The following is a 51503-nucleotide window of genomic DNA, read 5'->3' as shown; positions in this document are numbered from 1 at the left end:
CGCGGCACCTCTCCAGCCGAACACTTCGCCCTGCGGTAACCAACCCGCGTATATCAGTCTGACCATGCGTCGATAAGACACGCTCGACACTCCGGCCGGAGGGGACATCGGGCTGTCAAACGCTGTTCGCGAGGGTCTGGCGGTATCACCGCGCTACCTCTTCACCGGTCCGGCATTGAGCCAAACCGGCGGCCACGGCGATCCTCGATCCGCGGACGTCGACGTGTGCTTCGGCCACGGTCATGTATGCGAGATTGTCGATGGTGTCGACAACCTGCGCACGGCCGTTCGCGAGAGGTTCCGCACCGGTAGCCATGCAATCAAGGTCATGGCCTCGGGAGGTGTCATGTCGTTGACCGACGCTCTTCGACTTCCCCAGTACTCAGCGGAAGAGATCAGAGCGGTCACGGATGAGGCTGGACGGCGTGGCAGCTATGTGGCCGCCCACGCATACTCACCTGAGGCCATCCAGCACGCTGTGCACAACGGCGTACGTTCGATCGAACACGGAAACCTGCTGGATTCGGAGACTGCGCAGCTCATGGCCAAAAGCGACAGCTACCTGGTGCCGACTCTGGTGGCGGCGGATGCGATGGAACGGCGCGGCGCGGACTCAGGCCTCAATGCGGTTTCCCAGGGCAAGAACGCTGAGCTGTTGACGGCAGGCAAAGAGGCGCTCAGCCTGGCGCACGCAATGGGGGTGAACATCGGCTTCGGGTCTGATCTGATGGGTTCGCTGGAAGACGACCAACTTCTTGGCGTGCGCCTTCAAATGGAGGTACTGGGAGTCCTGCAGGCCTTGCGTTCTATGACGTCTGTCAATGCCGACCTGCTCCAAGACCCGACCCTGGGCCGACTTGCTCCAGGGTCGGTCGGTGACGCAGTCATCCTGGACGGCAACCCGTTCGATGACCCGGCTGCCCTCTGGGATAAGACGCGTCCACGGGTCGTCGTCATGGCCGGTGCCACCGACGTGCAGTGATCCGTTCGGCGAAGGATTGGTCGATGTCGTCCGGCCCGCTGCATGGTCTCAAAAGTCAGGAATGAGAGCCGCTCCATCGCAAAACCGATGAGGCCAGCTATTCGGGTCGCTACCATGACGTCAGATTTGGGACCGAAGAGCACTGCAGTGTGAACCTAGTGGAATTGGTGAGTTCGTGTCACGAGCACCTCGTGCACGCTTACAAGAAAGCTCGTGGTGGCGAACCGGGGACGTTGACTTGGATCCTAAGATCACCTATTTCTTTGGCAGGAGGACATTAGTGCAAGTAATTGGCGGGTCACAACGATGTCAGCAGGATCATCAATTCATCGCCGGTTTCGTCTTCGACGGGTTGGATCGAGAGCACCTCGGTTGTTCGGCGGCGAGCAACGAGTACGCCACTCACGCGAAGGTTTATGAGAACGTCCAGGCTGCTGCCGACAGAGCACGCTAATAACCTGACGAGTTCGATGGGTTGACCATCACGTCTGAGCGACCCGTCCACGGTCATATCCATGGCGGACAGGCGATGAAGAGTTCCATGGTCGAAATCGCGCCGTATGGTTATCATGCAGTTGGTCCGATGGCATGTCCGCCACGGCGGACAGCCAGTGAGCGATGTGAGGACGCACCCATGCCCGATCAGGAGAAGGTACGCCGTTTCGAGAGCGGGCTGGGATTTATCGCAGCGCTTGACCAGAGCGGCGGTAGCACCCCGAAAGCACTGAGCCTGTACGGCATCGAATCCTCCCAGTACTCGTCCGAAGCTGAAATGTTCGACTTGATTCATGCCGAACGGGTCCGGATCATCACGAGCAGTGTGTTCACCAGCAACCGGGTCCTCGGAGCGATCCTGTTCGAAGGTACGCTCAAGCGTGAGGTCGAGGGTCAGGGTATCGCCCAATACCTGTGGAACGAAAAAGGTATCCTGCCGTTCCTGAAGATCGACAGAGGTCTACACGACGAACAGGTCGGCGTCCAGCTCATGCGGGACATTCCTGGGCTCGACGACCTGCTCAATAGGGCATGTTCTGTCGGAGTGCTGGGAACGAAAGCGCGTTCGGTCATCCACTCAGCGGATGCCGTCGGCATCGCCCAGGTCGTCGCTCAGCAGTTCGAGATCGGGGAGCAAGTCCTCGCTGCCGGTCTTTTACCAATTCTGGAACCCGAGATCAACATCACCGCTCCCGACAAGGTTGAGGCCGAGACGCTGCTTAAGACGGCCATCCTGGCGCAACTGGACGCGCTCGGCGATCGGAAGGTCGCTATCAAGGTAACCATTCCGACCATTGACGACTTCTACGCCGACCTCATCGCCCACCCGAACGTTGCTCGTGTCGTCGCGCTGTCTGGCGGCTACCGTCGCGCCGAGGCGGTCGCACGGCTTGCAAGCAATCATGGGCTCATCGCCAGCTTCAGCCGTGCTCTTCTGGACGGACTGACCGTGCAACAGAGCAGTGACGAGTTCGACCGTGTCCTGAACGTGTCTATCGAGGCCATTTACCGCGCCTCGTCCACCTGACAACTACGACTTCTGTGTGCCCGGTCAACCTTTCGAGCTGATCTGCCGTGCGATGTGAGGTCCGGGACCGTGCCTCTGACGGGGACTCGGGCTGTGCGACCGATCGATGTAGCTAGTTCGACTGCAGCGTGCCGAGCACCTCGTTGAGTGCTTCGGTCGTTGAAGGGTGGGTGTAGATCGAGTCGCGGAGCTCCGAGGCGGTGATCCGGTGCCGGATCGCGAGACTGACGAGGTTGATGACCTCTTGCGAGTGGACGTGCATGAGTGCGGCGCCCAGCACCTGATCGGTCGCGCTGTCGACGACGATCTTGACGATGCCCCGCGGGTCTCCTTCGATCTTCGCCCGTGGTGCACCCGCGATGTCTGCCATCTGCTTCACCCTTACACTGACGTCGTAGCCTTGTTCGCGGGCAGCGGCCTCACTCAGTCCGACGCGTGCCAAGGGCGGAGTGAGGAACATGGTGTAGGGTACCGCGCCCCGGTCGGAGGTAGTGCGCAGGCCTGCGCCATAGAGATGATCTGCCACGATGCGATTGTCGTCGAGGGAGACGTAGGTGAACTGTGGTCCGCCGTTGACGTCACCGACGGCGTAGATGCCCGGCGCCGAGGTGCGCAGATGCTCGTCGACCGTGACATAGCCGCGGTCGTCGACCCGTACGCCTGCCCGTTCCAGTCCGAGCCCCTTTGTGGCCGGTGCACGGCCCATGGCCAGCAGCACCGCCTCGGCCTCGGCCGTATTCTCCTGGCCATCGACCGTGTATGTGACCCGAGCACGATCGACGCCGTCTGCCACCGCCGTCGCGGTCGCGCCCGAGATGATCGTGATGCCGTCGCCTCGCAACACTTCGACGGCGGTCTGGGCGACGTCGGTGTCTTCGTTCCTCAGAGGGCGCTCGCCGCGGTCGAGGACGGTGACCTCCGCGCCGTATTGGGCGAACATCGAGGCGAACTCGAGTCCGACATAGCCTCCGCCGACGATGAGGAGGGAACGCGGTAAGGGTGAGACATGCTGCAGTGTCTTCGAGTTGTGGATCCGCCCGCTGAACTGCGCCCCGTCGATGGTCGGCAGCGCAGGGTGCGAGCCGGTGTTGATGATGACGGTGTCTGCGGAGATCTGCAGTCTCTCCTCACCGCCGGTCACCTGCACTTCGCATTCTCCGATGAAGGTCGCACGTCCGGCGACAAGCAGCACCGAGTCGAGCTCGTCGAGCAATGAGTGGCTATTCTTCCGCATTGCGGCGGTCAGAGTGTCACGGCGGGACACTGCGCGCGCGAAGTACTCCTCTGGATCGTCGGAGCCACGTCGTTGCTCGGCGTCGTGGATCAGGATCTTGGTCGGAATGCAGGCGACGTTGATGCACGAACCGCCGATCATGTCCGCAGACTGCTCGATCAGTGCAACCCGGTGCCCCTTACGGGCTGCGGTGCCGGCAAGAGTCTTGCCCGCTTTGCCCCACCCGACGACGAGCAGATCGACATGCTCGCGGTGCGCAACTCCACTGGTCCGGTCGGTCTCGAGGCTGTGGGCGGGCATGGCAGCGTCCTTCCTCTACGGAAACGGTGTGCTGCCGAGAGCGAGCAAACCCTATCGGGTGACCGCCTGGCAACAGGCGTCCTTGCTGCAACCCTACGCCGACGGGTAAAGGCGGGCTGCAACAAATGTACGTCGCTGCCGTCCTGGCGGGTAGACCGCGGTCGGGGATCACGAACCTACCGGAGTCTTCTCCGTCACCCGCGACGTGGCCGAGTACAGATGGTGTTCAGGTAAGCGCTGCCGCTACATGTTGTCGTAAGACGGGCAACAAGTCGGTGACAAACCACGGATTGCGAGCCTGCCACCGGAAATTCAGCGGGGAGGGATGTGCCAGTGGGATGATGCCCGGCAGATACTGGTCGAAGGCGTGAACCGTTTCGGTGAGATTCTGTTTGGTGCGGCCTGCGAGGTAGTGCTGTTGTGCGTATCGGCCGATCAGGATGGTCAGCCGGATCTCGGGCATCAAATCCAGAAGTGGCGCGTGCCAGCGACGGGCGACCTCTTTTCGGGGCGGCAGGTCGCCGGTGGCGCCTTTGCCGGGGTAGTAGAAGTCCATGGGAAGCAGCGTGAACAGGTCGGGATCACGGAACTGGTTCTCAGACACTCCGAGCCAGTCGAAGAGTTTGATGCCACTGGCGTCATTCCAGGCGATGCCGCTCTCCTGGGCCTTGCGGCCGGGTGCTTGGCCAATCACAGCGATTCTCGCGCCTGGCCCCGCCGCGTAGAGCGGCAGGTAGCCGAGGTCCCTTGCCCAGGTGTTCTCCGGATCGTTGATGATTCCCTCGTGAATCGTCTCGAAACTCACGGCTACTCCTTCTGATCACGGCCCGGGCGCAAAGTTGCCCGGGTCATTCGCGCCGTACTCGGGTGGGTGGATTATGAACTCTATAGTCCGCGCTCGGTGTTGGCCCACACCCTAGTTCCCTGCGGATTCAAGCATATTCTGAAGCTGCAAGATGGGACTATATGGTCCCATAGAATGGGAGACTACGTGAGCAGTGTCGACCGGTTGGGAGGGCTTGATGAGGACACACTTCGCGGAAGTCTTGGCCCGCGAAGGCCCTTGTCTAGTCGGGGTCACTGACGGGGCGATGCTGGCGTGCTGGCGCCGCCGCATCGTCGACGAGCTTATGACCCCGCGGTCGCCGTATGTGTTGGCGTTGCAGCCAACAGATGATGTGTCCGAGCGGGTCGACTTCCTTGATCGGTGGCGCGAGCTCATCGCCGAGATGGTGGACCGGTTAGTTCAGTCTGGCACCACGATTGACGCACCGTGGCCCTCCGCCGAAGCCACAAGGGTCGCCGTCGATGTCCAGAAGACTGCCGTGCTGATTCTTGCGGCGCTTCATGGAGGCAGCACCCTGAGTCAGCTTGTCCAAGACCCTCGGCCGCTCAACGCCGCGCTCGACCTCGCTCTCGCGCCTTTTGCGGCAACCGAGGACAACTGCCGCGCAAGGATGGGGACCGAGTAGTCCACTTAGTAACATAGACCTGTGATGACGACCACTGACTCGCACAACGGCAGACGCCTGACGGCGCGTGGTGCAAAGACGCGGGCAAAGATCGTCGCCGGAGCGGCCGACCTGATGTTCATCCAGGGCGTCGGGGGTACCACGCTCGACGACGTGATAGCGGCGAGTGGTGTGAGCAAGTCGCAGTTGTACCATCACTTCGCAGGCAAGGACGCGCTCGTGCGGGCCGTCATCGACCACGTTGGAGAATTCGTCATCGGGCGCGAGCGCGATGCCCTCGGCCATGTCTCGACGATCGCAGGCCTGAGACGCTGGCGGGATGCGTTGGTACAGAACAACGCCCTACGGCACGGCGCTTACGGCTGTTCGCTCGGCGCGCTGGCCTCTGAGGTTTCCGACAACGACGATCTCGCGCGCCAGACCCTGTCTCAACTTTTTGGCGAATGGCAGGGACTCTTGGCAGGCGTGCTACATAGGCTTCAAGACAGTGGTGCACTTTCACCCGAGGCGCCGATAGACCAGCTCGCGACCGGGCTTTTGGGCGCCCTCCAGGGCGGGTACATGCTGGCCCAGACTGCGCGCGATGTCACGCCGATGGCAACGTCAATTGACATGGCGCTTACGCATATCGAGAGCCTGTCTGCTCATTGAGTTCACCGCGGCCAAAGCCACAGACTACGACCCGGACACAGTCATCGCCGTTCGTCACCAAACGATTGAGGGCACGTCCATCGCTTCCGCGGTGAACGCGCCCTCGTAGTAGGGCGTCAGGCAGCGGTTGCCGTGCGCTTGGGCAGCACCCACTCTGGCCGCAGGAAGTGACACGTGTAGCCGTTCGGGTAGGTGATCAGGTAGTCCTGGTGCTCGGGCTCGGCCTCCCAGAACGGGCCGGCGGGCTCGATCGTCGTGACCGCCTTACCCGGCCACAACCCTGATGCATCGACATCCGCGATCGTGTTACGGGCGATCTTCTCCTGTTCGGGGGTGAGCGGGAAGATCACCGACCGGTAGCTCGTGCCGATGTCGTTGCCCTGCTGGTTCAACGTGGACGGGTCGTGGATCTGGAAGAAGAACGCCAGGATGTCTCGGTAGGTCGTCTGCGTCGGATCGAAGAGGATCTCGACTGCTTCGGCGTGGCCGGGGTGGTTGCGGTACGTTGCGTGATCGTTCTCGCCCCCGGTGTATCCGACGCGGGTGTCGAGCACTCCTGGCTGTACGCGAATGAGGTCATCCGCGCCCCAGAAGCACCCGCCGGCCAGGACGGCCGTCTCGGTGTCCGGTGTGCGGGTGATCTGTCCGGTGTCATTGACTCCGCTGGTCATGATGCGTGCTCCTCTGTATTGGTGGTGTCGGCTGTCTCGAACAGGGAGCGGTACTTACCGTAACCCTGCTCCTCGAGCTCGGAGACTGGGATGAAGCGCAGCGCGGCCGAGTTCATGCAGTAGCGCTGGCCTCCGGCGTCGACGGGGCCGTCATCGAAGATGTGGCCGAGGTGACTGTCGGCCCCGGTGGACCGCACCTCTGTGCGGGTCATCCAGAGCGACTTGTCCGTCTCGGTACGAACAGCGTCCGCCACGATTGGCCTGGTGAAGCTCGGCCATCCGGTGCGGCTTTCGTACTTGTCGGTAGACGAGAACAGGGGCTGGCCGGAGACGACGTCTACGTAGATGCCGGGCTCGTGATTGTCCCAGTACTCGTTTCGGAATGCAGGCTCGGTCCCGTCCTTCTGCGTGACGCGGAACTGGCCTTCGGTGAGGCGGCTCAGCGCCTCGGGAGTCTTGCTGTAGTCGTGTGACACGATTTCTCCTCTTCTGGCGTCGCTGGCTGCGGCGTCACTGGAAATAACACCGCAGATAGTCGTTTTGGTCCCGGTTTTCTGAGAATTCGCTGTGACTACGATCTCTGGGTAGGCCTCAGATGTGCAGATCATCGTCCTGCACGGCGAGCAATAGGCCGCGCGCATCCTCCGCGCACGATTCGCACGCAGCAAGATGCGCCGCCATTCCGGGGTAGTGCTCAGCCGCATCGACTCCGGCCGCGAGTAGCTCGACATAGACATGAAGAACAGCCATCGCCTCATCACAACCGACGTCACGCGGATCGGCGGCCAGGAAACGCTCGAACCACTCCCACCACCCCGCCATGACCTTTCACCTCTACCTGTTGTTCAGTAGGTTGGGCCGTCTTCGGCTCGCCTTCCAGATATCCGTTAGCGGTCAGGTAGGCGCGGATCTTACGGCGTGCATCGAAAACGGTCTTGTATATTGCGCCCCGATTCGATCCAGACTGAGACACCATCGCTTCGATCGGGACGCCGTCGACCACGATTGCGACGAAGAAGTGGCGCTGGTGATCGGTCAACGTTTCGCTCATGGCCTGCTGTACGGCCCTGATCAGTTCCCGCTGCTGTGTCTGCGCGAGCGGGTCGACAGCGAACCGTGCAGGGAGTCGTTCCCAACCTTCGACGTCGAGGGACACCGATGGCTTGCGCCAAAAGTGGCGGCCAAGTTTGTTGGAAACCTCCAGCACCACAAAGCGATACGCCCAGGTCGTGAATCGGCTCTCCCCGCGAAAGGTATCGAGCTTCCCCAGGAGGGACATCATCGCGTCGTTGGCGGCCTGATGTGCAAGGTCGTCGAGTTCCGGTCCGCCGATGCGGAAAGCGGGCCCACGTCGATGCGCCTCATGAACGGCCACCCGCAGCAACATCTCGTGCAGGCGGGCCAACGCCGCGTCCCGTTTGGTTCCGGCTTCGTCGAGCGCGGTCAGCCACGATGAGGAATCCATATCCATGCCGGTAAGTCCAATCCGGTGAGTGCGCCGTACTCGTGTCGTTCAGCATGTCGATCATGAAATAATAGAACGATTTCGTCCAGATTACGATGCCGCGGTGCCGTTCGGCAAACATGTGCGGTTAGGTACTGACCGTCCCGCGTCCGCAACCCTCGTCGATCACAGCAAGGTTAGAGTGGGCATTCATTAGTCCGGCCTGCAAGCCCGGACGGTCGGCCACCATCCTCCAGCAGCAGTTCGATCACCTGTAACTGGACTCGAACGTCCTTTAACGGTAGAAATGTAGCAGTGTCTCGACAGCCGATTCGAGGTCACAGCGGTCAGGTTGCGGCGTGGCCGAAATCATCGAACAGCAGGAGTCAGGATGTCTAAGAACCGCTTCATCAGTGATGCCATCAACGCCAGCGCGGAGACTACAGAGGACCGCGTCAAGCTGACCGACATGGTCACCGAAGCAGCGACCGGCACGTCGACGGCTACGACAGCAGAGGACGGGCCCAGCGACGCTTCGATCCTGAACTTTGCGCTCAACCTTGAGTACCTTGAAGCCGAGTTCTACCTTCGTGGCGTGACCGGGCAGGGACTTCCCGACGAAATGGTGGGAGGGACGGGGACGCCCGGGCAGGTGTCCGGCGGCCGGCAGGTCGATTTTCGAAGCCCCCTGATTAAGAACATCGCCCGCGAGATTGCTATGGACGAACGAGCCCACGTCGCCTTCCTCCGCGGCGCACTCGGGGACGCGGCCGTTGCACGCCCGCGGATCTCTCTCGATCACAGCTTCACCGCCGCAGCCACCGCTGCAGGCTTGATCAAGCCCGGAGAGATCTTCGACGCCTACGCGAACGACCGCAACTTTCTCTTCGCCGCTTTCCTCTTCGAAGACGTGGGGGTCACCGCTTTCAAGGGTGCGGCACCGTTCATCTCCAACAAGACCTACCTGGACGCGGCAGCGGGCCTGCTGGCGACCGAGGCCTACCATGCCGGGATCGTGCGGGCTACACTCTTCAGTGAAGGGCTTGTGGATGACTCCGTGTTCGACGTCGTGCACAAGATTTCGGCGGTTCGCAACGCAGTCAGCGGTCCCACCGACGATGATCAGGACCTCGGCACCAAGGACGTGGCAAACCTCGTTCCCACCGACGAAAACGGTAGGGCCTTCGGCCGGAGCGCGGCGGAGATACTCAACATCGTCTACCTCGATCCCCAAGGGGGCAATTCTGGTGGCTTCTACCCGGATGGTCTCAACGGCGACATCGTCCACGGCACCGGGCCGACCGCGGACTGAGTGCGTGCATCGCCATTCAGAGGTACCAATGAGGCTCATCGATTGCGAACGATGCGGCTGCCGATGACCGGCAACCCGAGTCGCCTGGACGACTCCAGAGCGATACACCATCCGAAGGGAGAATGCCATGTTCAGTGCAGAGAGACCTGCGGTCGAAAACGGCGAACGCATTAACGCAGGAGACATAGCGGAAGCGTTGACGAGAGCACCATTCACCTACGCCGACGAGGCAACTCAGGTGTTCACTCGTGACGGCCGCACCACGTACACCGAGAATGGCGGCCCCACCTCGGGAACGTGGGGTGTGGACGCTCAGGGGCAGTTCTGGTCGTTTTGGCCACCGACCTATCGCGCCATCTACGACGTCTTTTGGATTACGGATGCCGATGGTGATGTCGTCGGCGTCCGGTTCACCGAACTCCATCGTGGAGCGACGTCTGAGGGACGGTACACCCCCAGGATGATCGATACCCCCAATACGCAGATCTGATCGATCACGGTCACCCCGGCGTGCCATCCATCACCTAGAAACCAGCGCACGAAGGAAAGATACAAATGTCCACCACCGACTACCGCAAAGATCCCGATAAGGTTGCGAATCTCACCCGGGATCAGTTCGAGGTCACCCAGGAGGCGGCGACAGAGCCGGCGTTCCGTAACGAGTTCTGGGACAACCATGAAGCAGGCCTGTATGTCGACATCGTCTCCGGTGAGCCTCTGTTCGCGTCGATCAACAAATTCGATAGCCGTACCGGATGGCCCAGCTTCACCGTCCCCATCGACCCTGGCAACGTTGTCCTGAACGAGGACCGCAGCTACGGCACGGTCCGAACCGAGGTGCGTTCCAAGCATGGTGACAGCCACCTCGGTCACCTCTTCGATGATGGCCCGGCCGCCGACGGAGGCTTTCGCTACTGCATTAATTCCGCCGCGATGCGGTTCGTCCCTCTGGATCAGCTCGAGACCGCCGGCTATGGGCAGTTCCGCGGCCTCTTCACCACGGAGGTAGCATCATGAGTCGCGACCGTGCCGTCCTAGCCAGTGGATGTTTCTGGGGCGCGCAGGAGCTGCTCCGAAAGAAGCCGGGCGTGTTCTCGACCCGCACCGGCTATTCCGGCGGCAACACGCCAAATGCCACCTACCGCTCCCACGGCGACCATGCTGAAAGCGTGGAAATCGTGTTCGATCCCGACGTCATCGCGTTTCGGGATCTGCTTGAGTCCTTCTTCCAGATCCACGATCCCTCGACGCGGGACAGGCAGGGCAACGACGTTGGCCGCAGCTACCGATCCGCGATTTTCTACACCAGTGATGAGCAGAAAGAGGTTGCCCTGGACACCATCAAGGACGTCGACGCGTCCGGACTTTGGCCGGGGAAGGTCGTCACCGAGGTGGAGCCGGCCGGAGACTTCTGGGAAGCGGAAGAGGAGCACCAGGACTACCTGGAGAAGTACCCCGCCGGCTATACGTGCCATTACGTGCGCCCTGGTTGGAAGCTCCCGCACCGCGAGAACCAGACCGCGTAGGCCGGCTAACCGGCCAAGAGATCTGCACGCTGATTGATTGAAGGAGAAATGATGGCCGTTTTCGGAGGTCGCCGCCGCGACGATAACCCTGCGCTCCCACCTGGACAACACTTGACGGAGTCCTTTCCCGTGCTGTCGGCAGGCCCGAGCCCATCGATCAGTACGGAGGACTGGGAGTTCTTCATCCACACCGAAACAGGACAGACCCACCGGTGGAATTGGGACCAATTCCTCGCTCTCCCGTCCGAGGACATTACCGTCGATATCCATTGCGTGACCAGCTGGTCCAAGCTCGGCACCGGCTGGAAGGGCGTGTCATTAGACACCTTGTTTGCTGAGGTCGAGACGGGTTTGGATTTCGTGATGGCACACTCCTACGGCGGGTACACCACGAACCTTCCACTTGAGGAAGTCCTCGACGGACAGGCCTGGATCGCGTACGAGTACGACGGCGGCGAGCTTGAGCCCGAACACGGCGGCCCGGCACGCCTCCTGGTACCACATCTCTATTTCTGGAAGAGCGCCAAATGGGTGCGGGGACTTGTCATGCAAAGTGAGGACAATCCAGGCTTCTGGGAGGAGTACGGCTACAACCTGCACGGCGACCCTTGGCGTGAAGAGCGCTACTCGTGACAACCCCGGCCGCCGGCTGGCTCACAGGCAGTCTCGCGCGTGCACACCCGCTGACCGCCTCCGCGCGGAGCATCACCTTCACCGTGCCTGGCTGGCCGGGTAACGATGCGGGGCAGCACGTCGATGTGCGGCTCACGTCATCGGATGGGTATCAGGCTGTCCGCTCGTACTCCATCGCCAGCGCTGGCCCCGGTGGGGAGATCGAATTGGGCATCGACCGGCTGCCAGACGGTGAGGTCTCGCCCTTCCTCGTCGATGATCTCGCACTCGGTGACACTGTCGAGCTCCGGGGCCCACTCGGCGGATGGTTCGTGTGGCGGCCGGAACAGACCCAGCCCGTCCAACTAATCGCCGGCGGCTCCGGTGTCGTCCCATTCATCGCGATGACCCGCACACACGCCAGCGTGTGCAGCTCCGCGCCCATGCAGCTGCTCTATTCGCTACGCACACCTAATGATGCGTTCTTCCGTGACGAACTCTCCCAGCCGTCAGCGACTGCTCGGACGACCTGGCACTACACCCGCACTGTACCGCCGGGATGGTCTCGATCAGCCGGTCGGCTCACAGCGGAAGACCTGAAGAGCAAGACACTGCCACCGGAACAAGCACCGCTCACCTATGTTTGCGGCCCGACCGGGTTCGTCGAAACAGTCTCCCGTGCCCTTACCAGCCTTGGGCACGCGCCCGACACCATCCGCACCGAACGATTCGGAGGAACCTGATGGATCACCTCGACGGCAACGTTCTCGCCGGCCCGACCGCCGATCTCTTCCTTTTCGAGCCGACGACGACGCAGGGTCAATGTCAGTCCTGTGCTGATATCGCAATGCTGGGCCAAGCCATGGTGTACGGCCAGCCCATGGGTTTCGTCGCCCGCTGTCGCAACTGCGACAACGTCCTGATCGTCATCATCGAACGCGCCGGACAGAAATCTCTCAGCATGCGCGGGCTCCGCTGGCTGCGGGTCGCTGACCGAGCCATGAACGACCGTATTTAAGTCCAACAGTAAGAGGAGAATTCTAGGTGCGTCAGACAAGAAGTAGCTCAGGCACACAAGACCAAACATCTGCACGAGGGGCTGGGGCATGGACGAAGTACATTTCGTAAACACGCGATTTGATCCCGATGTGATTGGGTTTCACGCGATTGCGCAGGAGATGGCCGCGGCAGCGGGCTATACGGCGACGCTGTCCGTGGACGCCGGGCTGGCACAGCTGCTGCGGCTTCGCGTTGCTCAGCTGAACCCGTGTTCATACTGCTTGATCTTGCATACCGCCGCTGCGCGGGATGCGGGTCTGCATCCGGCCAAGATCGCTCACCTTGCGAGCTGGCGAGAGAGCACTATGTTCGCCGAAGACGAGGGTGCGGCTCTCGCATACACGGAGGCCCTCACCGAATTCGACTTGTCCGCTTTCGCTGAACAACACGAGCGATTGGCTCGATTCTTTGATGAGAAGTCAATCGCTGAAATCGCTGCCGTGGTTATCAATATGAATGTCTGGACTCGGTTGAAACTTGCACAGGGGGCCGTGCCGGTGCTGGAGGAAGTAACGCCAAAGCACAGAGACCAGAGCGAAGGATGATGGACCACAACGATCCGCGGAAGGGTGGCGTTTCCGCAGCTTCGCTGACGGATGCGCTCGGCCGCCTGTCGACACATAGGGCACATGTCCTCGATCTAGTGTCGCCAACGCCGGGGCGCGTATTGCGCGGGCGGGCTGTCACCATCCGGTTCGTCCCCTTTCGGCAGGATGTCTTTGACGCACAGGTGAACAGTTTCGCGCGTCTCTTCTATGAGGCGATTCCTGCCAATCCTGCGGAGACGGTTTTGGTGCTGGACAGCGGCGGCCAGCCTAATATCTCCGTGGGTGGTGAGACGAAGCTTTCGCGGCTGCAGAATTGGAAGCTTGCGGGGCTCCTCACCGACGGACGACTTCGCGATTTTGGTGAGCTCGAGCGCTATGAGCCCGTTTTCTACTGCAGCGGCGAGACCGTGAAGGCGGGTACGGCCGACCTGATGCCCATCGCTGCGAACGTCCCAGTCGTTGTTGGAGGTGTGATTGTTCTCCCCGGCGATTTCGTGTATGCCGACGCCGCGGCGGCGGTGATTGTTCCATCCGGGCTTGTTGACGAAGCGTTTCAGCTCGCAGCAAGGATTGAACTTGAGGACGCTGCCTTTCTAACGAGAATCCGCGCCGAAGACCCCGACGAGATACGCATTCGAGGAAGCCAGGAAACCTGAGATGTGCCTTAGCGAGCAAGCCGGACCACCGCGTCCGCGCCGGTGGATGGGGGCCCTTGAAAATCGGGCGCGAGAAACCCCAAATCGGTAAACTGAGATTTCAAGTAAAAGATTGGTGCCACGATGGCGAAGCAGAAGAAGGTGCAGACATTCCCCGTCATGGACGGGGCACTGTCCGCTCCTCGCGAGGATCAAATCGCTGGCATCGTTCAACGCGTATGGGCGGACTCGCTGGTCTATCACGGTGACGTCGAGCCGTTGCTTCGGGAATGGTTGAACACGGTCGGCTGTGTGGTGGCCGATAACGAGTTCCAGATGCTGCTCACCAAAGCCCGCGGAGAATTCGCTCGCGTCGCATCAGCGACCGATACCGACCCGGCCCTGCACTGTCCCGCGGGCACACTAGTTGCGTGTCTGTACTGGGACGTCCAAACTCTAGAGCGTGGCGGAACCATCCAGCCGTGACATCTTGCATGCGGTCGCTCATGCTGAGAATGCTGTCGCCGCGGCACGTAGGAACTGCATGACCTTTTCCTCCGGCACCTCACACGGCCTGAGAATTGCGCCCTCAGACGTGATCCACACGTTTGCCCCAAGTTGTTCGGTGTCGCCGAGGCGTTCCGCATCGACCGAGATCACCTTGCCCCCCGCACGTGTGGTACGCGTAACCCCCCAGCTCCGGCCAGCTATCTGTGCACGGGACCATCCCTCTGGTATCCGCTCAATCAGCGCGTCAAGCTCTTGATCCCGAGATCCGTCCATTTCATCCATCCTCACCGCTTCTGCTGAGTGACGCCGGCATGCCGACTCTGCCGTGAATGGAGATCAAGACAGAACGGGCATCCACATCAGTTTTCCGGGGCAGGCGTATCGTTCTGTGCGGCGATGTCTGTGCGGACCTCGCGCATGTCGAGGTTCTTGACGGACTCTACGACCTGCGCGAGAGCCGGGGCCGGCAGTGCGCCCGCCTGGTTGAAGACGAGGACACCCTCACGGAATGCCATCAGAGTGGGAATCGCGGTGATCCCCGCGGCCGCCGCGATACGCTGCGCGGCCTCGGTGTCGAGCTTGCCGTGGACGATGTCGGGATGATCTTCTGCGGATCGCTCGAAGATCGGGGCGAACTGATGGCAAGGGCCGCACCACGTGGCCCAAAAATCGACGAGGACGATGTCGTTGTCCTTGATAGTGGTCTCGAAATTGTCGTCTGTGAGTTCGACGGTTGTCATGATGTTCCTTTCCTCGATGTGGCAGTCATTCAAGTGTTCTTTACGTGGGGTCGGGCGAATTCAGTCAATGCCCGCGCCTCGCGGTGCTGTTGCCCGGGATGGCCGAATCGCGAACATCGGCATACTCGGGATGGGCGCTGACGAATTCCGCCGCGAACGGACAGGTGACGGTAACGGTCTCTCCTTGCGCCCGAAGCTTGTCAAGGACGCCGCCGAGGAGCCTGGCAGCGATCCCCCTACCTCGGAACTCAGGAAACACGGATGTCGCCAGGAGAGTGACGCGGCTACCCGTTTTGCTGTAAACGACTCCAGCAACGGTCACGCCCCCCAATGTGGCCTCGTAAATGCCGACATCACTGTCTTCGATGATGATGAGGTCTTCAGCATCGGGCGTAGTCGCTACCGACAGATCCATGTCTGCGCCGTCCTGCTCTGTGCCGGTCAGGGTGACCATGCCCTCAGCGTTGCCTGCCATGCTGCCTCCTAATCGTTCGTTCTGTCGGCGGTCGGGAGCGCCCGGCCAGCCGGATGAAGCGTTTCCTCTACGCGGTGACGGTGTCACCGAAGTCCCAGATTGCGCCGGTCCGGCCGCCGTCCGGACCGAGGAGATGGCCGAGCAGCGCATTGGCGGATTCCTGCGGGGTGATCAGGGCACCAGAGTGGTACCTGGTGACGAAGCGGTCGCGCAGGCCGGCGCCGATGCGTTGGGGATCTTGACTACGGATCCAGCCCTGCATGGCGGTGTCGACACCCCCTGGCCGGTAGACGTTGACCGTCACACCCGTGCCGTCGAGCTCGGCGGCGAGGTTGAGACTGTGTGCTTCGAGAGCAGCCTTCGTGGCCGCGTAGGCATTACCACCGATCATCGAGGAGGGATGGCCCACGACGCTTGACGAGACGTTGACAATACGAGCCCAACCGGCCTTGGCCATGCGCGGAGCAAGTGCGGCACTCAGTGCTACGGGAGCGATCACATTGATCTCAAATGCTTGACGCAGCTGGTTCGGGCTGATCGTGGCGCTTGCGCCGAGGGGTTCGACAGTGGCCGCGTTGTTGATCAGAACATCGATAGGGCCGCCGGACAGCAGGTCGGCGATCACCTTGGCGCGCTGGGCGTCGTCGGTCAGATCGGCAGTCACGACGCGAACCTCAGCACGCGACGAACTCGCCCTGATGGCGTTAGCAGTCTCATCGAGCTGATCGGCGGTACGGGCGAGAAGAATCACATCGGCCCCGGCCCGCGCAAGTCCGCCCGCGATCGCCGCGCCGATCCCCCTTCCAGCACCCGTGATCAGTGCGGTCTTGCCAACAAACCCAGCTCTCATACTCCACGGTTCCTTTCACGCGATGTGCGGCATGGCCTCACCCAGATCACATGGCGCGCCACGCAGTCTGATGAGCGAGAAGGCACAACACAAGCCAGCTGCACCTACCTCATGTGTGTCGAGTTTTCGCGCCGTCTTACCAAAAACCTCTATCGCGTTCGTCCTCGCCGACCGGGTGCGCCACAACCCCGTCCGAACAGCGTTGTAAGACGCCGTGGTTTGCCGCCACTAACCGTTGACGGACTTGATGAGAAAGGCGATCGAATATGACCAACACCGGTGACGGCAACGACTTCGACAACTCGGCGGAAGACTCCGGCCTGCTTCCGCCCGACGAGAGCCTCGACACCGATGAACTCGGGGACGATATAGACGAAGTCGGGTACTCCCCGTTGGATTGGCGGCCGGCCGACCTTTCCTGGGGGTTCACGCCGCGAGAGGCGCGGTCCCGAGAGCCTCTATCCGCCCGGCTCGCCCGAGAGATCCCCGACGAGACAGAAGAAATTCTCGGAGATGGTATCGGAGACACCACCGACACTGACGGTGAGGTGATCGATGATCAGGTCGGTTCGGTCCGAGCTGGCCGTCTGGCTTGGGCCGAACCAGAGAGCTTCGACCCGGCGGCGGACTACTGGGCGAACGACATCGGCATCGACGGGGGCGGTGCATCAGCGGAGGAAGCGGCGGTTCACATCGTTTTAGATCCAGACGATCTACGCTGACCGTGAATATGTATCTGTCCCGCATCGGCCTGGGCGGTCGAGGAGGAGGATCAGCGGATGGATGGCGAATTCAAGAAACCGGCGGCAGTCCTTTTCGACATCGATGAGACGTTGGTGCACACGGGCGGTTCGGGCGCGCGGAGCTGGGCCTGGGCTTTTGAGCAGCTGCACGGCGTTCCCGCCGATATCGGGGAGCACAGTTCGGCCGGAGAGACGGACCCGCAGGTCGGCAGAGCGACCTTCCGCGCCGTGATCGGTCGGGAGCCCGGCAACGAGGAGATGGGCCGACTGTACGCCAAGTATCTGTGGCACTTGTCGGAAGACATCTGGACCTCGCCTGGATACCGCGTCCTCGACGGCGCCGACGACGTACTGCAGCGCCTGACCGATGCAAGCATCATCCTCGGCGTCGTCTCCGGTGCTATGGAGGGTGCGGCCCGGATGAAAATGGAACCGGGTAAGCTCGGGCGCTACTTCATCTTCGGCGCCTATGGCTCGGACTCGCCGGACAGGACGGAAGCGGTCCGGCTGGCGATCGAGAAGGCCGAACGGATGCATGGCCAGGACCTCGAGCGGGAGGATGTCTTCGTCGTCGGCGACACCCCACACGATATCGAGTCCGCGCACGCCGCCGGCGCGACGGCGATCGGGGTCACAACAGGTCACTACTCGAAGGAGGACCTCGAGGCTGTGGGAGCGGATCAGGTGATGGACTCGCTGACCGAATCGTTCCCCGGCTTGTAGCCGATCAGCGACGTTAGGGCTGATCCGGTGCCCCGATCCGGAACGCCGCCAAATCGTCGGCGTCACGCCCATCGTCGGCGCCGGCGCCGGCGGCGCCGGTGACGCGATTGCGGTCGCGCTGGCGGTCGGCCTGTCGACCTTGTTGCTGGGCCGGCTGGTAGCCGTCCTGATCCGACTGGCCACCGGGTCGGCAACTGTCGCGACCGGCACGGCCGCCGGAATCATCGCCCCACTGACAACACGACCTGTCCCCAGCCCAATTAACGCTGGTAGTCATCGGCGCCGGTGCCGGATCGTTGTTCTTCTCCCACGTGAATGATGCGGGCTTCTGGCTTGTCAAAGAATACTTCCGCCTGACGGTCGGTCAGACGATCAAGATCTGGTCGGTGATGGAGACCATCATTCCGGTGATGGGGCTGATATTGACGTCCGTGCTCTGGTTGGTCGTCTGACCAGCAGCCGCGGTCTCGGACGCGTCTCTCCCTTGCCCTACTGACGGGCGAGCTGACGCTCTCGGGCAGCTTGCATGCGATTCGTATGCTTTACCACCATGGAATCAGCCGCAGGCGGTCATTTCACGCTCCTGGACGTCTGCACGGCTGAGAGGCCCCGTTCGTGCGCGTAGTCGGTGAGCAGCTCCTTCAGCATCCGACGGCCGCGGTGCAGGCGGCTCATCACGGTACCGATCGGGGTCTTCATGATGTCGGCGATCTCCTGGTAGGAGAAACCCTCGACGTCGGCGAAGTACACAGCCACCCGGAAGTCCTCTGGAATTGCCTGCAGCGCGTCTTTGACGGCGCTATCGGGAAGGTGGTCGATCGCTTCCGCCTCAGCCGACCGCGTGGTCGAAGACGTGAACGACTCCGCGCCGCCGAGCTGCCAGTCTTCGAGTTCGTCCAGCCCGCTCTGGTATGGCGCGCGCTGGTTCTTGCGGTAGGCGTTAATGAAGGTGTTGGTGAGTATGCGGTACAACCACCCAACTAAATTGCTGCCCTGCTGGAACCGACTGAACCCTGCGTACGCTTTAGCGAAAGTCTCCTGGACCAGGTCTTGAGCGTCGGCCGGGTTTCTGGTCATGCGGAGAGCCGCCCCGTACAGTTGATCCATGTACGGAAGCGCTTGCGCTTCGAACAGTGAACCGAGCTCAGAAGACGTATCCGGCTGAGGGCCTGGGTCGTCGGAAGTGGTGTCGTCGGGGTAAGACGAGCCCGTTGACACGCCGTCATCGAGTGGTGACCTAGCACGCCGTTCAACGCCCACTGGCCTCATCTCGCGCGCTGTTAAGGCCACAATCGCGATACTTCGGCACCATCCTAGTTGCGGCCTGCCATGACCCCACCGTCAACATTGAGGATGGCACCCGTGGTCCAGCTCGACGCCGACGAGAGGAGGAACGTGATTGCCGAGGCCAAGTCCTGTGCGGTGCCGACTCGGCCGAGCGGGTGCAGGCCGGCCATCTGCCGTAGTGTGGCATCCCGCTCGTCGGCGGGAATCCAGTCGAAATGGGGTGTGTTCGTGACGGCGGGCGCCACGGCGTTCACGCGGATACCCTCGCCGGCGAGCTCAATGGCCAGGTTGTGCGTGAGGGCGTGCAGGCTGGCCTTCGCCATCGAGAATGCGGACGACGGCGTCACAGCAAGCGCCTGATGCGCCCACATCGCGCCGACGTTCACGATGGCGCCGCCCTGACCGCCGGCGATCATACCCCGGACGATGGTCTGGGTAAGGAAGAAGGTCGCCCTGTTCAGGTCGTGATACGAGTCGTAGTCCGCTACCTCGTGGTCGAGGAAGGGCTTGAGCCGGACGAGTCCCGCCGAGTTGACGAGGAGGGTGGCATCAGAGTGGTTGGCTGCTAGATGCTTCTGCGCCTCGACGACCTGGTCCCAGTCCGTCAGATCGGCCGCGATCGACCACGCACTGCCCGAGCGTGACAGGTGCGCCGCGGCGTCATCGAGCTTCCGGCCTGGGCGGCCAACGATCACGGCACTGCCACCCTCCGCGACTACGTCCTCCGCGGTCTTGAAGCCGATGCCACTAGCGCCGCCGATCACGACGATCTTCTTGCCTTCAAAGTCCCTTGCCATGCAAACCACTCCCTATTGGTACGTGTACTTCTAACCCATTCTGTCAGCTATCGGGACCATTCAGTCCATCCGATAGAACCTGTTGCCTTTGACGTAACGAATCGAAGACACCATAAGGGACCATAACGTCCACTCTTCACTCGATCCTTACGGCGCAGATGACGGTCGACAACTCCAAATCGTTGTCAGATGCCGCATTTCACCGGAACTCGGCAGTAAATAGAAGTGTGTTTCATCCATAGGGTCCACTGTTGCGGAGCCACGGGCAGCTCGTACCGGACGAGGTCCTCGAACCGGCCTGCCACCAGGGTGAATACCCGGCGTAACCTTGACTAGGTGGCACTGGCTGAGCGGCAGGCGACACGACCTATCACTCTGCACAGTAGCGGCAGACATGCCCAATGCCCCGAACAGGCTGAACCTGCTTAGCCGCGTCGCTCACCGGTGAAGCCGTCGTGTTACAACTCTTATCGAACTGCTTGGTAAGACGTCGAGGTCTGGTGCCGCTAATGTTGCGAATCGAAAATGCAGTGTCGGCGAGGACTTGATACAGGGAGGTACCTCATGAGGGCAGTAGTAGTGACGGATCAGGCCGCGGGAACGGTCGGGATGACGCTGGCGGAGCGGCCGGAGCCGGAGGCAGCGGGGAACGATGTCGTTGTCCGGGTTCATGCGTCGGGATTCACCCCTGGTGAGTTGACGTGGCCGGGCACCTGGACCGATCGCCTCGGCCGGGACCGAACACCGTCAATCCCCGGCCACGAGCTTGCCGGTGTGGTCAGCGCGCTCGGCTACGGCACGAGGGGGCTGTCGGTAGGGCAGAGAGTCTTCGGCCTCTCGGACTGGACTCGCGACGGTACTCTGGCGGAGTACGCGGCTGTTGAAGCGCGGAACCTCGCGCCGCTGCCGGGGGATGTTGATTTCACGGTGGGCGCGAGCTTGCCGATCTCGGGGTTGACTGCGTGGCAGGGGTTGTTCGTGCACGGCCGCTTTCAGGTAGGGCAGAGCATTCTCGTGCACGGCGCGGCCGGTGGGGTCGGATCGATGGTGACGCAGCTCGCCCGAGAGGCCGGCGCCTACGTCATCGGCACTGGACGTGCCAGCGACCGGCAGATGGCGCTCGACTTCGGTGTGCAGGAGTTCGTCGACCTCGACAGCGATTCACTGGAAGACGTCGGTGGAGTCGATCTTGTTTTCGACGTCATCGGCGGCGACATCGGGAAGCGGTCCGCGGGCCTGATTCGAGCCGGAGGAACACTGGTGACCATCGCCGGTCCGCCCGAGGCGCGGCCGGCAGAGGGGTTGGCGGTTGACTTCGTCGTCGAGGCTGATCGCGCGCAACTGGGTGAGGTCGTCCAGCGGGTACGGGATGGGCGGCTGCAGACCAACATCGGCAACGTAGTGGATCTCGATGATGCCGTCGCCGCCTTCAACCCGACCCAGCGGGTCAAGGGGAAGACGATTATCCGCGTTCGCTCGTAGGGACATGGACTATTAACGAAGGGACACCCCCATGACCGACCCAATCCGCTACACCTTCGAGTACCCCGACGAGGCCGGATACCCCGACGGGAAAGGCACCCTCAGTCAGGACCAGGCCGTCCTCATCGACGAGGTAATCGATGATCCTCAGGTTCCCGCGTTCGACTTCTACGTCGTCAATGACGAGAAGAACGGTATCTATGAGGCGATCGTCGGCGACACCGAGATCGGCGGGCTGACCTACAACGTCGCCGGCGCTGACCGACTCGTGCTGCTGGCCGTCTCGGTCCTTCCCGAGTTCCGCAAACAGGGCATTGCCACCGAGGTGATTCGACGTGTGCTGGACGATGTTCGCGTGCAAGGAAAGACGGTCACCATCTTGTGCCCGATCGTGCGCACTTTCATCGAGCACAACCCCGAGTACGCTGACCTCATCGACCCTAGGCACCCGGGAGTGACCAAAGGGTCACGCCGGTCCTAAAGCCGCCAATTAGCTTCCTGACAGAAAGTATGACAGTGACGACCAATATCGTGGCCGAGGCGGCCACCCGTGAAGAGAACAACGCGGCACTCATTGCTGCTTTGGACGAGACAGGTCTTAACGAAGCGGAGTCCAGCTGGGAGCTCGATGTCCTCAACGACGCAGAGCACGGTCGCTGGATCGCCACCCTCGGTGCAGACGCGATCGCCGAGCTCGCGTATCGGTTCGTGGGCGGCCGTGTCGTGCTGCTGACGACCTGGGTCAACCACGCCTACCGCAACCATCGGGTAGCGACAGAACTCGTCGCTCGTGTGCTGGATGAGATTCGCGAGAGCGGGAAGAAAATCACGATCATCTGCCCGGTCGTGGGTGAGTTTATTGCCCGCAACCCGGAATATCTCGATCTCATCGACAAGGTGCATCCGGGCTCCGGTGCGTACCCCCAGCACGAACCCGCGGTCGGCCATGACGACGACGAGCAACTCACCGCCTTCGAGCACGACTTGGCGTAGAAGGAGAAGAACCATGAATGACTACGTCACAACGACTGAACTGCGTCCCATCGCGCCCGGCGAGTACGTTGGCAATGCCACTTGATCAAGCAGGCTGAATCCAAATATGGGTCTGCAGGCTCCTGGCTGACAATCGCGAATCGAATCGCTCCGACGGGTTCCCGCATTCAGCGCTCAGCCGTTGCGGTGACCAGGTTGCGCTCCAGCGCTTCGAACGCCGCGAGGGTTGCCTCCTGCTGCGCAGGATCGAGCAAACCCACGGTGAGGCGCTCCAGCTCCTGCCAGATCTCGTCGATCTCCGTGCGCAGATGACTGCTGGCCGGGGTTGGCTCGATCAACGAGGCTCTGGCGTCTGAGGGGTCGGGGCGGCGCCGGACGAAGCCCGCGCGTTCGAGCCGCTGGATCGTGCGCGTAATAGTCGCAGCGTCCGAGTCGAGAAACTTGGCGAGGTCGGATTGCCTCTGCTCTCCTCGATCCCACAAATGCATCATGACTAGTTCCTGGCCAGGGTACAGACCGGTGCGCCGCAGCATTGAGCCGGCAAGCATCCGGTGCAGCCGTGCCACCCGGAAGATCGCGTGGCTGATCGGGCCTCCGGCCGCCGTCGTTGGCTGACGCACAACCGCGCGGGATGTCTGGCTCTGTGCTTCGCCGTCGGAATCCGTCCCATTCTCTCGCCGCTGTGTCTCTCGCCGCTGTGTCATCTGCAATCTCCTCGATTCTCCGCGCCTAGTTTAAGGCATTGTTGTCCGAACAACATACGTGGCCTCAAAATAAGTTCTCGTTCTTGGGAATAAAGGGACCCGTGTATTACTTGTTCGAACATGTAAACACGAAAGGAGATCACCGTGGAAATTCTCACCACAGGACACAGAGGCGGGGTCGGCCAACCGGCTGAACTCGTTCGCTCGCCATGAGCCGGCAGGAGGAGTTCATCGCCTGGACTATCAGCGAGTTCAGGGCCAACCACGGCCAGGTCGGTGGACCGTTCGCGGGCGCTCCACTGGTACTGGTGCACAGCCGCGGCGCCAAGACCGGCCTTGAGCGCGTCAACCCCATGATGTATCTCGCAGACGCTGCACGGTACCTGGTTTTCGCCTCCAACGGCGGCGCGGACAAGAACCCAGCCTGGTACCACAACCTCCTCGCGCACCCGTCCACGGTGATCGAGGTGGGGGATGAGCGAATCCACGTTGCGGCAAGCGAATTGCACGACGCAGAGCGAGACCGCTTCTACGAGGAGCAGGCCAGTCGCTTCCCCGGGTTCGGCGGCTATCAACGGATGACGCGGCGCACCATCCCCGTCGTCGCACTCAGCCCCGTCGATTCCGACGCAACCAACCACGCATCCATGACCCAACCAGCCACTGCCACACCAAGCATCGACACAACCAAGCACTGAGGAGAACCGCATGACAACGAACGACGACCAGAACCTCGACCCCGCCGCATTGTCCCCGCTGTGGCAGCCAACCGTAGTCGGCGATCTGCAACTGCCGCACCGGCTCGCGATGGCACCGATGACGCGTGACCGCTCCCATGAGAGCGGCGTACCCAGTGACATGAACGCCCGGTACTACGCCCAGCGCGCCTCCATGGCGCTCATCATCACCGAGGGCACCCAACCTTCCGCGGACGGGCAGGGATATCTGCTCACACCGGGCATCTACCACGACGATCACATCGATGGCTGGCGTGCCGTCACCGACGCGGTGCACGAGGCAGGGGGCCGCATCGTGATTCAGCTGATGCATGTGGGTCGCGTCTCCCATCCTCAGAACACGCCGCACGGACGCCAGGCCGTGGCGCCGTCATCCGTCGCACCGGCCAGCCCGATGTTCACTGCCGCCGGCATGCAGCCGATTCCCGAGCCGCGCGACCTGTCGACGGATGAGGTGCGCGGGGTAGTGGAGGAGTTCCGTCTCGCCGCCCGGGCTGCGATCGCTGCCGGGGCTGACGGAGTGGAGATCCACTCGGCGAACGGGTACCTGCTGCAGCAGTTCCTGTCGAACAATGCGAACCAGCGCACGGATGAGTATGGCGGATCGATCGCCAACCGGATTCGGCTCAGCGTGGAAGTCGCGGCCGCCGTTGCCGACGAGATCGGCGCTGGACGTACGGGCATCCGTGTCTCGCCAGGGAGCCCGCTCAATGACATCGTCGAGCACGATTCCGATGAGCTCTACAGTGCTCTGGTCTCGGCTCTGGCTCCCTTGAACCTCGCCTACCTGCACATTGCCTCGGGCGGGGGCGATGCTCCACTACTGCGTAAACTGCGCAGCCTGTGGCCGAACACACTGTTGCTCAACCGCGGCGGCGTCGACCTCGAGACTCGTGTACGCGACATCGAAGACGGTCTCGCCGATGTCGTCACCGTCGGCAGCCTCGCGCTGGCCAATCCGGATCTGGTCGAGCGGCTGAAGTCTGGTGCTTCGCTCAACGATCCTGATCAGAGGACGTTCTACGGCGGCGACGAGCGTGGCTACCTCGACTACCCGACCCTCGAGCTCGCTGCCGTCGAGTAACGCGGCACACGCGACGCTCCGATTCAACCGCGGGAGCCTCGAGCGTCCGGCCAGGGCACAGTAACAGTGCCCTGGCCGGGTTCGTCCTGCTTGATGTGGTACAGAACTGCTGCTAGATGTACTTCAAGGGCGTCGCGTTCTAGTCGGCGCCGAAGTCGAACGCGGCGCCCTCTGAGGTGAGGTCTGTGGCGCGACCCTGGGCATCCGTTTTGGTGTCGACGACCTCGCCGCCGAGAATCTCATTCGCCTCACCAGCCTTAAGGGTGCCGACCAGCTCTCCCGTCGGCCCGCCGACGATGCCCGCTGCCGCATACTGCTCGAGACGCGCTCGGGAGTCGGCGATGTCGAGGTTGCGCATGGTGAGCTGGCCGATGCGATCGTCAGGGCCGAATGCGGGGTCGCCGACCCGCTCCATCGACAGCTTGTCGGGGTGGTAGCTCAGGCTGCTGCCTGTCGTATCCAGGATCGTGTAGTCGTCGCCGCGGCGGAGTCGAACAGTGACCTCGCCCGTGACCGCTGAACCGACCCAGCGCTGGATGGACTCACGCAACATGAGTGACTGCGGGTCGAGCCACCTGCCTTCGTACATCAGGCGACCGAGTCGGCGACCCTCTGCGTGGTAGTTCGCGATGGTGTCTTCGTTGTGAATAGCGTTGAGGAGTCGCTCATAGGCGATGTGCAGGAGAGCCATACCCGGCGCCTCGTAGATGCCGCGGCTCTTCGCCTCGATGATGCGATTCTCGATCTGGTCGCTCATACCGAGGCCATGGCGGCCACCGATGACGTTGGCTTCGAGCACCAGGTCCACCGCATTAGCGAATTCAACCCCGTTGAGGGCGACCGGCCTGCCGGCCTCAAAACGGATGCTGACAACCTCTGAGGCGATCTCGACATCCTCGCGCCAGAACGGCACGCCCATGATCGGCTCGACGATCTCTATCCCAGAACTCAGTTCCTCCAGGCGCTTGGCCTCGTGGGTGGCGCCCCAGATGTTGGCATCGGTGCTGTACGCCTTCTCGGTTGAGTCTCGATACGGGAAGTCCCGTGCGGCCAGCCACTCGCTCATCTCCTTGCGACCGCCGAGCTCGTTCACGAAGTCCACGTCGAGCCATGGCTTGTAGATGCGCAGGCGCGGGTTCGCGAGCAGCCCGTAGCGGTAGAAACGCTCGATGTCGTTGCCCTTGTAGGTGGAGCCGTCGCCCCAGATGTCGACGCCGTCTTCCTTCATGGCGCGCACCAGCAACGTGCCGGTGACAGCGCGGCCGAGCGGCGTGGTGTTGAAGTAGGCCTTGCCGCCGGAGCGGATGTGGAAGGCACCGCACTGCAGGGCGACGAGGCCCTCCTCGACCAGTGCGCTCCTGGCATCGACGAGGCGCGCGATCTCGGCGCCATACTCCTTCGCCCGATCGGGGACGGCCCCGATGTTCGGCTCGTCTGCCTGGCCGATATCGGCCGTGTAGGTGCACGGCACTGCGCCCTTTTCGCGCATCCAGGCCACGGCCACGGAGGTGTCGAGCCCTCCGGAGAAAGCGATGCCGACACGTTCGCCGACGGGGAGACTGCTCAAGACTTTGGACATGACTACGATCTTATGGTCATCTCTGCGATGTGTTGTCTGGCTGCCGGCGTCACTCGCTCCGGGAGCTCTTTCGACAGCGTGATGATCGTTAGGTGCAGCGGCTAGGCCGGTCGCGGCTTGACACCGGTGCCAGACTCTCTCCGAGCGCACTGATCTCGTACTCCACCCTCGGAGGGATCTGGGGATACAACGTTCTGGTGATGAGTCCGTCTCGCTCGAGCTGGCCACTACCGGCTGAACAAAAGGTGAGCGACGCAATCGAACGACTCGCGAGACGTTCGAGATCTCGCTTCAGGCCTATACGGATGCCGGCGGCAGCGCAGCTGAAGCCAGCGCGCGACTGAAGTGCGCTGACTCAGCGCCCGTTCATCCCGCAGCGCCGCGACGACGTCGTATAGACAGCGCCGTCCCGGCCGCCAGCGTGAAACACAGCGGTCGGTACACGGTGTTGTCGAGGTCGATGAACCGCTGTGACGGTTCCGGGAGTCCCAGTGCACTGACGGCCACACGGCCGCCGGCCAGCCCTCGCGTCGCCAGCACCGCAACGATGCCCCATCTCGCCAGGGTGGCGAGCCTTCCCGAACCGCCGGCGCCGGCAACCACGGCAGCGGCGACGGCTGCGGCCCCCGCAACGGCATAACACTCCGGCGGATCTGGTGCGACTGGACTTCCGACGACGGCATCTGCGAGCTCAGCGCGTGTCTGCATCGGCCAGCTGGAGCCACGACCCCAGGCCACGTGCGCGAGTCCGATGCCGGCAATTCCGGCGGATCCCACAATGGCGGCAATGGTTCGCATGACTCCCATCTTTCGAGCGTAGCGGCCCACCGACTCTCAGAGGGGCGGTCTGTGCGCTCGCTTCTGACGGGCGGTGGCCTTGACAGAAGCGGAGTAGCGGCGTGGACTCGAGAGTGACCGGCAACGTCCGAATGCCCAAACGTCCGAATGCCCAGCAGAGGAGTTTCGTCATGCCGAGCACAGCGTCACGCACAGGATGGCTGCGCGGCGCGCTCCCCGTTGCCCTGGCGGGAGCCGTTGCGCTGGCGCTCGCCGGATGCACCGGCGAGGGCCAGGGTGCGCCGCAGATCCTGCCGACATCGCCCGCGCAGAGCGCCAGCCCGGGGCCAGGCACAAGCTCGTCGGCTCCACCCGCAGGGAGCGAAAGTCAGGAAGCGCTGCTGAGCGCCGGCGAACGAGCGCTGACCGAGGTACCCGACAGTACGGTGACTGCAATCGATAGCGAGCGCAACGGAACCGTCTGGGAGGTGCACGTCGTCACCTCCGACGGCACCGAGTATGAGATGGACATCTCCGCGGACGGGAGCGAGCTGGTGAGCGGACCGACCGCGGATGCCGACGACGCGGAAGACAAGGCGGAGCACCTGAACCAGGTCAACGCGGCCGCGATCGACTACCGGGAAGCAGCAAAACGGATGCTCGCCGCCGTGCCAGGCGGCAGGATCACCGAGCTGGAACTCGACTCGGAGCACGGCAAGACGGTCTGGGAAGCGGACGTGATCGACAAGTCCGGAGCGAAGCACTCCATTCAGATCGATGCCGGCGACGGCAGTGTGCTGCGCGACAGCACGCCCTGAGACAGGCCACACGATCACCATCGACAATCCGAGTCAGAGGAAATACGCTCGGTGACGTATGCGCCGCAAAGACGACCGAGAGGAACTGAGAATGCCCAAGACCGAGACGCACACCCTGGACGTGCCAGGGGCGGTCCTCACCTACGACGTTCATGAGCCGAGCCGCCCCGGCGACCACCCACCGCTTTTCATTTTCGGCTCGCCGATGGGGGCATCCGGATTCAAGCAGTTGGTGTCGCACTTCGATGACCGCATCGTGGTCACTTACGACCCACGGATGACGGAGCGCAGTCACCTGAAAGACGGTGGCGAAGTGACCACCGAGATCCACGGTGACGACCTCCATCGAGTGGTTGAAGCCGTCAGCCGAGGACCGGTCGACGCGTTCGGATCAAGCGGCGGTGCTGCGGCCGCGCTGCCCTGGGTGGTGGCCCACCCGGGCGATATCCGCACGTTGGTCGCGCACGAGCCTCCTCTGGCGATGCTGCTGGAGGACGCCGAGATGGTCCTGAAGGTCAACGCCGACATCGTGGACACCTATCGTCAACGCGGGTACGGACCCGCCATGGCGAAATTCATTCAGTTGGTGTTTCAGTCTGGACCGTTGCCTGGGGACTACCTGGAGCAGCCTGACCCCGATCCAGCGCAGTTCGGCTTGTCGACTGACGATGACTGCTCCCGTGATGATGCCCTGCTCGCCTACAACATGGCCATGCCGCCGTACACGCCCGACGCTGCGGCGCTGATCGCATCGGGGGTGCGCATCGTGCCCGCTATCGGTGCTGAGGGCGAGGGCACTCTGGCCCGCCGAGGTGGCGAGGCGTTCGCTGACTTGCTTGGCACCGTGCCCGTGGTCTTCCCCGGTGACCATGGTGGCTTCACGGCGAACGACTGGACTCCGAACAACGATCCAGCGGCGTTCGCCGAGAAACTGCGTGCGGTGCTGGATGACGCTGGTTGAACCAGTCGAAGTCGATGGTCAGGGTCAGTCGGCTGCGCGCAGCCAGGCCAGTTGGGCGCGAACGGATGCCTCGGCGGCGAACCGCACGGCCGCATCCGTTTCTGAATAGACCAGGTCGGTGACCCGCCCGACCAGTTGCTCAAACGACCGGTCGCCAGACGCGGTCGCATCCGACCCCAACTCCGCCAGCGCCCTGCGCACCTGGTCGAGGCGCTCGCGGCGGTGGGCGAGGTAGGCGTCGCAGATCGTGACGAGATCGGGCAGCACCGGGCCATGCGCCGGGAGTACCGTCGCCGGACCGAGTTCACGCAACACAGCGAGTGAGCGCAGATAGTCCCCGAGGGTGCCGTCAGGATCGGCGATGATGGTTGTTCCGCGACCGAGGATGGTGTCGCCGGTGAGAACGGAGCCGTTCGGCCCGTCGTCTGGCAGGTGGAAGCAGACCGAATCATTCGTGTGCCCTGGTGTTGCGATGACGCGGATGCGTGCGCCGCCGGCTTCGATCACCTCGCCATCGACCAAGGGCTCGCCAGTGATGTCGAGCGCGGGGATGTCGAGCGCGGGGATGCCGAGCGCGGGGATGCCGAACGCCGGGACACAGAAGGCAGGGTCAGCGGCCCGCACCGGCGCACCGGTGAGCTCGGCGAACCGAACGCTCGCTTCACTGTGATCGCGGTGATGGTGGGTGATGAGCACCAGCTCGACGCGCCCGTCAGCGGCGAGGGCGGCCAGATGGTCTTCGTTCCGCGGGCCGGGATCGACCACGACCACCGTCTCGGAGCCGGGCGCACTGATCAGGTAGGAGTTCGTTCCATCGAGTGTCATCGGCCCCGGGTTCGGTGCGAGCAATCGCCTGGTGAGGGGGCTGCTCCGTTCGAATGCCATGTTCTGCAGCCTAGCCTCGTGCAGCAGCAGCAGATGAGACGCCCGCGTAGGGTGGAAGGGAGGCTGCGCGGTGGCGAGCCGGAACGGGAGACGCGATGACGCGAGATGCAGGCGAAACGGATGCCGCAGCATCCGTTACCGCTCCTGTTGCGGCGGCAACCGTCGTGCTCATGCGCGACGGGACAGCGGGTTCAGATGGCACGGCCGGCATCGAGGTGCTGCTGCTCGAGCGGCCACGCGACCGCGGCTCGTTCGCCGGCGCCTGGGTCTTTCCCGGCGGCCGGGTCGATCCGGAGGACCGGGTGGCATCGAACACCGATCCCGAAGCTGTCCCCGAAGCCGATTCCGAAGAAGCCGCCGCAAGCCGCGCGGCGGTGCGCGAGGTGCGGGAAGAGACCGCGCTCGAGTTGACCCCCGATGCGCTGGTGCCGACCGCTCGCTGGACTCCACCTGAGAGTGCACCGAGACGCTTCCACACCTGGTTCTTCCAGGCGAGGGCGCCCAAGGGAGACGTCGTGCTGTCTCCGAACGAGGCCGTCGACTTCGCCTGGCTCCGCCCACAGGTCGCGCTCGACAGCCACGGCTCTGGTCTGCTCGCGCTCGTTCCACCGACCTGGGTCACGCTCCACGAACTGTCGAAGCACGCCACAGTGCACGATGCACTGGAGGCCGCGCGTCACGGCACCGTTCAGAATTATGTGACCCGCATGGGTGCGAACACACGCGGCGATGTGCTCCTGTGGCAAGACGACATCGCCTACGCGGATGACGCACTGTTCGAAGCCGATGGCGCGCGAAACCGCCTGGAGATCGGCGACTTGCCCTGGGTGTACAACCGGTCCTGACCCCTTGTCATCCCCTGCGCGCCAGCGTTGAATGGAGCAAACGAAGGGACAGCATCATGGCAAAGGTCATCGAGCACGAACCCCCATACACGGTCGGCTACTTCGTCGGCAGCCTCGCCTCGGCGTCGATCAACCGCACCCTCTCGAAAGTGTTGGTGCGACTTGCCCCAGAGCAACTGGAGATGACGGAGATCGCGATCGGCAACCTCCCGCTCTACAGCTACGACTACGACGCCGACTACCCGCCCGTCGCGCGGGATTTCAAGGCATCGATCGAGTCGATGGACGCGGTGCTGTTCGTCACCCCCGAGTACAACCGGTCGATTCCCGGCGCGCTGAAGAACGCGATCGATTGGGCCAGCCGCCCCTGGGGAACCAATTCATTCACCGGCAGGCCGTCTGCCGTGATCGGCACATCGAGCGGGGCGATCGGCACGGCGGTGGCGCAACAGAACCTGCGCAGCGTGCTCAGCTTCTGCAATTCACCGCAGATGAACGCGCCTGAGGCCTATATCCAGACCGTTCCCGGGTTGTTCACCGATGACGGAGAGTGCACCAACGACGGCACCCGTGAGTTCCTCGAAAGCTGGATGAACGACTTCCTGTCGTTCATCCAGCGGGTGCTCACGGTTGTTCCGAGCTCCGCGCGCGGCTGACGCGAGTGACCCAGCACCGGGCCGCTAGAACCAGGTGCTGAGGCGCGGGGGGTGCGCAGACCGGAACGTCGCATCGAGGCGAGCCGCGGCATCCGTCGTCTGTTCGGTGAGGCGTGCAGACCCGGCCAGGTCGACCGCGCTCGCACCGCCCAGGTAGAGCGACGCCAGGTCGGCGGCAGTGAGCGTGAGGCGCGCGGCGGCCGACGACGGATCAGTATCGCTTTCGGCCAGCGGATGCGCGGTGCCGCGCCCGTCAGCATCAACCGTGAGCAGGTACTCGCCATCGATGAAGCCGAGATCGTCTTCGACGGTGAGCACGAACTCTCCTGGCGACGCGTAGGTGCGTCGTTCGAGCGTGGCTGGAACGTCGAGGATGCGCAGCCACAGGTGGTCGCGCTCGTCGGTCTTCTGCACAGCGCGCCGGTCGGCGACCATCCACGACAGCGGCTCGTTCACGGCGCGCATCGGAGCAGTGATGTCGTCGGTGAGGTCCATCTCGACCAGGATGCGCCACAGTGCGGCGTAGGCGTCGTCGGTCGCGGCGACCAGGTCGGTGACCTCGAGGCGATTGGGAAAGGCCGCGTTCTCGTGCACAAAGCGGTACACCGCGAAGCCCTGCAGCGTGCCGGTCTCGTCGTCGTAGCGAACGGCGTAGAGGTCGTCGCGCTTGTCGTCCTGCGGTTTCGCCGGGTACACCCCGACGATGCGCTGCCAGAGGTCGGTGCGGCGGTCGACCTCGCCGGGGGAGACGCGACGCGCACGCGCGAAGACGGCAGGCGCTTCGCCGAGAAGTGAGGCGGGTGCGACCAGCTGCAGGCGACCAGCGGGCGTCGGGCCCCTCCAGTGGGCGCGGCGGGTGTCAATGGCGTAGTGCGCCTGCCAGGCCGCCGGGCCGAAGCCGTAGCGGCTATAGATGGTGGCTTCAGAGACGGTAAGCATCGCCATCGAGATTCCGGCGTCACGGGCAGTGCGAAGTTCGGCGGTGAGCAGAGCGCGAGCGACTCCGCGGCGACGATAGGTCGGCGCCACGGTCACATCGCTGATCGCCCAGGCCGGAAGGGCGGCGCCACCCGGCACGGTGAGATCCATGATCCAGCTACGCACGGTGGCCAGGGGAGAACCGGCGTCGAGGGCGGAGGAGTCCCAGACCCCGATAACCCGGTCGCCGGCCATGTCGCGCGTCTGAGCTTCGATGAGCGCATCGCTCCGAGCGCCATCGTGGAACCCGCGGGTCTCGGCCAGCAGCCACGCGCGAGCCGCGTCAGCATCCGTCACGTCGAGCAGGCGGTAATCGAGGCCGGTGGTGGCGAGGGTGTCGTGGGAGGTGCGGTCGATCGGAAGCTGAGTGGAGTCGGTCACGCATTCAGCCTAATCGTGACCCGAGGGAGAGTCCGGCGCGGCCAGGCGACGCGGCCGCCCGCGCGGACGCCGCTGGCCGGGTCACTGCCCTCGTCGTCGGCCCAGGGCTCACGCGCGCCGGGTGACATTCCTCCTGGCGTATTTCGAGGCGAGCCGGGCCAAGGCGATGGCAGCGACGAGGAGGCCGAAGTCGCGAAGGGCGACATCGAAGAAACCCGGTACCGTGACCAGGCTGATGATGATGCCGAACAGCCAAGCCGCCACCACCCAGCCGCCGATCCGTGGAAGCACGGCGACCAGCACACCCGCGAGGATCTCGACGACCCCGACGGTGTACATCGCCTGCTGTGCCGTTCCGGGGAACAGGTCTGCCATCCAGGGAGCGAGATACTGCGGCCATTCCGTCAGCAGGTTGAAGAACTTGTCGAGGCCGAAGATGATCGGTGCGACGGTGAACACCGTTCGGAGAATGAAGAACGCCTGGTATCCCGGATCGCGAAGGGTGCCGGTGGATGTGGATGCGGTAGAGGCCGGAGCGGTGGTGGCCATGAGAGGAACCCTTCTAAAAAGAATGATGTGTCTTCTTAGAAGATAGCGACCCGGCAACTCTTTAGTCAATAGCAATTGACTTTAGAACCGGCGCGGTCAGGACCCCCGGATCGTCCGGCGCTAGGACGAAACGGCCGGAACCTCGAAGTACAGGTGGGCGTGCAGGCGGCATCCGTCGTTGAAGGCCGCAGCGCAGTGCGGGCAGGCCGACACCTCCTTATAGGTGGTGATCGTCAGCTCGCTCTGGCAGGCGCCGCACAGGATGGCTTTCTCGCTCCAGTGCGACTTTGGCCACTGCGCGGCCGGATGCGTGACATCGGCGGCGTGACACTCGAAACACGGGTAGTACCGCCCGCAGCAGGCGAACTTGATCGCCACGATGTCTTCGGCAGAGTGATAGTGCACGCACCGCGTGGCACCGTCGACGGTCTGCCCGTACACCGGAATCATGGCAGCCAGCTCATGCGTTCGGCACCAGTTCGGCCGGGCGGCACGGCTGCCCGCCGACGTAATTCAGGCAGGCGTCGAAGTACGCAGGGAACCGCACAGAGTGCGAGTCACCGAACCAGCGCGTGTAGAACAGCCAGAAGTTCAGGTTTCCGTACGCCGAGCATCCGTCGCCTTCTTCGCTCGGATTCGCCAGCGCCGCGTCGTTCGGCTGGTACGGCGTGTAGTTGTACAGGTTGGCGGTCGCCTGGTTGCGGATCTCGATTGGGGTCGCCCCGCAGGCCGCGTCGGGGTGGAACTGCACGTCGACAGCTCCGACCTTGAACGTGCGCTCCGGCTCCTGCGTGTACTGCCGGAACTGCCAGGCCGCGTTGTAGACCTGGTTGAAGAAGCCGAAGTACTCGGTGTCGCAGTCTGCCGTGTCTGGGCAGCCGTAACCGGTGGCACGCAGGTAACCGGATGCGCTGGGCCTGGTCAGCAGGGACTGTTCCTTCTGCAGCAACACCAGGAGAACCCTCGGACTGATCGTGCACGCCTCAGCCACCTTTTCGATGATGCGGCTGGCCGTCTCCTTGCGCGCGGCAGTGTAGGCGGAGCAGTGTCCTTCACCCTGGTCTGGCTGGTAGGTCGTGGTCTCCCGATATTCATCGAGACACGGGGAGTCGTCGCGCGGGCGGCAGTCGCGGTCTTCGAGGAAGTCCTGGATTCCGCCGACGGTCATCGCGAACGGGTTGTAGAAGTTGTAGTCGCTGATGATGAAGCCGGGATCGAAGCCGGCGGTGTCGAGCTCCTTCGATGTGGTCGCGACTGACGCGACCAGGCTCGCGAAGGCCGGCAGCGTCGCATCCGTTTGCGCGGTCTGCGCTTGCGCCTGAACGGACGGCGCCTGCGCCGTGGCGGGCTGCACGACCCCGAGGCCGGCGATCATGGCCGCGATGGCAGCAACAATCGTCATCGCCGTGCGCAGTCGGCGATGAGGAGGCCTGGCTGAACTCGTCACGCACTCGACCCTATCGGCCCCAGGCTGCCGTGATCTGGGAAGGTGGCCTCCCAGTAATGTGGGGCGGGTGCTTCGAACCATGCTGACCGCGAAGATCCACCGCGCAACCGTGACCCACGCCGACCTCCATTACGTCGGATCGATCACGATCGACACCAATCTGCTGGGCGCGGCCGGCATTCTTGCGGGCGAGCAGGTGAGTGTGGTCGACGTCACCAACGGTGCCCGGCTCGAGACGTACACGATCGCCGGCGATCCGGGCAGCGGTGTGATCGGAATCAATGGCGCAGCGGCGCACCTGATCCACCCGGGCGACACGGTGATCGTGATCGCGTATGGATTGTTCGAGACCGACGAGGCGCGCGCGTTTGTGCCGAGGATCGTGCACGTCGATGCCGCGAACCGGATCATTCAGTTGGGCACGGATGCCGCGTCCGCGGTCACCGATGGGCTCCAGCGCCCGCCGCACGCTCTCTGAGCTCACGCTGAGCGTGCCGTCGTTCAGCGGATGCCGAGCCACTCCCGCAGGGAAGTCGCTTCTTCGTGAAGGATCGCCGGGTCGTCTCCCGGAACGAACTCCAGCAACGCGTCTGTGACTCCGAGCGACTCCGCGAGCGGGAGGGCTTCGCTCCAGAGATCGGACCGCTCACTCAGGCGCAGCCGCTCTGACCCTGGCCACCACGAGAAGACATGCACCGTGGAAACGTTCGAACCGAGCGACCGGAGTTCGTCGCAGGCGAGGGCCGCCGAGGCATCCAGTCGCGGTTGCCAATAGGTGGTCAGGTTCGCAGAACCGACGTCACCCAGGAGGGCGAGCGTGGAATCGAGTGTGTCTGTGAGCGTTCCGCCGTGATATTCCACAGCCAATTGGATGCCTGCATCCGCGGCGCGCTTCGTCGCCTCGCGCAGATTCTCGGTGACCTGTAGACGTTCCTCACGCGACACGTCGCCCGAGCCTCTCGTGCCTGCCCACACCCGCACCCGTGGTGCGCCGATGGACTGCGCCGTCGCAAGGAGTGGCGCGACGTCACCCGCGTCGCAGCGATAGTACGAACCGAGCGACGCGACCACCAGGCCGGCATCGCGCGTCTGGTGGCCGATGTTGGCAGCGTGACTGGTGTCACCGACAGGCACATGGGCATCGGTGCCCCATTCGATCGACGCGAGGCCGGCCTGGTCGGCGAAACGGATGACGTCACGAGGTGACAACGCTCGAAACGTCACCGAACACAGTCCGGCGCGGGTGGCGGGCGCAGCGGTGTTCATTCCAGCGGTGTTCATTCCAGCACTGCTCATTGCAGCACGCTACAGGTACGGCGCAACACTCGCATTGACGGCGTCGATCGCGCTTTGCACCGTTTCGGCAAACGGAGCATCCCAGATTCGCTGGTTGAAGATCTCCACTTCAATGTCTCCGGTGTACCCGGCGGCAGCCACCGCTCGGGTCATCGGCTCGAAGTCGATGTGACCTTCGCCCGGCTGACCGCGCCCGAGCAGCACGTCCTGCGGAAGCGGTGTCACCCAGTCACAGACTTGGTAGCTGGCGATGCGGCCGGTGCGACCCGCCCTGGCGATCTGCTCGAGCACCTGCGGATCCCACCAGACGTGGTAGGCGTCCACGATCGTTCCGACTGCTTCGGCGGGAAACTCCTCGGCGATATCGAGGGCCTGGCCGAGCGTGGAGATGACCGCACGGTCGGCGGCGAAGATCGGGTGCAGTGGCTCGATGCCGAGCGTGACTCCCGCAGCGATGGCGTCTGGAACCAGTTCGCCGATCGCATCCCGCACTCGTTCACGCGCCCCAATAAGATCGCGCGAGCCTTCGGGAAGCGCACCGGAGACGAGCACGATGACGGCGGCGGAGCCCGGAGCGCCGGCACGGGCAAGCGTGGCCGCCTCCTCGATGGCGCGACGATTGTCGTCGATGGCCCGTCGACGCGTTGGCCCCTCCGGCGCCGTGAAGAAGCCCCCGCGGCAGAGGCTCGAGAATCGCAGGCCGGAATCGTTCAGACGCCGCGCGGATTCGGTCAGACCGAGGCCGGCGACGGGCTCCCTCCACAGGCCGATCGAACGGATGCCGGCAGCCACCGTCTCGGTGATCGCCTCGTCGAGAGACGCGTACTTGATGGTGGCCTGGTTGATCGAGAGGCGTGGATGGGGGAGGGCCCGCCCCTCGGTCGCTCGAGCGCCCAGCTGAGAACCGGCGTTCGGCTTGGCATCCAGTTCGGTGGTCATGCGTCCACTCCGTTCAGGGCGAGCATGCTGCTCCAGCGGGCCGCAGCCAGTTCCGGCAGCTCAAGCGCGCCGGACTCGTTGGCGAGGTGCACGATCTCGGAGAGATGTGGCAGACTGCGGGCGGCGTGCAGGCCGCCGACCATGCTGAAGGATGCCTGGTGGCCGTTCAGCCACGACAGGAAAGCGACCCCGGTCTTGTAGTAGAAGGTCGGCGCAGCGAAGATCTGGCGCGAGAGTGCTTCGGTCGGCCCGAGAATGCGGTGGTAGCCGTCGAGATCGCCGGCGTCGAGCGCCTGGATGGCGGCTGAGGCATTCGGCCCGACGGCAGCGAAGGCGCCGAGCAGGGCGTCGGAGTGGTGAGCGGCGGAGTGGTCGGTCGCCTCTCCGGCAATCAAGCCCACGTAGTTGAAGTCGTCGCCCGTGAACATGCTGGCTGATTCCGGAAGCCGGAACCGCAGGGCGATCTCGGCCGCGGCATCCAGCAGGCTCATCTTGATTCCGGCGACACGTGACTGGTTCTCGTCGATGATCGCCGCGACGGTGTCTGATGCTGTTGCGACATCCGTCGACCCGAAATAGCCGGCCAAGCTCGGGTCGAACGCCTCGCCGAGCCAGTGCAGGATGGCCGGCGCTCCAGCCTTCGCCAGCACTTCACGGTAGACCCGGCGGTAGTCTTCTGCGTTCTGTGCGGCGCGAGCCAGGTGCCGACTGGCCATCAGCACTACCCGGGCGCCGGCGTTCTCGGCGAAGTGCAACTGCTCGGTGTATGCGTCGATCACGGCGCCCAGCGAGATGATCTCGTCGTCGACGTGGTCGGTGTTCACGCCGACCACCAGGCTTCCGCCGACGGAGTGCGCCTCTGCCGCGCTGCGTGTGATCAGCTCGCGGGTGGCGGCGGGATCGAGTCCCATGTTGCGTTGGGCGGTGTCCATGGCGTCGGCGACGCCGAGCCCCCACGACCAGAGGTGGTGGCGAAAGGCGAGGGTGGCGTCCCAGTCGAGGTCTGCCGGTGCGCCAGGCACGTTGTCTGCCCACGGTTTCGGGATGACATGAGCAGCCGCATAGGCAACACGCGAGACGAGCGGCGTGCTCGGTCTGGTGAACCCGGATGCCGGTGCGAGCGGAACGCGGCTGGCCTGGCCGTCTGCGCTCAGAAGGAGGAGTTCACTCATTGGATGCTCACTATTGCGAGAAGCTCGCGACGCATCAGAAGCTCGCGACGCATCAGAGGCTCACAACCGGAAGGTCGATGCGGCGGCCGGACTCTGAGCTGGCCAGCCCCTGCTCGGCCAGCTGCACACCGCGGGCCCCGGCGAGGAAGTCGAAGCTGTTTGGAGCGTCTTCGGCGACGTGGCGGATGAACTCCTCCCACTGGGTCTTGAAGCCGTTCTCGATGACGTCGTTGTCTGGAACCTCGAGCCAGTCGCCGGCGTAGTTGTGGGCGTCGGCGAGGTCGGGGTTCCAGGTCGGCTTCGGTGTGCCGTTACGTGGCTGGATCTTGCAGCCGAAGAGACCGACCACCGCGCTGCCGTGGGTGCCGTCGACCTGGAACTCAACGAGCTCGTCGCGGTTCACGCGCACGGTCCAGCTGGAGTTCAACTGGGCCACGATGCCGCCCTCCAGCTCGAACACGGCGTATGCCGCGTCATCCGCTGTCGCGGTGTATTCGGCCCCGTTCTCGTCGACGCGGGTGGGGATGTGGGTGGCGGCTCTGGCGTAGACCGATTCGACCCGACCGAAGAGATTCTCCAACACGTAGTTCCAGTGCGGGAACATGTCGACGATGATTCCGCCGCCGTCTTCGCTGCGGTAGTTCCAGCTCGGGCGCTGGGCGGATTGCCAGTCGCCCTCGAAGACCCAGTAGCCGAACTCGCCGCGCACAGAGAGGATGCGGCCGAAGAAGCCGGAGTCGATCAGGCGCTTCAGTTTCTGCAGGCCCGGCAGGTAGAGCTTGTCGTGCACGACGCCGTTCTTGACGCCGGCCGCCTGGGCGAGGCGGGCGAGTTCGAGGGCCTCCTCGAAGCTCTCTGCGGTGGGCTTCTCGGTGTAGATCGCCTTGCCGGCGGCGATGGCTTTACGAATGGCCGCAACGCGCGCCTTCGTCACCAGGAAGTCCGCGTAGATCTGCCAGCGGTCGTCGGCCAGTGCGGCGTCGAGGTCTGTCGTGTAGTTCTCGATGCCGTGCCTGTCGGCCAGTTCCTTGAGCTTTGCCTCGTTGCGTCCCACCAGAATGGGTTCGACCTGCACTCGGGTGCCGCCTTCGAGCAGCACGCCGCCCTGTTCGCGGATGGCGAGGATCGAGCGCACCAGGTGCTGTCGGTAACCCATGCGCCCTGTGGCGCCGTTCATGATGATGCCGATGGTCGACTCTGACACGCGTTGCTCTTTCTGTTGGGGTGAAGCCAGGGCTGGGCCGCTCGGAAAGCGTTTACCTGAGTGTAGGCCAGACCTTGTTTCAACGCAACGAGGCGCACCGGAGTGTGCGACCACAGCTCCACTGCCTGCCTTGCTCTGTCGGCACTGCCTCTATCAGCACTGCCTCTATCGGCACTGCCTCTATCGGCACTGCCTCTATCGGCACTGCCTCTATCGGCACTGCCTCTATCAGCGCTGCCTCAATCAGCACTGCTTCAATCGGTGACGGCCGTCGTCGCGAGAACCGGAGTGCTTCCACGGAGCACCACGGTGGCCGCGATCGGGGTCGCCGTCTCACGATCCGACTTGGGGGCGAGGGCGAGTTCGACCGCCTGACGCCCGACATCCTCGAGCGGAATGCGCACCGTCGTCAGGGCAGGCGTGACGTCGCGCACCGTCGGAATATCGTCGTAGCCGGCGAGCGCGATGGTTTCACCAGGAATGCGACCCCCTTCTCGCAGCGCCGACATGGCTCCGACTGCCATGACGTCGTTGACCGCGAAGACGAGTTCGACCTCATCGATTCCGCGCTGCAGGAGTTCTGTCGCGGCGTCATACCCGCCGTCGCGAGTGAACTCCGTGTGCACAATGTGCTCGGTGGGAATGCTCAGAGCGTGTTCGGCGAGTCCGTCCATGAAGCCGGTGAGCCGGTCGCGCGCGGTGAGCAACGACTCGGAGCCGGAGATGGCGGCGAATCGCCGATAGCCGAGGTCGACGAGCGCGCGTGCAAGCTGCCGGGCACCGCCGTAGTTGTCGAGCAGCACGGTGTCGAACGGGAGCTCCGGCTGGCTGATGAACACCACGCGCCCGCCGGTCGATTCGAAGGCGTCGAGTTCGGCAGCGAGAGCGGGTTGCGTCTCCTCGCCGGCAAAACGCGATCCGGCCAGGATCAGCACCCGGGGCCGCTGCCCGCGCAGGGCTTTAACCAGGTCGAGCTCGCGGGTTGCGTCACGTTCGGTGGCGGCCATGGTGACGATCAGTCCGGCCTCCTCTGAGGCGCGGATCACGCCTGCGGCGATCGACGAGAAGTACGGGTCGGCGATGTCGCCGACCAGCAGGGCGACCGTCATTGTGGTGCCCTTTGCAACGGCTTGCGCGGAGAGGTTCGGCGTGTAGCCGAGTTCGGCGGCGGCAGCAAGAACCCGAACGCGGTATTCCTCGTTGACCTTGCGTTCGCTTCCGTTCAGGGAGCGGGATGCCGTGGCCAGTGACACACCGGCCGCCCGTGCGACATCGTGCAGTGTTGGTGCTTTTGCTCCCGCGTTCATGCGTAGATCATCCTTTCGCGGCGAACGACCCCTTCGTGCCCGCCTGGCGCTCATTCTCGCATGCGTGTGGACTTCGACTCGTTCGGCATTGCTGCCCGGGTTCCCGCCGGTGCGGAAGACGCTTTCCCTGTTAGCCTGAGTGTCATTCTAAACCGAGCCAGAGTGAAATCCACGTCGAGGAGATGCCCGTGACGATCACGAATGACCGCGCAGGCGACATCGCGGACCAGCCGCTGCGGGTTGCCATCGTCGGAACCGGCGCCGTGGCCCGGCTGCACGCCCAGACGCTCCAGGAGATGCCGCGCGTGACGATCGTCGCCGCGGCCGACACTCTTCCGGGACGCGCGGCGGAGTTCGCGTCTGCGCACGGCATCCCGAATGCCTACTCGTCGTTCGATGATCTTCTCGCGGCCCACAAAATCGACGTCGTCCACCTGTGCACCCCTCCCGGCGGCCATGCCGGGCAGGCGGTCATCGCCTTCGCTCATGGCGCCCATGTGGTTGTCGAGAAGCCGCCGGCGTTGTCGCTGGCCGACCTTGACACGATGACGGATGCCGCGACGAAAGCGGGCAGGCGACTGGCTGTCGTCTTCCAGCAGCGCACCGGCAGCGCGGTGAGACACATCAGGAAGCTGCTCGAATCGGGAGCGTTCGGCCGCCCACTCGTCGCGCTCTGCCAGACGCTGTGGTACCGAGATGATGACTACTTCGAGGTGCCGTGGCGTGGCCGCTGGGAAACCGAGGGCGGCGGCACGACACTCAGTCACGGCATCCATCAGATCGACCTCCTCGCTCACCTGCTCGGCGACTGGCGGCTCGTGCAGGGCCAGCTCTGGCGACTTGAGCGCGATATCGACACGGAAGACGTTTCGACCGGCACCATCGTCTTCACATCTGGCGCCGTCGCATCCGTCGTCAACAGCGTTCTCTCCCCGCGGGAGACCAGCAACATTCGCATCGACACCGACAAAGCGACCATCGAAGTCGATCATCTTTACGGGCACGACCACACCAATTGGCGAATCACACCGGCGCTGGGGGTCAGCGAGTCCGAAGCGGCGGGCTGGGCGCTGCCTGCGGATGAGGTACAGAGTGGCCACGAGGCACTTCTTGACGAGGTGTACGCGGCCCTCGAGACCGGCGGTGAACTGCCGGCGGTCGCCGATCATCCGGCGCGCGCGCTGGAAATCGTCTCGGCACTCTACGCCTCGGGGCGGGAGAACGCCGTCATCGAGCGGACGCGCATCGTTTCCGAACCCGAACTGCGTGGCGGCATGCGCGCACCGGTCACCCCGTTGCAGCAGGGCTGAGATCCGACATGGCTGAGTTCAAACATGGCTGAGTTCCGCGGCACCGACGCGGGGTACGAGATCTCCGTTGGTGTGGCCGGCGTTGGCAGCTCCGTCGATGTTGCGAGCGTCGTGACGGCGACGGATGCCGCGGCGTCCGTGTCGGTGTCGGCGTCCGAGTCGCCGCGTCCGTACATACATCCGCTGAGGAGCCTCGCAGGCAGGCTCGTGAGCGACTACCGGCCATCTGACCATGCCTGGCACTGGGGGTTGTCGATTGCCGTGTCGAACATCGAGGTGCCAGGCCAATCGCAGCCGGTCAACCTGTGGGGCGGTGTGACCTGGCAGCAGGAGCTGGGGTACGTGCAGCTGGAGAACAACGGTGCGCAGCGCCACGACGCCTTCGCGATCGAGGAAGACAGCGCAGGGCGTGCGCGCGCTCTCGACGATGTGACCTGGCTCGCCAACGACGGCGCTCCGTTCCTGGCCGAGAAACGGCGCACGTCGGCGACGGCCATCGACACGGGGTCCTGGCGGCTCGACGTTGAAAGCGAGTGGCACAATCTCGCCTCTGGCCCCCTCCGTTTCGGTAGCCCGACCACAGCCGGGCGTCCGAATGCGGGCTATGGTGGCTTCTTTCTGCGGGGAGCAACGGAGCTTCTTGATGCCCGAGTTCTCTTTGACGGCCACAAGATATCGGCCGACGATGCGATGGGGCAGCGTGGCGACTGGGTCGCGCTCAGCCAGCCGACGGCATCCGTCAGCGTTTCATCAGTCAGCGATTCTTCAGCCACTGCTTCAGTCACTGTTGCCATGTGGGCAGACCCGGCGAATCCGGTCGGCCGGGCGCCGTGGTTCGTGCGCACGTCGCCGGTCGTGATGCTGTGCGCCGCTCCCTTCTTCCACGACGAGTGGGAGCTCGCTGAGGGCGCAACCGCGACCTGGCGCTGGAGCCTCTTGGTCGCGGATGGTGAGCTGGACGCTGCGTCGATTGCCGACGCGCTCGTGCGATGAGCGCACCGATCTACCGTGACCCGGCGTTCGATGGTGCGACCGACCCCACCGTCATCTGGAACCGGCTCGCCGGCCAGTGGTGGATGTTCTACACGCAGCGCAGGGCCACGCTCGACGCGCCTGGTGTCGAATGGGTGCACGGGAGCCGGATCGGTATCGCCGTATCCGTTGACTCCGTTGAATCCGTTGACTCCGTCGACGACGGTGCAAGGTGGGAGTACGGGGGAGTTGTCGAGGGCCTCGATGCGGGAGTGGATGCGGGCGCGGAGGTGAACACGCACTGGGCGCCGGAGGTCATCGATGACGGCGAGCAGTTCCACATGTACCTCACCTGGATCGCGGGGACGCCCGATCGCTGGGAAGGTCACCTGCGCCGGATCGTGCATTTCACCAGCCCGGATCTCGTTGGCTGGTCGCGGCAGGGCGCGCTTGAGCTCAGCTCAGACCGAGTGATCGACGCCGCTGTTGCCCTCACAGCCGACGGGCGCCACCGACTCTGGTACAAGGACGAAGCCGACGATTCGACAACCTGGTCGGCGGTCAGCGACGATCTGTTCCGGTGGGATGTCGAGGGTCAATCGATCGGGGGAGCGCCGCATGAGGGGCCCAACGTCTTCCGGCTCGGCGAGTGGTGCTGGCTGATCACCGACGAGTGGCGGGGGCAGGCGGTGTACCGGTCGGCCGACGGCATCCGTTGGCAGCGCCAGGGTCTTGTGCTGGCCGAGCCCGGTTCGCATGCCGACGATCGCCAGGTCGCCCGGCACGCAGACGTTGTCGTGCAGGGCGACCACGCGATCGCCTTTTACTTCACCCACCCGTACTGGGACGGCAGCGAAATCGCCGACGCGTCGAGTGTCGCTCAGCGTCGGTCGGCGATCCACATCGCCCGGCTCGACGTGCGAGACGGTGTGCTGGTCGCCGACCGCGACATCTCGCCAGAGCTCGCACTGACCCCGCCTGCGTGACACTCACCGACATCGGAAATCGCCGTTCGCGCCGACAGGCGCCGGAGGAGCGGCGATTCTGGGCGCTGCGGGCGATTCTCGGCGCGAGTGCGGAAGCGTGATGCGGCGATTCCGGTAGAGATTATTACGCCATTGCATCGATTCAACCGTCTTTTTGGGCTCGCGTTGACCTGCGGCGCGACCGCGCCTATAGTGAGGGGAAACGCTTTCCCAAGCGCTCGAGGCAATCACCAGACAATGACGTTCCCGGAAGGACAACGATGTTCAACAGACACAAGACACGCACGGCTCTGACCGTTGCGGCCATCGCAGTGACCGGGGCCCTGGCCCTCAGCGGCTGCTCCGCCGGCGGCGACTCCAGCGGCGAAGAGGGGGGCGCGGTCACGCTCGATTTCGCGTTCTGGGGTAACGATGTGCGTGCAGCGATGTACGACGAAGCGATCGCCGCGTTTGAAGAGGAATTCCCTGACATCACCGTCAACGTGAGCTTCCTCGGGTTCCCCGAGTTCTGGGAGAAGCGCCAGATCGAGGCCACCAGCGGTGGGCTGCCTGACGTGCTCCAATTCGACTACTCCTACCTGCGCCAGTACTCGGAGAACAACCTGCTCCTCGACTTGAAGCCGTACCTCGGCAAGGAGATCAAGACCGACGCGCTGAGCGACCAGATCCTCGGCATCGGCGTCGTGAACGACACGACCTACGGTATTGCGACCTCCACGAATGCCTGGGGCATGTTCCAGAACCCCAAGCTGCTCGAGCAGGTGGGCGTCGAGGCATACCCTGGCGGTGGCAGCTGGGATGACTACAAGAAGTACATCGGAGAGGTCACCACGGCGGCACAGGGTGCCGGAGTCGAACTGTGGGGTGGAAACGACTACACCGGTCGCATCCAGAACTTCGAGATCCAGCTTCGCGCCGAAGGCGACAGCCTCTTCACGGATGACGGAGAACCGGGCTTCGACAAGGAACAGCTGAAGGAATTCTGGGCGCAGGGCGACGACATTCGTCAGGGTGTTGCGATCCCGCAGCAGCGTCTCGAAGAGGTCTATCCGGTCTCCGGGTTTGACGCGGCACTGACTACGAGTGAGCTGACCTGGGACAACTTCGGCGCCGGCTACCTGGGCAACCTGGGTGAGGCATACACCGAACTCGGTCTCGTCGCACCGCCCGTCACCAAGGAGGGTGCGAAGGACCTCTACCTGAAGCCCTCCATGCTGCACACCATCTCGGCCAACACCGAGCACCCGAAGGAGTCCGCTGAACTGCTGAACTTCCTGGTCAACTCTCCAGAGGTCGGCGCCGCATTCGGTACCAACCGAGGCCTACCGGCGTCGACGACTCAGCTTGACGGTGTCGAACTGGGTGGCCTCGATGAGCAGATACGCGACTATGAGGAATCCATCTCCGACCGTCTCGGTGACGCCCCGCCGGCTCCAATCGTCGGATATGGCACCATCGAAGAGAAGTTCCGCCTGCTCGGAACCGACCTCGGCCTCGGTGTACTGACAGTTGATGAGGCGGTCGAACAGTTCTTCTCAGAACTCGACGTGATCCTGAACAGCTGACCCGCTTCACCACCACCACCAACACCCGCTCGGAGACTCACTCGTGACCAACACTCCCGTGTCCTCCAAGCCGGCTCCGGTAACGGTGCCGTCTGCCCGCCCTGCGCCTGTGCGCCGGGCGGGTGGCCGGGCGGCGCCCTCGCAGAAGCAACGCTCGACGCGGCGCGAGAATTTGGCCGGCTACGGTTTCCTGCTTCCCTGGCTCGTCGGGTTCTTCGGCCTGACGGTCGGTCCGATGCTGATCTCGCTGTACCTGGCGTTCACGAGCTACAACCTCTTCACCGATCCGGAGTGGATCGGGTTCGATAACTTCACCCGCATGTTCACCGATGACCCGATTTACATGAAGTCGGTGGGCATCACCCTGATCTACGTTCTGGTCGGTACGCCGATCAAGCTCGCGGCCGCACTCGGCATTGCCATGCTGCTGAACTACCGCGACGCCGGATCCGGATTCTTCCGTTCCTCCTTCTATGCGCCATCGCTGATCGGCGCGAGCGTCAGCGTCGCCATCGTCTGGCGGGCGATGTTCGCCGCCAACGGGCCGGTTGACGGCGGCCTCAGCTTCCTCGGCATCCAGATCGGCGGCTGGGTCGGCAACGTCGACCTCGTTGTTCCGATGATGATCATCCTCGCCGTCTGGCAGTTCGGTGCGCCGATGGTGATCTTCCTCGCCGGCCTCAAGCAGGTTCCGCAGGAACTCTACGAAGCCGCAGAAATGGATGGTGCCGGTCCATTCCGCCGCTTCCGCAATGTCACCCTGCCGATGCTCTCGCCTGTCATCTTCTTCAACCTGCTGCTCGAGACGATCAACGCCTTCCAGATATTCAGTTCGGCCTTCATCATCTCGAACGGCAGTGGCGGCCCGGGTGGCATGACCAACTTCTATACGGTGTATCTCTACAAGCGTGCTTTCGCCGATCTCCAGATGGGCTACGCATCCGCAATGGCCTGGGTATTGGTCATCGTGGTCGCGATCGCCGCCCTCGTGCTGTTCCGCACCTCCAAACGCTGGGTCCACTACGGAGGAGATTCCTGATGAGCATCCTCAACGAAACCCCGCTCGATGAAACGGTCTTCGCGGCATCCGTCGCCCCAGATACGCCGCAACGCCCGCGTCGGGTCTCCCGCAAGAAGCTGAACAGCATCATCTGGTTCATCGCGCTCGGCGCCCTGACCCTGCTGGTGCTCTACCCGCTGATCTGGCTGGTCTTCGCCACTTTCAAGCCCTCGAGTGAGTTCGGTTCGAACCCGGGGCTCCTGCCGGAGAGCCCGACGATCGACAACTTCATCAAGGTCGTTGAGGGCATCGGCGGCACTCCGCTGTGGAGGTTCTTCGCCAACTCGCTGCTCATTGCGGGGCTGGCCGTGATCGGCACCCTCGTGTCGTCGTCCATGGCGGCGTATGCGTTCGCCCGCATCCGTTTCAAGGGTGTCGGCCTCTACTTCACGGCCATGATCGGCACGCTGCTGCTGCCGTTCCACGTGCTGATCATCCCGCAGTACATCATGTTCCAGAAGATCGGGTGGGTGGACACGTACATACCACTCCTGATCGGCAAATTTCTCGCGGTCGAGGCGTTCTTCGTGTTCCTGATGGTGCAGTTCATCCGCAACCTGCCCAAAGAGATGGACGAGGCCGCGCGCATCGACGGGGCCGGCCACACGCGCATCTTCGTGTCGATCATCCTGCCGTTGATTCGGCCGGCGCTGATCACCTCGGCGATCTTCAGCTTTATCTGGACATGGAACGACTTCCTCGGGCCACTGCTGTATGTGACGACGCCGGAAAAGTATCCGCTGCCGATCGCGTTGCGCCTCTACAACGACGCGACGAGTACATCCGACTTCGGTGCGACGGTTGCGGTGTCGATGCTGGCGCTGCTGCCGATTCTGATCTTCTTCATCGTGTTCCAGAGGTTCCTGGTCGCCGGGGTGGCGACGCAGGGGGTGAAGGGCTGATCATGGCCTCACCTCGGCAGTCCCAGCGTGCGGCGGCGCGGACAGCGCGCAGGATTGAGCTCTCCGGCGCCGGTCCGGCCGGTGCTGAGCATCGGCCAGGGCGGTGGCCGGGCGCGAGTGCGAAGTTCGCGCTCTTCGGTGAAGTTCTGTACACGGGGGTGTTGGTGAGCGTGCTCTCGGTGCCGCTCGTGACGATTCCGCTGGCCGCGGCCGTCGGCACCCGTCACCTGCGTCGTCACCTGCGCGGGGAGGAATCAGGAATCGGCCTGGTCGGACGAGACCTGAAACGCGGCATTCTCGGCAGCCTTGTGATCGGCTTCATCATGGTGGCGATCATCGCCGCGCTGCTCGTTGACCTTGCGCTGGCCACGGACGGCATCATTCCGGGTGCCGCGCTGGTGGGCGTTGTCGGCTGGGTCGGTCTGGTACTCGTCGCCGTCGCGTTGCTGACGGCCGCACGGCTGTGGGCGCCGGAGACCGGCTGGCTCCCGGCGATTCGCTCGTGCGTGGACGTGTGGCGACAGGATGTGGCCGGGCTGGGATATCTGCTCGCAGCTGTACTTGTTGTGGCCGTGTTCAGCTGGCAGCTTCTGCCGCTGATCGTGCCGGGAATCGGCTGCCTGATCCTGGCGCTCCTGGCCATCCCAGAGCGCCGCCGCACCGACGACGAAGAGTAGCCGGGCTTCGCTACCCGACGCTGTCCCCGGATTCGGTTGACTGCCACACTTCAAGCGAATTTCAGGCGGTGACGGATGCCTGCGGCGGGTTGCAGAGGAAGAGCTCGATGACCGGCACTGCGGCATCCGGTCGCACCGGCGGTATTGTCAGCGTGAGGGTTCCTGCCGGCTGGCCACCCGGCTCAGTGTTGAAGGCCTTCCTTTGTGGATCAGATTCCTCGAAGGCGATCTCCGAACCGTCGTGGAGCAACTGGGCGTAGCGAACGCGCCCGGCGAGACCGGGCAGGTGCACGTGCCCGAACGGCCAGTGCAGCAGGTGCAGGTAGAGCCGGTCGGCTCGGCTGGTGAGTACGGTGCCAGACGGAGCGGTGAACTCGCTGGCTCCGGCGCCGTACACGGCTCGGCCGTTGCGTCGCATCCACTCGCCGATGGCAGCGAGACGTGAGCGATCGCGTTCGGCCATGCCGCCCCGGCCGTCTGGCCCGATGTTCAGCAGAAAGTTGCCGTTCTTCGAGACGGTGTCGATCAGCATCCGGAGCAGCAGGTCCGGCTCTTTGAACGCGAGGTTGTCACGGTCGTAGCCCCAGCTACCGTTCAAGGTCTGGCAGGCTTCCCAGGCGACGGGGATGCCGTCGGTGAGCGGGGGCGAGCTCGGCTGGTATTGCTCCGGAGTGACCAGGTCGCCCGGAATACCGAGCCGGTCGTTGACGACGATCCCGGGCTGGAGGCGGCGGGTGGTGGCCAGGAGTCTCTCGGAGTCCCAGTCCTCCGGGGTCTTGCCCGGCCATCCGTCTGCCTCGCGGGAATCGGTGAAGTCATAGAACAGGTAGTCGATCTGGCCGTAGTCGGTGAGGAGCTCGGTGACCTGGGCGTGCAGGAACTCACGGTAGCGCTCCGGATGCTTCGCAGCGTTCTCGGCACGGGCATCCGGGTGGTCGCGGCGGGGGTGGTGGGCGTCGATCAGGTAGTCGGGGTGGTGCCAGTCGAGCAGCGAGAAATAGAGGCCGACGCGGAGTCCTTCGGCGCGAACGGCGTCGACGAACTCTGCGACCAGGTCGCGGCCGCAAGTCTGCACGGAGCTATATTCGCTGACGGCGGTGTTCCACAGCGCAAAGCCCTCGTGGTGCTTCGCGGTCAGTACGACGTATTTCGCGCCGGCCTTCTTCGCCTCACGCGCAATGGCGGTGGCGTCGAACCGGTCTGGGTCGAAGTGGTCGGCGTAGCGCTGGTAGTCGTCGGTGCTGGTCTTTTCGTTCGACATCACCCACTCGTGCCTGGCTGCCATGCTGTACAAGCCGAAGTGCACAAACAGTCCGAATCGATCGGCGGAGAACCAGGCTGCAGGGGTTGTTGGTGTGGCGATCTCGTTGCTGGACTCGGTCATCCGTTTCACTCCGTTGTTTTTGTGCCTGCAGTCCGCAATTTAGCAGGGAAAGCGCTTGCCACATTGATGCTCCTCACCCTATCGCGCGTCACGCGCCCTGTCAGCACCAGCACCCAGTTGCGCTGTCCCCGGATTCGGATAGATCGCAACGTCCCGCGTGTCGTGGCACATTCGCCCGGCATGTCGTGTGGATCTCCGAATCCGGGGACAGGGAACGGCGCTGGCCGCCGGAGGAAGGCGGGCAGGCCAGGTCGGCGGGTCAGAACGGATGCAGGTGCAGGCCACGTCGCATGAGCAGCCGAACCGTGGACAATACCATCGGCCATTCATACAGAATCTGATTATGGCTGAAGCGCACGATATGGAATCCGTGCGAGAGAAGCCAGGCGTAACGCGAGTGATCGCGATCGAAGGCGGTGCCGCCTGTATGCGGTCCTTCTCCGTTGCACTCGAAGAGCAGCCATTCACCAATGAGTAGGTCCCCGGCGAAATTCCCCGGCAGCGGCGCCTGCGGCACAACCGGGATTCCAGCGTCTTCGAAATTGCACCGCGCCACCGTTTCGCCGACCGCTTGGGAGAGCCCAGTTGCGCGGTCGACGACGCTGGTTCGCTTGATTCGGCTCACACGCGAGCGCACTCTCGCAAGTCCGGCCGCGTCGAGCAGTGGGATGCCGCGGTTGGGCCCGTGACGCGGAGGCTCCAAAGCCGAGTCCAGGGTGCAGATCGCATCCAGCGCCGGGCGGCATCCGATGATCTGCACAAGGCAGTCTTCGAACTGGACCGTTCGACGTGAGTCTTGCGACAGTCGGTAGTCCGCCCAATGGAGAACTATGCCAGCTTGTTCGGCAGACTGCGCCGGCCTGAACCGCACACGACGATCTCCGCGGGAGCGAAACCTGGAATCGTTCGCATCCACAGACACATGAAGTGGCGGATTCTGCTGGAGCACTCGCAGCCCATAGATTCTGGCCGCCGAGACACAACAGATGCGCCCACCGACCCGGAGCGCTTGAACGATTTCCTCGGGTGTGTTCGGGAGGCAGTAGTGGCCGATGCGCTGGCGAACGATGCGTCCGGATGCGACCGCGACAGCCAGCATCCGTTTGCCGCAGCCTTCCCCTCGGAGTTCAGCCGTGCTGGCGACACCTCCGAAGCGATGTAAGAGTTCGGCGACATCGGACATGAGCCGAGTGTGACGGTTGGGCTCGTCTCCCTGGCCGCTCTCTGGCAAATCTGTGGATGAAGCGCGAGGGCTTGACCCTGTGGAGGAGCCGCGGGTGCGCCGGATGCCTGTCCCGGGATTCGGATACTTCGGCGACACGCCGCCTGCACCCGCGTGGGGAGCCGGGGTGTCGTCGAGAAATCCGAATCCGGGGACATTGCGCGGGGAGAGGGCGCGGGGAGAGGGCGAGGAGGGCGAGGAGGAGGAGGAGGAGGAGGAGGAGGAGTGTCAATCCCCTGAAACCGTGGAGACTTTGCTAAGTGGGTTTTGTGTTTTCGGATCGCCGGACGGGGTCGTGCATCGGGTGCGGCAGGCTGTGGCCTGCCGGTGCTGCCGCCGGTCAGGGGCCGCGGAGGCTCGCGGGTCAAGGGCGGCCGGAGGCCGTCGCGCAGCGATCGCGTAGCGACCCTTGAGGCGGGAGAGGTGGCCCCGTAACCTGCACGGCCCCGCCCGGCGATCCGAAAGGGCCGGGCGGGAAGACAGCGGCGGCGTCAGCCGCCTCCATCAATCGTTCATGCCGCTTCCGATCCGGAATCTG

61 protein-coding genes and 2 pseudogenes are annotated in these 51503 nt (G+C 63.7%); 35 read left to right on the top strand and 28 right to left on the bottom strand.

The annotated features are described in order from the left end of the window. Positions 1 to 106 precede the first annotated feature (106 nt). A complete protein-coding gene (locus K323_RS27985) occupies positions 107 to 982 on the top strand; it encodes a metal-dependent hydrolase family protein (RefSeq protein ID WP_342663024.1) in 876 nt (291 codons plus the stop codon). A 298-nt stretch (positions 983 to 1280) separates the two neighbouring features. Here the strand turns inward: K323_RS27985 and K323_RS0121945 are convergent, their stop codons facing one another. Further along, positions 1281 to 1499 carry a hypothetical protein gene (locus tag K323_RS0121945; protein WP_022887413.1) on the bottom strand — a complete coding sequence of 73 codons (219 nt, stop codon included), beginning with the start codon at positions 1497 to 1499 and terminating at the stop codon, positions 1281 to 1283. 117 nt (positions 1500 to 1616) lie between these two features. Between K323_RS0121945 and K323_RS0121940 the strand changes: the two genes are divergently transcribed. Next, complete coding sequence (locus K323_RS0121940; protein ID WP_022887412.1) at positions 1617 to 2504, top strand: fructose bisphosphate aldolase; 888 nt, start codon at positions 1617 to 1619, stop codon at positions 2502 to 2504. A 112-nt stretch (positions 2505 to 2616) separates the two neighbouring features. Here the strand turns inward: K323_RS0121940 and K323_RS0121935 are convergent, their stop codons facing one another. Together K323_RS0121935 and K323_RS0121930 are read right to left on the bottom strand one after the other, a co-directional pair. Next, positions 2617 to 4038 carry a dihydrolipoyl dehydrogenase family protein gene (locus K323_RS0121935; protein ID WP_022887411.1) on the bottom strand — a complete coding sequence of 474 codons (1422 nt, stop codon included), beginning with the start codon at positions 4036 to 4038 and terminating at the stop codon, positions 2617 to 2619. A gap of 226 nt (positions 4039 to 4264) precedes the next feature. Continuing rightward, entirely contained in the window at positions 4265 to 4843 is a 579-nt protein-coding gene (locus tag K323_RS0121930; protein WP_022887410.1) for a uracil-DNA glycosylase family protein, read from the bottom strand. A 217-nt stretch (positions 4844 to 5060) separates the two neighbouring features. On the opposite strand from K323_RS0121930, the gene K323_RS0121925 reads away from it, so the two are divergent. Beyond that, entirely contained in the window at positions 5061 to 5510 is a 450-nt protein-coding gene (locus K323_RS0121925) for a hypothetical protein (protein WP_157509545.1), read from the top strand. Positions 5511 to 5534: 24 nt separating this feature from the next. Further along, positions 5535 to 6161 (top strand): TetR/AcrR family transcriptional regulator, encoded by a 627-nt coding sequence (locus tag K323_RS0121920; protein WP_026851995.1) that lies wholly within the window; start codon positions 5535 to 5537, stop codon positions 6159 to 6161. Between the two features lie 116 nt (positions 6162 to 6277). Here the strand turns inward: K323_RS0121920 and msrA (K323_RS0121915) are convergent, their stop codons facing one another. The 4 genes from msrA (K323_RS0121915) to K323_RS27980 form a co-directional block, all read right to left on the bottom strand. Next, entirely contained in the window at positions 6278 to 6832 is a 555-nt protein-coding gene (msrA, locus tag K323_RS0121915; RefSeq protein WP_022887407.1) for a peptide-methionine (S)-S-oxide reductase MsrA, read from the bottom strand. Continuing rightward, the gene (msrB, locus tag K323_RS0121910) at positions 6829 to 7308 is read right to left on the bottom strand and encodes a peptide-methionine (R)-S-oxide reductase MsrB (RefSeq protein WP_022887406.1); all 480 of its coding nucleotides are present in this window, start codon (positions 7306 to 7308) and stop codon (positions 6829 to 6831) included. The genes msrA (K323_RS0121915) and msrB (K323_RS0121910) overlap by 4 nt, the downstream gene beginning before the upstream one ends. Positions 7309 to 7423: 115 nt before the next feature. Next, positions 7424 to 7582 (bottom strand): hypothetical protein, encoded by a 159-nt coding sequence (locus K323_RS0121905; RefSeq protein WP_211219895.1) that lies wholly within the window; start codon positions 7580 to 7582, stop codon positions 7424 to 7426. A gap of 19 nt (positions 7583 to 7601) precedes the next feature. Next, positions 7602 to 8237, bottom strand: a complete 636-nt coding sequence (locus tag K323_RS27980) for a sigma-70 family RNA polymerase sigma factor (protein WP_211219894.1) — start codon at positions 8235 to 8237, stop codon at positions 7602 to 7604. 430 nt (positions 8238 to 8667) lie between these two features. Here K323_RS27980 and K323_RS0121895 point away from each other — a divergent pair, with 430 nt between their 5' ends. The 10 genes from K323_RS0121895 to K323_RS0121850 all read left to right on the top strand — a co-directional run bounded on the left by K323_RS0121895 (position 8668) and on the right by K323_RS0121850 (position 14454). Further along, positions 8668 to 9588, top strand: coding sequence for a ferritin-like domain-containing protein (locus tag K323_RS0121895; protein WP_022887404.1), 921 nt, complete (start codon positions 8668 to 8670; stop codon positions 9586 to 9588). A 127-nt stretch (positions 9589 to 9715) separates the two neighbouring features. Further along, positions 9716 to 10078 (top strand): hypothetical protein, encoded by a 363-nt coding sequence (locus K323_RS0121890; RefSeq protein WP_022887403.1) that lies wholly within the window; start codon positions 9716 to 9718, stop codon positions 10076 to 10078. Positions 10079 to 10143: 65 nt separating this feature from the next. Then, positions 10144 to 10605, top strand: coding sequence for a peptide-methionine (R)-S-oxide reductase MsrB (gene msrB / locus K323_RS0121885; protein ID WP_022887402.1), 462 nt, complete (start codon positions 10144 to 10146; stop codon positions 10603 to 10605). After that, positions 10602 to 11114, top strand: coding sequence for a peptide-methionine (S)-S-oxide reductase MsrA (gene msrA / locus K323_RS0121880; RefSeq protein WP_022887401.1), 513 nt, complete (start codon positions 10602 to 10604; stop codon positions 11112 to 11114). Before msrB (K323_RS0121885) ends, msrA (K323_RS0121880) begins: the two co-directional genes overlap by 4 nt. Positions 11115 to 11162: 48 nt before the next feature. After that, positions 11163 to 11747, top strand: a complete 585-nt coding sequence (locus K323_RS0121875; protein WP_022887400.1) for a molybdopterin-dependent oxidoreductase — start codon at positions 11163 to 11165, stop codon at positions 11745 to 11747. Continuing rightward, on the top strand, positions 11744 to 12469 hold the full coding sequence (locus K323_RS0121870; RefSeq protein ID WP_022887399.1) for a ferredoxin reductase: 726 nt from the start codon (positions 11744 to 11746) through the stop codon (positions 12467 to 12469). The genes K323_RS0121875 and K323_RS0121870 overlap by 4 nt, the downstream gene beginning before the upstream one ends. Further along, a complete protein-coding gene (locus K323_RS0121865; RefSeq protein ID WP_022887398.1) occupies positions 12469 to 12744 on the top strand; it encodes a DUF6510 family protein in 276 nt (91 codons plus the stop codon). The genes K323_RS0121870 and K323_RS0121865 overlap by 1 nt, the downstream gene beginning before the upstream one ends. An 88-nt stretch (positions 12745 to 12832) precedes the next feature. Continuing rightward, positions 12833 to 13330 (top strand): carboxymuconolactone decarboxylase family protein, encoded by a 498-nt coding sequence (locus tag K323_RS0121860; RefSeq protein ID WP_022887397.1) that lies wholly within the window; start codon positions 12833 to 12835, stop codon positions 13328 to 13330. Further along, positions 13330 to 13989 carry an RraA family protein gene (locus tag K323_RS0121855; RefSeq protein ID WP_022887396.1) on the top strand — a complete coding sequence of 220 codons (660 nt, stop codon included), beginning with the start codon at positions 13330 to 13332 and terminating at the stop codon, positions 13987 to 13989. The genes K323_RS0121860 and K323_RS0121855 overlap by 1 nt, the downstream gene beginning before the upstream one ends. 123 nt (positions 13990 to 14112) lie before the next feature. Further along, positions 14113 to 14454, top strand: coding sequence for a hypothetical protein (locus K323_RS0121850; RefSeq protein ID WP_022887395.1), 342 nt, complete (start codon positions 14113 to 14115; stop codon positions 14452 to 14454). A 383-nt stretch (positions 14455 to 14837) separates the two neighbouring features. On the opposite strand, the gene trxA is transcribed toward K323_RS0121850, so the two are convergent. The 3 genes from trxA to K323_RS27970 form a co-directional block, all read right to left on the bottom strand. Next, a complete protein-coding gene (trxA, locus tag K323_RS0121840) occupies positions 14838 to 15218 on the bottom strand; it encodes a thioredoxin (protein WP_022887393.1) in 381 nt (126 codons plus the stop codon). 64 nt (positions 15219 to 15282) lie between these two features. Further along, positions 15283 to 15693: a GNAT family N-acetyltransferase gene (locus tag K323_RS29195; RefSeq protein ID WP_022887392.1), complete on the bottom strand. Its 411-nt coding sequence runs from the start codon at positions 15691 to 15693 to the stop codon at positions 15283 to 15285. A gap of 67 nt (positions 15694 to 15760) precedes the next feature. Next, on the bottom strand, positions 15761 to 16543 hold the full coding sequence (locus K323_RS27970; protein WP_022887391.1) for an SDR family NAD(P)-dependent oxidoreductase: 783 nt from the start codon (positions 16541 to 16543) through the stop codon (positions 15761 to 15763). Between the two features lie 266 nt (positions 16544 to 16809). Here K323_RS27970 and K323_RS0121825 point away from each other — a divergent pair, with 266 nt between their 5' ends. The 3 genes and pseudogenes from K323_RS0121825 to K323_RS29615 all read left to right on the top strand — a co-directional run. Then, a complete protein-coding gene (locus K323_RS0121825; RefSeq protein ID WP_022887390.1) occupies positions 16810 to 17265 on the top strand; it encodes a DUF5709 domain-containing protein in 456 nt (151 codons plus the stop codon). A gap of 57 nt (positions 17266 to 17322) precedes the next feature. After that, positions 17323 to 18009, top strand: a complete 687-nt coding sequence (locus tag K323_RS0121820) for an HAD family hydrolase (protein ID WP_022887389.1) — start codon at positions 17323 to 17325, stop codon at positions 18007 to 18009. Between the two features lie 52 nt (positions 18010 to 18061). Continuing rightward, a pseudogene (locus K323_RS29615) lies at positions 18062 to 18461 on the top strand (GntT/GntP/DsdX family permease); the annotation flags it as partial. 118 nt (positions 18462 to 18579) lie between these two features. Here the strand turns inward: K323_RS29615 and K323_RS27965 are convergent. After that, a complete protein-coding gene (locus K323_RS27965; RefSeq protein WP_084697620.1) occupies positions 18580 to 19278 on the bottom strand; it encodes a sigma-70 family RNA polymerase sigma factor in 699 nt (232 codons plus the stop codon). Between the two features lie 44 nt (positions 19279 to 19322). Then, positions 19323 to 20093: an SDR family NAD(P)-dependent oxidoreductase gene (locus K323_RS0121800; protein WP_022887387.1), complete on the bottom strand. Its 771-nt coding sequence runs from the start codon at positions 20091 to 20093 to the stop codon at positions 19323 to 19325. A gap of 564 nt (positions 20094 to 20657) precedes the next feature. On the opposite strand from K323_RS0121800, the gene K323_RS0121795 reads away from it, so the two are divergent. Genes K323_RS0121795 through K323_RS29185 form a run of 3 tightly spaced genes read left to right on the top strand, consistent with a single transcriptional unit; the run spans position 20658 to position 22568 of the window. Beyond that, positions 20658 to 21575 carry an NADP-dependent oxidoreductase gene (locus K323_RS0121795; RefSeq protein ID WP_022887386.1) on the top strand — a complete coding sequence of 306 codons (918 nt, stop codon included), beginning with the start codon at positions 20658 to 20660 and terminating at the stop codon, positions 21573 to 21575. Between the two features lie 31 nt (positions 21576 to 21606). Continuing rightward, positions 21607 to 22056 (top strand): GNAT family N-acetyltransferase, encoded by a 450-nt coding sequence (locus K323_RS29190; protein ID WP_022887385.1) that lies wholly within the window; start codon positions 21607 to 21609, stop codon positions 22054 to 22056. A 35-nt stretch (positions 22057 to 22091) separates the two neighbouring features. After that, positions 22092 to 22568, top strand: a complete 477-nt coding sequence (locus K323_RS29185; protein ID WP_211219893.1) for a GNAT family N-acetyltransferase — start codon at positions 22092 to 22094, stop codon at positions 22566 to 22568. A 167-nt stretch (positions 22569 to 22735) separates the two neighbouring features. Here the strand turns inward: K323_RS29185 and K323_RS0121780 are convergent, their stop codons facing one another. Next, positions 22736 to 23272 (bottom strand): MarR family winged helix-turn-helix transcriptional regulator, encoded by a 537-nt coding sequence (locus K323_RS0121780; RefSeq protein ID WP_022887383.1) that lies wholly within the window; start codon positions 23270 to 23272, stop codon positions 22736 to 22738. A gap of 209 nt (positions 23273 to 23481) precedes the next feature. Between K323_RS0121780 and K323_RS27950 the strand changes: the two genes are divergently transcribed. Then, positions 23482 to 23970 carry a nitroreductase family deazaflavin-dependent oxidoreductase gene (locus K323_RS27950; RefSeq protein ID WP_022887382.1) on the top strand — a complete coding sequence of 163 codons (489 nt, stop codon included), beginning with the start codon at positions 23482 to 23484 and terminating at the stop codon, positions 23968 to 23970. Positions 23971 to 23980: 10 nt separating this feature from the next. Then, a complete protein-coding gene (locus K323_RS0121770) occupies positions 23981 to 25093 on the top strand; it encodes an alkene reductase (RefSeq protein ID WP_022887381.1) in 1113 nt (370 codons plus the stop codon). Positions 25094 to 25232: 139 nt separating this feature from the next. On the opposite strand, the gene argG is transcribed toward K323_RS0121770, so the two are convergent. The 3 genes and pseudogenes from argG to K323_RS27945 all read right to left on the bottom strand — a co-directional run bounded on the left by argG (position 25233) and on the right by K323_RS27945 (position 27470). Further along, a complete protein-coding gene (gene argG, locus K323_RS0121765; RefSeq protein WP_022887380.1) occupies positions 25233 to 26672 on the bottom strand; it encodes an argininosuccinate synthase in 1440 nt (479 codons plus the stop codon). Positions 26673 to 26802: 130 nt separating this feature from the next. Next, a pseudogene (locus K323_RS30590) lies at positions 26803 to 26892 on the bottom strand (winged helix-turn-helix transcriptional regulator); the annotation flags it as partial. Positions 26893 to 27038: 146 nt separating this feature from the next. Beyond that, positions 27039 to 27470, bottom strand: a complete 432-nt coding sequence (locus K323_RS27945; protein WP_022887379.1) for a DUF3995 domain-containing protein — start codon at positions 27468 to 27470, stop codon at positions 27039 to 27041. 170 nt (positions 27471 to 27640) lie between these two features. Here K323_RS27945 and K323_RS0121755 point away from each other — a divergent pair, with 170 nt between their 5' ends. Continuing rightward, positions 27641 to 28267 carry a PepSY domain-containing protein gene (locus K323_RS0121755; RefSeq protein WP_022887378.1) on the top strand — a complete coding sequence of 209 codons (627 nt, stop codon included), beginning with the start codon at positions 27641 to 27643 and terminating at the stop codon, positions 28265 to 28267. Between the two features lie 91 nt (positions 28268 to 28358). Continuing rightward, on the top strand, positions 28359 to 29228 hold the full coding sequence (locus tag K323_RS0121750) for an alpha/beta fold hydrolase (RefSeq protein ID WP_026851988.1): 870 nt from the start codon (positions 28359 to 28361) through the stop codon (positions 29226 to 29228). A gap of 24 nt (positions 29229 to 29252) precedes the next feature. On the opposite strand, the gene K323_RS0121745 is transcribed toward K323_RS0121750, so the two are convergent. Further along, positions 29253 to 30113 (bottom strand): MBL fold metallo-hydrolase, encoded by an 861-nt coding sequence (locus K323_RS0121745; protein WP_022887376.1) that lies wholly within the window; start codon positions 30111 to 30113, stop codon positions 29253 to 29255. A gap of 95 nt (positions 30114 to 30208) precedes the next feature. On the opposite strand from K323_RS0121745, the gene K323_RS0121740 reads away from it, so the two are divergent. Together K323_RS0121740 and K323_RS0121735 are read left to right on the top strand one after the other, a co-directional pair. After that, entirely contained in the window at positions 30209 to 30958 is a 750-nt protein-coding gene (locus tag K323_RS0121740; RefSeq protein ID WP_022887375.1) for an NUDIX hydrolase, read from the top strand. A gap of 56 nt (positions 30959 to 31014) precedes the next feature. After that, a complete protein-coding gene (locus K323_RS0121735; protein WP_022887374.1) occupies positions 31015 to 31614 on the top strand; it encodes an NADPH-dependent FMN reductase in 600 nt (199 codons plus the stop codon). Positions 31615 to 31638: 24 nt separating this feature from the next. Here the strand turns inward: K323_RS0121735 and K323_RS0121730 are convergent, their stop codons facing one another. The 4 genes from K323_RS0121730 to K323_RS27940 all read right to left on the bottom strand — a co-directional run bounded on the left by K323_RS0121730 (position 31639) and on the right by K323_RS27940 (position 34969). Continuing rightward, positions 31639 to 32973 (bottom strand): GNAT family N-acetyltransferase, encoded by a 1335-nt coding sequence (locus K323_RS0121730; protein ID WP_022887373.1) that lies wholly within the window; start codon positions 32971 to 32973, stop codon positions 31639 to 31641. Between the two features lie 108 nt (positions 32974 to 33081). Then, a complete protein-coding gene (locus tag K323_RS0121725) occupies positions 33082 to 33522 on the bottom strand; it encodes a DoxX family membrane protein (protein WP_022887372.1) in 441 nt (146 codons plus the stop codon). A 120-nt stretch (positions 33523 to 33642) separates the two neighbouring features. After that, entirely contained in the window at positions 33643 to 33972 is a 330-nt protein-coding gene (locus K323_RS0121720) for a CHY zinc finger protein (RefSeq protein ID WP_022887371.1), read from the bottom strand. A gap of 10 nt (positions 33973 to 33982) precedes the next feature. Continuing rightward, positions 33983 to 34969 (bottom strand): hypothetical protein, encoded by a 987-nt coding sequence (locus tag K323_RS27940; protein WP_157509544.1) that lies wholly within the window; start codon positions 34967 to 34969, stop codon positions 33983 to 33985. A 67-nt stretch (positions 34970 to 35036) separates the two neighbouring features. On the opposite strand from K323_RS27940, the gene panD reads away from it, so the two are divergent. Continuing rightward, positions 35037 to 35447: an aspartate 1-decarboxylase gene (panD, locus tag K323_RS0121710; protein ID WP_026851985.1), complete on the top strand. Its 411-nt coding sequence runs from the start codon at positions 35037 to 35039 to the stop codon at positions 35445 to 35447. A 23-nt stretch (positions 35448 to 35470) separates the two neighbouring features. Here the strand turns inward: panD and K323_RS0121705 are convergent, their stop codons facing one another. The 5 genes from K323_RS0121705 to K323_RS0121685 form a co-directional block, all read right to left on the bottom strand. Continuing rightward, complete coding sequence (locus K323_RS0121705; RefSeq protein WP_026851984.1) at positions 35471 to 36265, bottom strand: sugar phosphate isomerase/epimerase family protein; 795 nt, start codon at positions 36263 to 36265, stop codon at positions 35471 to 35473. Between the two features lie 9 nt (positions 36266 to 36274). Further along, on the bottom strand, positions 36275 to 37204 hold the full coding sequence (locus K323_RS0121700) for a sugar phosphate isomerase/epimerase family protein (protein ID WP_022887367.1): 930 nt from the start codon (positions 37202 to 37204) through the stop codon (positions 36275 to 36277). Continuing rightward, complete coding sequence (locus K323_RS0121695) at positions 37201 to 38376, bottom strand: dihydrodipicolinate synthase family protein (protein WP_022887366.1); 1176 nt, start codon at positions 38374 to 38376, stop codon at positions 37201 to 37203. Before K323_RS0121695 ends, K323_RS0121700 begins: the two co-directional genes overlap by 4 nt. A 52-nt stretch (positions 38377 to 38428) precedes the next feature. After that, positions 38429 to 39553, bottom strand: coding sequence for a Gfo/Idh/MocA family protein (locus tag K323_RS0121690; protein WP_033373859.1), 1125 nt, complete (start codon positions 39551 to 39553; stop codon positions 38429 to 38431). Between the two features lie 281 nt (positions 39554 to 39834). After that, positions 39835 to 40887 carry a LacI family DNA-binding transcriptional regulator gene (locus tag K323_RS0121685; protein ID WP_022887364.1) on the bottom strand — a complete coding sequence of 351 codons (1053 nt, stop codon included), beginning with the start codon at positions 40885 to 40887 and terminating at the stop codon, positions 39835 to 39837. A 188-nt stretch (positions 40888 to 41075) separates the two neighbouring features. On the opposite strand from K323_RS0121685, the gene K323_RS0121680 reads away from it, so the two are divergent. The 7 genes from K323_RS0121680 (at position 41076) to K323_RS0121650 (ending at position 48359) form a co-directional block, all read left to right on the top strand. After that, positions 41076 to 42197, top strand: coding sequence for a Gfo/Idh/MocA family protein (locus K323_RS0121680; RefSeq protein ID WP_245571041.1), 1122 nt, complete (start codon positions 41076 to 41078; stop codon positions 42195 to 42197). 24 nt (positions 42198 to 42221) lie between these two features. Then, positions 42222 to 43190 carry a DUF6807 domain-containing protein gene (locus tag K323_RS0121675; RefSeq protein ID WP_022887362.1) on the top strand — a complete coding sequence of 323 codons (969 nt, stop codon included), beginning with the start codon at positions 42222 to 42224 and terminating at the stop codon, positions 43188 to 43190. Then, positions 43187 to 44155, top strand: a complete 969-nt coding sequence (locus K323_RS0121670; protein ID WP_022887361.1) for a glycoside hydrolase family protein — start codon at positions 43187 to 43189, stop codon at positions 44153 to 44155. The genes K323_RS0121675 and K323_RS0121670 overlap by 4 nt, the downstream gene beginning before the upstream one ends. 260 nt (positions 44156 to 44415) lie before the next feature. Beyond that, positions 44416 to 45720 carry an ABC transporter substrate-binding protein gene (locus K323_RS0121665; RefSeq protein WP_022887360.1) on the top strand — a complete coding sequence of 435 codons (1305 nt, stop codon included), beginning with the start codon at positions 44416 to 44418 and terminating at the stop codon, positions 45718 to 45720. Positions 45721 to 45892: 172 nt separating this feature from the next. Continuing rightward, complete coding sequence (locus K323_RS0121660; protein WP_022887359.1) at positions 45893 to 46759, top strand: carbohydrate ABC transporter permease; 867 nt, start codon at positions 45893 to 45895, stop codon at positions 46757 to 46759. Further along, a complete protein-coding gene (locus K323_RS0121655; protein WP_022887358.1) occupies positions 46759 to 47682 on the top strand; it encodes a carbohydrate ABC transporter permease in 924 nt (307 codons plus the stop codon). Before K323_RS0121660 ends, K323_RS0121655 begins: the two co-directional genes overlap by 1 nt. Positions 47683 to 47684: 2 nt before the next feature. Next, the gene (locus K323_RS0121650) at positions 47685 to 48359 is read left to right on the top strand and encodes a hypothetical protein (protein WP_022887357.1); all 675 of its coding nucleotides are present in this window, start codon (positions 47685 to 47687) and stop codon (positions 48357 to 48359) included. Between the two features lie 61 nt (positions 48360 to 48420). Here K323_RS0121650 and K323_RS0121645 read toward each other — a convergent pair whose 3' ends face one another. Both K323_RS0121645 and K323_RS29605 read right to left on the bottom strand, forming a co-directional pair. After that, complete coding sequence (locus K323_RS0121645; protein WP_022887356.1) at positions 48421 to 49743, bottom strand: alpha-L-fucosidase; 1323 nt, start codon at positions 49741 to 49743, stop codon at positions 48421 to 48423. A gap of 259 nt (positions 49744 to 50002) precedes the next feature. Beyond that, positions 50003 to 50503 carry an endonuclease domain-containing protein gene (locus K323_RS29605; RefSeq protein ID WP_084697614.1) on the bottom strand — a complete coding sequence of 167 codons (501 nt, stop codon included), beginning with the start codon at positions 50501 to 50503 and terminating at the stop codon, positions 50003 to 50005. A 162-nt stretch (positions 50504 to 50665) separates the two neighbouring features. Between K323_RS29605 and K323_RS29945 the strand changes: the two genes are divergently transcribed. Further along, the gene (locus K323_RS29945; protein ID WP_157509542.1) at positions 50666 to 50905 is read left to right on the top strand and encodes a hypothetical protein; all 240 of its coding nucleotides are present in this window, start codon (positions 50666 to 50668) and stop codon (positions 50903 to 50905) included. Positions 50906 to 51503 lie beyond the last annotated feature (598 nt).

Source organism: Glaciibacter superstes DSM 21135 (assembly GCF_000421145.1).
Taxonomy (GTDB): Bacteria; Actinomycetota; Actinomycetes; order Actinomycetales; family Microbacteriaceae; genus Cryobacterium; species Cryobacterium superstes.
This window is presented reverse-complemented; position numbering and strand designations above follow the sequence as displayed.

What these genes read in the sequence shown, in the direction of transcription:
- K323_RS0121945 (WP_022887413.1), bottom strand. Translation starts at nt 1,499, where the DNA reads ATGGATATGACCGTGGACGGGTCGCTCAGACGTGATGGTCAACCCATC.
- K323_RS0121940 (WP_022887412.1), top strand. Translation starts at nt 1,617, where the DNA reads ATGCCCGATCAGGAGAAGGTACGCCGTTTCGAGAGCGGGCTGGGATTT.
- K323_RS0121935 (WP_022887411.1), bottom strand. Translation starts at nt 4,038, where the DNA reads ATGCCCGCCCACAGCCTCGAGACCGACCGGACCAGTGGAGTTGCGCAC.
- K323_RS0121925 (WP_157509545.1), top strand. Translation starts at nt 5,061, where the DNA reads ATGAGGACACACTTCGCGGAAGTCTTGGCCCGCGAAGGCCCTTGTCTA.
- K323_RS0121920 (WP_026851995.1), top strand. Translation starts at nt 5,535, where the DNA reads ATGACGACCACTGACTCGCACAACGGCAGACGCCTGACGGCGCGTGGT.
- msrA (WP_022887407.1), bottom strand. Translation starts at nt 6,832, where the DNA reads ATGACCAGCGGAGTCAATGACACCGGACAGATCACCCGCACACCGGAC.
- K323_RS0121905 (WP_211219895.1), bottom strand. Translation starts at nt 7,582, where the DNA reads ATGGCTGTTCTTCATGTCTATGTCGAGCTACTCGCGGCCGGAGTCGAT.
- K323_RS0121895 (WP_022887404.1), top strand. Translation starts at nt 8,668, where the DNA reads ATGTCTAAGAACCGCTTCATCAGTGATGCCATCAACGCCAGCGCGGAG.
- K323_RS0121890 (WP_022887403.1), top strand. Translation starts at nt 9,716, where the DNA reads ATGTTCAGTGCAGAGAGACCTGCGGTCGAAAACGGCGAACGCATTAAC.
- msrB (WP_022887402.1), top strand. Translation starts at nt 10,144, where the DNA reads ATGTCCACCACCGACTACCGCAAAGATCCCGATAAGGTTGCGAATCTC.
- msrA (WP_022887401.1), top strand. Translation starts at nt 10,602, where the DNA reads ATGAGTCGCGACCGTGCCGTCCTAGCCAGTGGATGTTTCTGGGGCGCG.
- K323_RS0121875 (WP_022887400.1), top strand. Translation starts at nt 11,163, where the DNA reads ATGATGGCCGTTTTCGGAGGTCGCCGCCGCGACGATAACCCTGCGCTC.
- K323_RS0121865 (WP_022887398.1), top strand. Translation starts at nt 12,469, where the DNA reads ATGGATCACCTCGACGGCAACGTTCTCGCCGGCCCGACCGCCGATCTC.
- K323_RS0121860 (WP_022887397.1), top strand. Translation starts at nt 12,833, where the DNA reads ATGGACGAAGTACATTTCGTAAACACGCGATTTGATCCCGATGTGATT.
- K323_RS0121855 (WP_022887396.1), top strand. Translation starts at nt 13,330, where the DNA reads ATGGACCACAACGATCCGCGGAAGGGTGGCGTTTCCGCAGCTTCGCTG.
- K323_RS0121850 (WP_022887395.1), top strand. Translation starts at nt 14,113, where the DNA reads ATGGCGAAGCAGAAGAAGGTGCAGACATTCCCCGTCATGGACGGGGCA.
- trxA (WP_022887393.1), bottom strand. Translation starts at nt 15,218, where the DNA reads ATGACAACCGTCGAACTCACAGACGACAATTTCGAGACCACTATCAAG.
- K323_RS29195 (WP_022887392.1), bottom strand. Translation starts at nt 15,693, where the DNA reads ATGGCAGGCAACGCTGAGGGCATGGTCACCCTGACCGGCACAGAGCAG.
- K323_RS27970 (WP_022887391.1), bottom strand. Translation starts at nt 16,543, where the DNA reads ATGAGAGCTGGGTTTGTTGGCAAGACCGCACTGATCACGGGTGCTGGA.
- K323_RS0121825 (WP_022887390.1), top strand. Translation starts at nt 16,810, where the DNA reads ATGACCAACACCGGTGACGGCAACGACTTCGACAACTCGGCGGAAGAC.
- K323_RS0121820 (WP_022887389.1), top strand. Translation starts at nt 17,323, where the DNA reads ATGGATGGCGAATTCAAGAAACCGGCGGCAGTCCTTTTCGACATCGAT.
- K323_RS27965 (WP_084697620.1), bottom strand. Translation starts at nt 19,278, where the DNA reads ATGAGGCCAGTGGGCGTTGAACGGCGTGCTAGGTCACCACTCGATGAC.
- K323_RS0121800 (WP_022887387.1), bottom strand. Translation starts at nt 20,093, where the DNA reads ATGGCAAGGGACTTTGAAGGCAAGAAGATCGTCGTGATCGGCGGCGCT.
- K323_RS0121795 (WP_022887386.1), top strand. Translation starts at nt 20,658, where the DNA reads ATGAGGGCAGTAGTAGTGACGGATCAGGCCGCGGGAACGGTCGGGATG.
- K323_RS29190 (WP_022887385.1), top strand. Translation starts at nt 21,607, where the DNA reads ATGACCGACCCAATCCGCTACACCTTCGAGTACCCCGACGAGGCCGGA.
- K323_RS0121780 (WP_022887383.1), bottom strand. Translation starts at nt 23,272, where the DNA reads ATGACACAGCGGCGAGAGACACAGCGGCGAGAGAATGGGACGGATTCC.
- K323_RS27950 (WP_022887382.1), top strand. Translation starts at nt 23,482, where the DNA reads ATGAGCCGGCAGGAGGAGTTCATCGCCTGGACTATCAGCGAGTTCAGG.
- K323_RS0121770 (WP_022887381.1), top strand. Translation starts at nt 23,981, where the DNA reads ATGACAACGAACGACGACCAGAACCTCGACCCCGCCGCATTGTCCCCG.
- argG (WP_022887380.1), bottom strand. Translation starts at nt 26,672, where the DNA reads ATGTCCAAAGTCTTGAGCAGTCTCCCCGTCGGCGAACGTGTCGGCATC.
- K323_RS27945 (WP_022887379.1), bottom strand. Translation starts at nt 27,470, where the DNA reads ATGCGAACCATTGCCGCCATTGTGGGATCCGCCGGAATTGCCGGCATC.
- K323_RS0121755 (WP_022887378.1), top strand. Translation starts at nt 27,641, where the DNA reads ATGCCGAGCACAGCGTCACGCACAGGATGGCTGCGCGGCGCGCTCCCC.
- K323_RS0121750 (WP_026851988.1), top strand. Translation starts at nt 28,359, where the DNA reads ATGCCCAAGACCGAGACGCACACCCTGGACGTGCCAGGGGCGGTCCTC.
- K323_RS0121745 (WP_022887376.1), bottom strand. Translation starts at nt 30,113, where the DNA reads ATGGCATTCGAACGGAGCAGCCCCCTCACCAGGCGATTGCTCGCACCG.
- K323_RS0121740 (WP_022887375.1), top strand. Translation starts at nt 30,209, where the DNA reads ATGACGCGAGATGCAGGCGAAACGGATGCCGCAGCATCCGTTACCGCT.
- K323_RS0121735 (WP_022887374.1), top strand. Translation starts at nt 31,015, where the DNA reads ATGGCAAAGGTCATCGAGCACGAACCCCCATACACGGTCGGCTACTTC.
- K323_RS0121725 (WP_022887372.1), bottom strand. Translation starts at nt 33,522, where the DNA reads ATGGCCACCACCGCTCCGGCCTCTACCGCATCCACATCCACCGGCACC.
- K323_RS0121720 (WP_022887371.1), bottom strand. Translation starts at nt 33,972, where the DNA reads ATGATTCCGGTGTACGGGCAGACCGTCGACGGTGCCACGCGGTGCGTG.
- K323_RS0121705 (WP_026851984.1), bottom strand. Translation starts at nt 36,265, where the DNA reads ATGAGCAGTGCTGGAATGAACACCGCTGGAATGAACACCGCTGCGCCC.
- K323_RS0121700 (WP_022887367.1), bottom strand. Translation starts at nt 37,204, where the DNA reads ATGACCACCGAACTGGATGCCAAGCCGAACGCCGGTTCTCAGCTGGGC.
- K323_RS0121695 (WP_022887366.1), bottom strand. Translation starts at nt 38,376, where the DNA reads ATGAGTGAACTCCTCCTTCTGAGCGCAGACGGCCAGGCCAGCCGCGTT.
- K323_RS0121690 (WP_033373859.1), bottom strand. Translation starts at nt 39,553, where the DNA reads ATGAACGGCGCCACAGGGCGCATGGGTTACCGACAGCACCTGGTGCGC.
- K323_RS0121685 (WP_022887364.1), bottom strand. Translation starts at nt 40,887, where the DNA reads ATGAACGCGGGAGCAAAAGCACCAACACTGCACGATGTCGCACGGGCG.
- K323_RS0121675 (WP_022887362.1), top strand. Translation starts at nt 42,222, where the DNA reads ATGGCTGAGTTCCGCGGCACCGACGCGGGGTACGAGATCTCCGTTGGT.
- K323_RS0121670 (WP_022887361.1), top strand. Translation starts at nt 43,187, where the DNA reads ATGAGCGCACCGATCTACCGTGACCCGGCGTTCGATGGTGCGACCGAC.
- K323_RS0121665 (WP_022887360.1), top strand. Translation starts at nt 44,416, where the DNA reads ATGTTCAACAGACACAAGACACGCACGGCTCTGACCGTTGCGGCCATC.
- K323_RS0121655 (WP_022887358.1), top strand. Translation starts at nt 46,759, where the DNA reads ATGAGCATCCTCAACGAAACCCCGCTCGATGAAACGGTCTTCGCGGCA.
- K323_RS0121650 (WP_022887357.1), top strand. Translation starts at nt 47,685, where the DNA reads ATGGCCTCACCTCGGCAGTCCCAGCGTGCGGCGGCGCGGACAGCGCGC.
- K323_RS0121645 (WP_022887356.1), bottom strand. Translation starts at nt 49,743, where the DNA reads ATGACCGAGTCCAGCAACGAGATCGCCACACCAACAACCCCTGCAGCC.
- K323_RS29945 (WP_157509542.1), top strand. Translation starts at nt 50,666, where the DNA reads ATGAAGTGGCGGATTCTGCTGGAGCACTCGCAGCCCATAGATTCTGGC.